The 57,671-nt window shown below is 35.2% G+C and carries 48 protein-coding genes and 2 pseudogenes (2 of these 50 only partly in view); 22 read left to right on the forward strand and 28 right to left on the reverse strand.

Annotation, left to right across the window (positions count from 1 at the left end):
• The 5 genes from KSHG_RS10000 to KSHG_RS10020 form a co-directional block, all read left to right on the forward strand.
• Positions 1-776, forward strand: partial view of a DUF4179 domain-containing protein gene (locus KSHG_RS10000; RefSeq protein ID WP_010305475.1) — the 3' portion only. Its footprint begins 499 nt before the window's first position; the window shows 776 of its 1,275 coding nt (coding positions 500-1,275); its start codon lies beyond the left edge, outside the window; the stop codon is at positions 774-776.
• Positions 777-990: 214 nt separating this feature from the next.
• A complete protein-coding gene (locus tag KSHG_RS10005) occupies positions 991-1,626 on the forward strand; it encodes a hypothetical protein (RefSeq protein ID WP_010305478.1) in 636 nt (211 codons plus the stop codon).
• Between the two features lie 358 nt (positions 1,627-1,984).
• Complete coding sequence (locus KSHG_RS10010) at positions 1,985-2,728, forward strand: TspO/MBR family protein (RefSeq protein ID WP_010305480.1); 744 nt, start codon at positions 1,985-1,987, stop codon at positions 2,726-2,728.
• 742 nt (positions 2,729-3,470) lie between these two features.
• Positions 3,471-4,118 (forward strand): nitroreductase, encoded by a 648-nt coding sequence (locus tag KSHG_RS10015; protein ID WP_010305483.1) that lies wholly within the window; start codon positions 3,471-3,473, stop codon positions 4,116-4,118.
• 123 nt (positions 4,119-4,241) lie between these two features.
• Positions 4,242-4,571: an ArsR/SmtB family transcription factor gene (locus KSHG_RS10020; RefSeq protein WP_010305486.1), complete on the forward strand. Its 330-nt coding sequence runs from the start codon at positions 4,242-4,244 to the stop codon at positions 4,569-4,571.
• 696 nt (positions 4,572-5,267) lie between these two features.
• On the opposite strand, the gene KSHG_RS19225 is transcribed toward KSHG_RS10020, so the two are convergent.
• The gene (locus tag KSHG_RS19225) at positions 5,268-5,372 is read right to left on the reverse strand and encodes an SdpI family protein (protein ID WP_083844885.1); all 105 of its coding nucleotides are present in this window, start codon (positions 5,370-5,372) and stop codon (positions 5,268-5,270) included.
• Positions 5,373-6,599: 1,227 nt separating this feature from the next.
• Between KSHG_RS19225 and KSHG_RS10025 the strand changes: the two genes are divergently transcribed.
• The 3 genes from KSHG_RS10025 to KSHG_RS10035 all read left to right on the forward strand — a co-directional run bounded on the left by KSHG_RS10025 (position 6,600) and on the right by KSHG_RS10035 (position 9,046).
• A complete protein-coding gene (locus KSHG_RS10025; protein ID WP_010305491.1) occupies positions 6,600-7,610 on the forward strand; it encodes an LLM class flavin-dependent oxidoreductase in 1,011 nt (336 codons plus the stop codon).
• A 19-nt stretch (positions 7,611-7,629) separates the two neighbouring features.
• Entirely contained in the window at positions 7,630-8,100 is a 471-nt protein-coding gene (locus tag KSHG_RS10030) for a glutathione peroxidase (RefSeq protein WP_010305495.1), read from the forward strand.
• A 334-nt stretch (positions 8,101-8,434) separates the two neighbouring features.
• Entirely contained in the window at positions 8,435-9,046 is a 612-nt protein-coding gene (locus KSHG_RS10035; protein ID WP_010305497.1) for a hypothetical protein, read from the forward strand.
• Between the two features lie 201 nt (positions 9,047-9,247).
• On the opposite strand, the gene KSHG_RS10040 is transcribed toward KSHG_RS10035, so the two are convergent.
• Together KSHG_RS10040 and KSHG_RS10045 are read right to left on the reverse strand one after the other, a co-directional pair.
• Positions 9,248-10,783 (reverse strand): M4 family metallopeptidase, encoded by a 1,536-nt coding sequence (locus KSHG_RS10040; RefSeq protein ID WP_010305501.1) that lies wholly within the window; start codon positions 10,781-10,783, stop codon positions 9,248-9,250.
• 483 nt (positions 10,784-11,266) lie between these two features.
• Positions 11,267-12,253 carry a hypothetical protein gene (locus tag KSHG_RS10045; protein WP_010305505.1) on the reverse strand — a complete coding sequence of 329 codons (987 nt, stop codon included), beginning with the start codon at positions 12,251-12,253 and terminating at the stop codon, positions 11,267-11,269.
• 858 nt (positions 12,254-13,111) lie between these two features.
• Here KSHG_RS10045 and KSHG_RS10055 point away from each other — a divergent pair.
• Positions 13,112-14,356, forward strand: a complete 1,245-nt coding sequence (locus KSHG_RS10055; RefSeq protein ID WP_010305509.1) for an MFS transporter — start codon at positions 13,112-13,114, stop codon at positions 14,354-14,356.
• A gap of 65 nt (positions 14,357-14,421) precedes the next feature.
• Here KSHG_RS10055 and KSHG_RS10060 read toward each other — a convergent pair whose 3' ends face one another.
• A complete protein-coding gene (locus KSHG_RS10060; RefSeq protein WP_010305513.1) occupies positions 14,422-16,074 on the reverse strand; it encodes an FAD-dependent oxidoreductase in 1,653 nt (550 codons plus the stop codon).
• Positions 16,075-16,478: 404 nt separating this feature from the next.
• Here KSHG_RS10060 and KSHG_RS19135 point away from each other — a divergent pair.
• Positions 16,479-16,634, forward strand: a pseudogene (locus tag KSHG_RS19135) (oxidoreductase); the annotation flags it as partial.
• Positions 16,635-17,415: 781 nt separating this feature from the next.
• Here KSHG_RS19135 and KSHG_RS10070 read toward each other — a convergent pair.
• The 12 genes from KSHG_RS10070 to KSHG_RS10140 form a co-directional block, all read right to left on the reverse strand.
• Positions 17,416-17,994 carry a hypothetical protein gene (locus KSHG_RS10070; RefSeq protein WP_010305522.1) on the reverse strand — a complete coding sequence of 193 codons (579 nt, stop codon included), beginning with the start codon at positions 17,992-17,994 and terminating at the stop codon, positions 17,416-17,418.
• Between the two features lie 639 nt (positions 17,995-18,633).
• On the reverse strand, positions 18,634-18,972 hold the full coding sequence (locus tag KSHG_RS10075) for a hypothetical protein (protein WP_010305526.1): 339 nt from the start codon (positions 18,970-18,972) through the stop codon (positions 18,634-18,636).
• Positions 18,969-19,193, reverse strand: coding sequence for an RHS repeat domain-containing protein (locus tag KSHG_RS10080; RefSeq protein ID WP_010305529.1), 225 nt, complete (start codon positions 19,191-19,193; stop codon positions 18,969-18,971). Before KSHG_RS10080 ends, KSHG_RS10075 begins: the two co-directional genes overlap by 4 nt.
• Before the next feature lie 564 nt (positions 19,194-19,757).
• Positions 19,758-19,943: a hypothetical protein gene (locus tag KSHG_RS10090; RefSeq protein WP_010305537.1), complete on the reverse strand. Its 186-nt coding sequence runs from the start codon at positions 19,941-19,943 to the stop codon at positions 19,758-19,760.
• Entirely contained in the window at positions 19,933-20,550 is a 618-nt protein-coding gene (locus KSHG_RS10095; RefSeq protein WP_010305542.1) for a hypothetical protein, read from the reverse strand. The genes KSHG_RS10090 and KSHG_RS10095 overlap by 11 nt, the downstream gene beginning before the upstream one ends.
• Before the next feature lie 806 nt (positions 20,551-21,356).
• Positions 21,357-21,989: a DUF2247 family protein gene (locus tag KSHG_RS10105; protein WP_235728374.1), complete on the reverse strand. Its 633-nt coding sequence runs from the start codon at positions 21,987-21,989 to the stop codon at positions 21,357-21,359.
• An 850-nt stretch (positions 21,990-22,839) separates the two neighbouring features.
• Entirely contained in the window at positions 22,840-22,974 is a 135-nt protein-coding gene (locus KSHG_RS19000; protein WP_261797772.1) for a hypothetical protein, read from the reverse strand.
• A 218-nt stretch (positions 22,975-23,192) separates the two neighbouring features.
• Entirely contained in the window at positions 23,193-23,792 is a 600-nt protein-coding gene (locus KSHG_RS10115) for a nucleotidyltransferase domain-containing protein (protein ID WP_010305554.1), read from the reverse strand.
• Between the two features lie 737 nt (positions 23,793-24,529).
• Positions 24,530-25,444 carry a hypothetical protein gene (locus tag KSHG_RS10125; protein WP_010305557.1) on the reverse strand — a complete coding sequence of 305 codons (915 nt, stop codon included), beginning with the start codon at positions 25,442-25,444 and terminating at the stop codon, positions 24,530-24,532.
• Positions 25,441-25,635, reverse strand: a complete 195-nt coding sequence (locus tag KSHG_RS10130) for a hypothetical protein (RefSeq protein ID WP_010305561.1) — start codon at positions 25,633-25,635, stop codon at positions 25,441-25,443. Before KSHG_RS10130 ends, KSHG_RS10125 begins: the two co-directional genes overlap by 4 nt.
• Positions 25,636-25,752: 117 nt before the next feature.
• A complete protein-coding gene (locus KSHG_RS10135; protein ID WP_010305565.1) occupies positions 25,753-26,301 on the reverse strand; it encodes a hypothetical protein in 549 nt (182 codons plus the stop codon).
• A gap of 118 nt (positions 26,302-26,419) precedes the next feature.
• A complete protein-coding gene (locus tag KSHG_RS10140) occupies positions 26,420-26,737 on the reverse strand; it encodes a hypothetical protein (protein WP_010305567.1) in 318 nt (105 codons plus the stop codon).
• Between the two features lie 206 nt (positions 26,738-26,943).
• Here KSHG_RS10140 and KSHG_RS10150 point away from each other — a divergent pair, with 206 nt between their 5' ends.
• A complete protein-coding gene (locus KSHG_RS10150; protein ID WP_010305572.1) occupies positions 26,944-27,369 on the forward strand; it encodes a hypothetical protein in 426 nt (141 codons plus the stop codon).
• Between the two features lie 202 nt (positions 27,370-27,571).
• Positions 27,572-29,740: an MMPL family transporter gene (locus KSHG_RS10155; RefSeq protein WP_010305574.1), complete on the forward strand. Its 2,169-nt coding sequence runs from the start codon at positions 27,572-27,574 to the stop codon at positions 29,738-29,740.
• Between the two features lie 239 nt (positions 29,741-29,979).
• On the opposite strand, the gene KSHG_RS10160 is transcribed toward KSHG_RS10155, so the two are convergent.
• Positions 29,980-30,366: a hypothetical protein gene (locus KSHG_RS10160; protein ID WP_010305576.1), complete on the reverse strand. Its 387-nt coding sequence runs from the start codon at positions 30,364-30,366 to the stop codon at positions 29,980-29,982.
• A gap of 320 nt (positions 30,367-30,686) precedes the next feature.
• Between KSHG_RS10160 and KSHG_RS10165 the strand changes: the two genes are divergently transcribed.
• Entirely contained in the window at positions 30,687-31,172 is a 486-nt protein-coding gene (locus KSHG_RS10165; RefSeq protein WP_010305580.1) for a CarD family transcriptional regulator, read from the forward strand.
• Positions 31,173-31,782: 610 nt separating this feature from the next.
• Positions 31,783-33,402, forward strand: coding sequence for an MFS transporter (locus KSHG_RS10170; protein WP_010305584.1), 1,620 nt, complete (start codon positions 31,783-31,785; stop codon positions 33,400-33,402).
• Between the two features lie 59 nt (positions 33,403-33,461).
• Here KSHG_RS10170 and KSHG_RS19140 read toward each other — a convergent pair.
• Positions 33,462-35,243, reverse strand: a pseudogene (locus KSHG_RS19140) (ABC transporter ATP-binding protein).
• A 61-nt stretch (positions 35,244-35,304) separates the two neighbouring features.
• Here KSHG_RS19140 and KSHG_RS18085 point away from each other — a divergent pair.
• From KSHG_RS18085 to thrS, 5 genes are all read left to right on the forward strand, one after another.
• Positions 35,305-35,589, forward strand: a complete 285-nt coding sequence (locus KSHG_RS18085) for a hypothetical protein (protein WP_010305588.1) — start codon at positions 35,305-35,307, stop codon at positions 35,587-35,589.
• A gap of 146 nt (positions 35,590-35,735) precedes the next feature.
• Positions 35,736-36,689 carry an ABC transporter permease gene (locus KSHG_RS16800; RefSeq protein ID WP_010305590.1) on the forward strand — a complete coding sequence of 318 codons (954 nt, stop codon included), beginning with the start codon at positions 35,736-35,738 and terminating at the stop codon, positions 36,687-36,689.
• 13 nt (positions 36,690-36,702) lie between these two features.
• Complete coding sequence (locus KSHG_RS10190) at positions 36,703-38,175, forward strand: ABC transporter permease (RefSeq protein WP_010305595.1); 1,473 nt, start codon at positions 36,703-36,705, stop codon at positions 38,173-38,175.
• 21 nt (positions 38,176-38,196) lie between these two features.
• On the forward strand, positions 38,197-39,999 hold the full coding sequence (locus tag KSHG_RS10195) for an ABC transporter substrate-binding protein (protein WP_010305599.1): 1,803 nt from the start codon (positions 38,197-38,199) through the stop codon (positions 39,997-39,999).
• A gap of 432 nt (positions 40,000-40,431) precedes the next feature.
• Positions 40,432-42,342 (forward strand): threonine--tRNA ligase, encoded by a 1,911-nt coding sequence (gene thrS, locus KSHG_RS10200; protein WP_010305603.1) that lies wholly within the window; start codon positions 40,432-40,434, stop codon positions 42,340-42,342.
• 266 nt (positions 42,343-42,608) lie between these two features.
• On the opposite strand, the gene KSHG_RS10210 is transcribed toward thrS, so the two are convergent.
• The 7 genes from KSHG_RS10210 to KSHG_RS16815 form a co-directional block, all read right to left on the reverse strand.
• The gene (locus KSHG_RS10210) at positions 42,609-42,995 is read right to left on the reverse strand and encodes an HIT family protein (RefSeq protein ID WP_010305606.1); all 387 of its coding nucleotides are present in this window, start codon (positions 42,993-42,995) and stop codon (positions 42,609-42,611) included.
• A gap of 88 nt (positions 42,996-43,083) precedes the next feature.
• Positions 43,084-43,812 (reverse strand): ABC transporter permease, encoded by a 729-nt coding sequence (locus KSHG_RS10215; RefSeq protein ID WP_010305609.1) that lies wholly within the window; start codon positions 43,810-43,812, stop codon positions 43,084-43,086.
• Positions 43,812-44,540, reverse strand: a complete 729-nt coding sequence (locus tag KSHG_RS10220; protein ID WP_010305611.1) for an ABC transporter ATP-binding protein — start codon at positions 44,538-44,540, stop codon at positions 43,812-43,814. The genes KSHG_RS10215 and KSHG_RS10220 overlap by 1 nt, the downstream gene beginning before the upstream one ends.
• A gap of 2 nt (positions 44,541-44,542) precedes the next feature.
• Complete coding sequence (locus KSHG_RS10225) at positions 44,543-44,971, reverse strand: helix-turn-helix domain-containing protein (RefSeq protein WP_010305614.1); 429 nt, start codon at positions 44,969-44,971, stop codon at positions 44,543-44,545.
• A gap of 459 nt (positions 44,972-45,430) precedes the next feature.
• Positions 45,431-45,907: a VanZ family protein gene (locus KSHG_RS16805; RefSeq protein WP_052309328.1), complete on the reverse strand. Its 477-nt coding sequence runs from the start codon at positions 45,905-45,907 to the stop codon at positions 45,431-45,433.
• A 106-nt stretch (positions 45,908-46,013) separates the two neighbouring features.
• On the reverse strand, positions 46,014-46,445 hold the full coding sequence (locus tag KSHG_RS17585) for a tetratricopeptide repeat protein (protein ID WP_210432978.1): 432 nt from the start codon (positions 46,443-46,445) through the stop codon (positions 46,014-46,016).
• A gap of 138 nt (positions 46,446-46,583) precedes the next feature.
• Entirely contained in the window at positions 46,584-47,063 is a 480-nt protein-coding gene (locus KSHG_RS16815; RefSeq protein WP_010305626.1) for a helix-turn-helix domain-containing protein, read from the reverse strand.
• Positions 47,064-47,282: 219 nt separating this feature from the next.
• Between KSHG_RS16815 and KSHG_RS10245 the strand changes: the two genes are divergently transcribed.
• From KSHG_RS10245 to KSHG_RS10255, 3 genes are all read left to right on the forward strand, one after another.
• Entirely contained in the window at positions 47,283-47,831 is a 549-nt protein-coding gene (locus KSHG_RS10245) for a hypothetical protein (protein WP_010305631.1), read from the forward strand.
• 207 nt (positions 47,832-48,038) lie between these two features.
• Positions 48,039-48,365 carry a nucleoside triphosphate pyrophosphohydrolase gene (locus tag KSHG_RS10250; RefSeq protein WP_010305634.1) on the forward strand — a complete coding sequence of 109 codons (327 nt, stop codon included), beginning with the start codon at positions 48,039-48,041 and terminating at the stop codon, positions 48,363-48,365.
• Entirely contained in the window at positions 48,366-50,735 is a 2,370-nt protein-coding gene (locus KSHG_RS10255) for a DEAD/DEAH box helicase family protein (RefSeq protein ID WP_010305638.1), read from the forward strand.
• 59 nt (positions 50,736-50,794) lie between these two features.
• Here the strand turns inward: KSHG_RS10255 and dptH are convergent, their stop codons facing one another.
• The 3 genes in view from dptH to dptF are tightly spaced (at most 2 nt apart) and all read right to left on the reverse strand, a layout consistent with a single transcriptional unit that may run on beyond the window.
• Positions 50,795-56,023 (reverse strand): DNA phosphorothioation-dependent restriction protein DptH, encoded by a 5,229-nt coding sequence (gene dptH / locus KSHG_RS18825; protein WP_010305642.1) that lies wholly within the window; start codon positions 56,021-56,023, stop codon positions 50,795-50,797.
• Entirely contained in the window at positions 56,004-57,386 is a 1,383-nt protein-coding gene (gene dptG / locus KSHG_RS10265) for a DNA phosphorothioation-dependent restriction protein DptG (RefSeq protein ID WP_010305645.1), read from the reverse strand. Before dptG ends, dptH begins: the two co-directional genes overlap by 20 nt.
• A 2-nt stretch (positions 57,387-57,388) precedes the next feature.
• Positions 57,389-57,671, reverse strand: partial view of a DNA phosphorothioation-dependent restriction protein DptF gene (gene dptF, locus KSHG_RS10270; protein ID WP_010305648.1) — the 3' portion only. It continues 2,387 nt past the right edge of the window; the window shows 283 of its 2,670 coding nt (coding positions 2,388-2,670); its start codon lies beyond the right edge, outside the window; its stop codon occupies positions 57,389-57,391.

A 57,671-nucleotide genomic window follows, 5' to 3' on the forward strand; every position in this document is an offset into this window, starting at 1 on the left:
CACGTCAAGTCGTTTCATCGGCAATTGTAGAACTTGGGACGAGTGTTTCTTTACAAAATCAATCACTTGTAGCGACATTCACGGGTAAAGAAGGGGAAGTAGACGTTCCTTTCACATTGAAAAAAGAAATACATGAAACGAAATGGTATGTTGTCAATGACTCGATCATCGTAGATCACCAAAAAATATTCATTGATAAAGTCGGTATTTCGCCGTTACGTGCGACTGTTCGACTACGTGTGGATGATCAAAATAGTAAACAAATTCTCGGAATCGAAAAGCTTGCACTCGTCGATGAAAATGGAGACAAGTGGGGAACGATTGAAAATGGTCTAGTAAGCCAAGGCGATATAGAAGACGAGATTACGTATGCGCTTCAAAGTAATTATTTCCATACACCGGAGCATTTAACACTTGAAATAGGTCGTATTCAAGCTGTTCCGAAAGAAGAAACAGCAGTCATCGTTGATTTTTCGAAAGAAAAGGTATTGAAACAACCATCTTATATGAAAGAAACGCTACACATTCGTTCGAACGGAAGTGTGACGTATACGACGAAAAAAGGTAAAAATGGTGCGACGATTAATTATTTCGAGGATGCTTTAGATGAAGATGGGAAAATGTTATCAATCCCTCGTATGCGTGGTGAAGGAACGGAGTACACAACGAAACAGCATTTCACCGTCGATTATGATGAAAATAAACCGATTGTGACGTTACCTGTCCGAAGCGCTCCACTTTATTTACAAGGAAACGGAAAGATTTCTTTATATTAAATACTTCTTAAAAGGTTTCAATTGGTTAGATTCGTATGGCGTAATATGCATGGGTGCTTGTTTCAGCCATAGAAAAAGTAGTAAACTATTTAGCACAATTCATAGGTAGAATATGATATGAGGGATTCGCTTAAAAAATTGATGTCTTTTGTTGTCACTCGGTACATTCCTTGACTATAATAAGAAGGAATGAAATGAAAAGTAGGGACAATGAATGTATATTAACTTAGTATTATTGATTACCGTAACGGTTATTAACGTATTCACACTATTTTGGGACCGGTACGTATATCGTGTGAAAGAACGCCAATTAGAAAATGCAAACGAACAGGCTATCGATCAATTAAGCAATGGGACGGAGCTACGCATCGGAAAGCCTTTATCAGAAGCTGAAAAAGAAGCAATTCGTCTCGAACTAGAAGAAGCGAAAAAAGTACCCTTTTTCAAACGCTTTAGTGGTACGAGCAAAATATTATTTATCGTCAATATTTTATTGTTGTTAACGGTTGGATACCAATACTTTCAACAATCTGAACAAGTACAAATTCAAAAAGTGTATGTGATTGACGATTATACGCGAAATTATACGCCGTTTGAATATGCTGGAAATACACCGTTATATAGTAAAAATGTGAAAGTAGAAACTGTTAAATTGTATGAAACAAAAATAAACGATGAATATTTCTTAAAAGGTTACAGTGAATTTAGCGGCAACTTTTATATTCAATTGAAAGATGCCGACCAAGAAGATGCATTACTGAAATTGAAAGAAACAGGAGAAGTCGTCAATGATAGTGCCGTCACGGTCTATGAAGGGACTGTAATGATTAACAATAAAGAAAAAAAGTAAGTTTCCTTCCGTATGGGTATACGCCAAAAGAGAAAACGACAAAAAATAATGAATTTTATATAAGATTAGGACAAAATCTTAATCGATAACAACGAGTCGTCATGATTTTAAAATCGTGGTGGCTTTTTTTCATATTGTTCTCGTTTTTCTTATGTACGGTTTGAATTCATATTTCCGCACATGAGATCGTCGGCGAAGGCTCATTTTTATGAAAATCTATTTTTTTATGCAACATACGAGAACTTTAAATTGGATTTTTATTTATAAAATAAACCTTGCTAGTCTATATTAAAAATAAACGTTCGCTTTTACAAAAATTAGGGTAAAAACATACTACTAGGAAAAGGAGTGAACACATATGGAAGCAGAAAAGATGAAAAAATTGTATATCGCGATGTGGGTTAGTTTGATCGCGATGATTGTCGTGAACATGTTAGCGAATATTATTCCATTAAATGGGCAAACAACAGGAGAAATATCGAACAACTTAAATGTATTATTTACACCAGCAGGGTATGTGTTTTCTATTTGGGGACTTATTTATTTTGCGTTAATCGTTTGGTTAATTTTAATTCGTAAAGAAGTGAAACAACAATTTTTCTCAAAAACGATTGGCATCGCCTTTATTCTTTCTTGTATTTTAAATATCGCGTGGTTAATTAGTTGGCATTTCTTATTTTTCAAAACATCGATCGTCTTTATGATTTTACTATTAATGACGCTCATTACGATTTACGTACGTTATACGAATGACGAACAAAGATTAAGCCAAAGAATGCCTTTCTCAATTTATTTAGGATGGATTTCGGTAGCAACGATTGCGAATATTAGTTATGTTTTAAAATTTAATGAAGTATCTTTAGGTGTTTCGGAAGTCATTGGGACGTTTATTCTCATTCTCGTTGCAGCACTTCTTGCGCTTGCAGCCGTACAAGTTTCGAAAGATTTATACTTCGTAGCGGTTGTCGTATGGGCATTAATCGGCGTATCTGTAGCGAATACGAATGGGTTACTCGTAACAGGTACAGGCATTGTTGTCGGAGTTCTCATTATTGGTAGTATTTTATTATTCATGAAACATTACCGTACGAAACATGCGTGATTTGTAATAAAAACAAGCGTTTCAAACGATTTCTTTCTACTTTATTAACAAAAGCTAGTGAAACGAATCAAAACCATTTATAATTGAAATTGATTATCACTCAAATGAAGAGTTGAAAAAAGTACTTTGCTTTAAAGCATTAGAAATGCCTGTAGAGGAACTTTTAACTGTTCAAATGATTCCTGTTCCAGCGATTCATCAATAAAATAGTAACGAATGGCCGTTTTTATCCGGAAATATTCCGTATAAAGGCGGTTTTTTCTTTTTATGAAGTAGAACGACAGTCGTGAATGAACAGAAGGAATTCGGCAGAAAAGAGCTATAAGCCCTTAAAACAATTATTAGACACTCTGTAAAAGTCTCAAAGGAAAAATTCGACTTTATTTTTGATGTGCGTACCGCTAAACGTGCGGTAGCCAAAGTGAAAAAGCTTGGTATGCCTGTGTTTTCAGCGGAATGTATAAAATCGTGCATAAAGTCTGTGTAAACACAAAAGCCACGAACGTTGATATGACAGCGTTTGTGGCTTTTTTCGTATATTCCCAAACTTTTGTTTGGGAACGTTATTTAAATTAGCCATGTATATTAGATACAAATTAAAAATGATTAAATAGTTGTCTAAGTATAATTCCTTTAGAAATAATATTAAGTATTATCCATTGACATATTGCAATATTGCAATATAATAACACTATAACACATTTAATTATTGCAATATGTTAATGCTAGGAGGTTATTAATAATGGACAATACAAATATTTTATTACGACGTCATTCTGTTAGAGACTTTATGGATAAAGAAATTGATGTCGATTTATTAAAACAAATCATCTTTGAGGCTCAAAGAGCTCCTTCGTATGAAAATAGTCAACCTTGGAAAGCTTACATCGCTACAGGAAAAACTTTAGAAAGCATTCGTGAGGTTCATAAACAGAAGGTTAAAAATAGAGAAAAGAGTTGGACAGAAGTTACACCACCTCTTAGTTGGCAAGAACATCCAAAAAATAATGTTGAGAATTATATGAAAGAAACTGAAAGTCTTATTGGAGAAAATGGCATTAAAGATTTGCTATCTCAAAATGCTATTTTATTTAATGCCCCAGCAGTTATTTACATTACAATTCCTAAAGATTCTTCTCATTACTCAGCTTATGATGTTGGAGCTTTCGGTTATGGTATTTTATTATCTGCTTATCACCACGGATTAGGAACAGTTCCTGCTTACGAAATTATTCGTTATCCTGGAGAGATTCGTGATCATTTTGATATTCCAGAAGATGAATCTATATTTATGGGAATTGCTATTGGTTATCCTACAGAAGGCAAACCGTTAAGCACATTAGTTATGTCTCGTGACAATTTAGATAATATTTTACAGATTAAAGAATAAAAAAGATCCCCTTTCTATGATTAGGTTCAGTCGCTTTAACCATGGAAAGGGGTTTTTAGATTAAAAAATTGAAATATTTCAATATATAGTAGATAATTATTTTAAATTCAAGGGAGGAACGTTATGGATAACATCGATTTAGAAATGATGGATATATTTAAAGCACTTTCAAATGAAACGAGATTGAGAATTTTAAAATTACTAAAGGATCCAGAAGCTAATTTTGGAGATGAAAATATTAAATATCCAGAAGCAAAACCGTCTGAAGTAGGGGTTTGCGTGGGTCAAATAACCGAAAAAATTGACATGAATCAATCAACAATGTCTCAATATTTATCGATTATGGCTAGAGCTGGGATTTTAATCCCCACAAGAATAGGTAAATGGACATACTATCGTCGCAATGAAGAAAAACTACAGCAAATCAGCAAATATCTAAGCAATGAGGTTTAAATTAAAGTCTACACTATTTCTATACGCTTAACCAAGCTACTTAAATGAACTTTTTATGAGTAGCTTGGTTTATTTGTTCATTGATTTATTTTAAAAGTGAGTTACTTCACTATATGGCCCTTTTCTGGAATAGTATGACTAAAATTTTTAGAGCTAAGCGCCATTTAATTCTAAAGTAATGACGCCAAATAAAAAAGAAAGTTACAAAAATTTTGATTTTGAGCAATGTTTTGAAACAGTTTTTGATGAAAATATAGCTGTTTTTTAAAGCACAATCATTCTATCTCAAAAACAGTCGTTTATAAGACGTTTATTCCTTATCGTTGTTATATCAAGTGTTTGATAATGCTACATAATGCTTAACGTTGTAAATCTGCATTTTTATGACGCTACCCCAATATGGAATAAGATTTCAATGGGTTATCTGGAAGTACATAAACTATACTTTGGAAAACGAAAAGAAAAATACAAATGCAAAAAAAGGTCATACTTTGTTTAGTAAGCTTCATCTCATTACTCCTTATTTTTTACATGCATATTATTACGTTCATGTTTTTTAACATGTTCTCTGTTTTATACATCACTATAATTATAGGAATAACAGATGAAACAACTAGAATAATTCCATATAACTCAGAATCTAAAAAATTAAAGTTTGCAAAATGCTCATATAACGCTAAAAAACTCCAATAATAGTCATTGATAAATAAACTTTTTAAATAAAGTACCAAAATATTCTTGAGCTAATAACCAACTTTCTTCATTTTTCATCGAACGTTTAGTACGATAACCTATTAACATGTTAGGTTCACTATTTTCCCTAAAACAATTAAGAAAAAGTAAACAGAGATGAAAGTCACAAAAGAGATAACTAAAAATGTCATTAATATCCTCCCAAAAACAAAATTATTTCAAAAAATATAAATATCTAAATAAAAGATATTACACATTCGAAATATAGGTATTTAATGCTACACAATTCTAATTATTTGTACGAACTAGGTACTCTAAAATTTGTAGTAACAATGTGAAATTCTACCATTTAATTACAAAAATTCAAATATGATATTGTAATTTATTTGAATTTTTGTAATTTTCAACAGTAATATATTGTTAATATAGTAAAAGTGGTAATAACTTCTCAAAATAGTTTTTAGAAAATATAAATAATAATTTCCAATTTTTAAAAATAATTTATACATTCCTATACATTTTCAGTTTACATAACACCAGATAGCAAAAGCTAGCTTTACGCTCAAAACCTGTTAGAGCAGCGTTTACAAAGAAAACCGTCTTCGCCACGTATCCATTTTTTTAAATGGGAATAAATCTTTTAAATACATAACGTTATACAAATCTGATAAAAAATTGCACAAGCTATAGAAAAAATAAAAAATAATATATTTCATAGTTACATCAAAATCCTTTTGCTGTTTGGTAAACAAAAGCAGCTGCAACAGCACCTATTTTACAAAGTGCAAAAATCGATCAGGTTTCTAACATTGACGAACGTTAGGAAAAGGTGTTTTTCTGTAAATACCGATAACACCCCTTTACACGAATTGCACATACAATTTGAATACAAAAAGGGATCTTTCATAACAAGGCCTGTTAAAGGGTTTTATCGGTAGATACAAAAAATATAATTTTATTGCTATATATCAGCCAAAATAAACAGCACTTAAGATCCCAAAGACGTATTTTTCATTGTGGCAGAAAGATTCTATAATAAAAAATGTACACAACAGTGTACGCAGCTGTTTAGGAGATATTTAATGTAAAGTCGCAGTTATTATTTTATTTATCATCGCTGATTTTATCAAGCTTATTCTCATTGAATTGGAAAAAAGTATTAAACAAATAACGAAAAATGCAACGTTTTGTTTGGAATGGAAGTGCAGTATAGTACTTTCTCTTCAAATAAAACGTTTTTTATTTATAAGAAAATATAAGGCATAATATTCGCAACTCCTACCGTTTTAGACAATAATAGAAGAAAGAGATTACATAGTTTTAGGAGTGACGAATGTGAAAAAACAATTGAAAGTTTCCGTATTAGACTTAGTTCCTGTTCGAGAAGGACAACAAAATAAAGAAGCCATTGAGCATATGACACGGTTGATTCAAAAAGTAGAACAGTACGGTTATGAACGTTATTGGATTGCAGAGCATCATAATATGGCATCTGTCGTTAGTTCTGCTACGGTTTTACTCATTCAACAAGCATTGATGCATACTGAAAAAATTCGTGTAGGTTCGGGGGGGATTATGTTGCCGAACCATGCACCACTCGTCGTCGCAGAGCAATTTGGGACGCTTGAGACGATGTATCCGAATCGCTTAGATTTAGGGCTCGGTCGTGCACCAGGGACAGATCAAGTAACAGCACAAGCTCTTCGTCGTTCTGGAAATGACAGCGTCTATTCATTCCCAGAAGATATTGAAGAGTTGTTGCGTTATTTCGGAGGAGCGACTGAACAAAAATACGTTCGTGCAATTCCAGCAATCGGCACGAATGTACCGATTTACTTACTCGGTTCTTCCACGTATTCGGCTGTGCTTGCTGCGAAAATGGGCTTACCTTACGTTTTTGCCGCTCACTTTGCTCCTGGACAACTAGAAGAAGCCATTGCACTTTATCGTGACCGCTTTGAGCCATCCGATTATTTAAAAGAGCCGTATGTGATGATCGGAGTGAATGCGATTGGTGCAACGACAGATGAAGAAGCTGAAAAGCAATATTCGACTTCTTTCCGTTTAATGTATAATATCCGCCACAACATCCAACAACCGCTTCAGCCAGCAACAGACAATTTAGATGAAATTTGTAGCCCTTATGAGCAACAAATGATGAAACAAGCATCTGGCATTTCACTTCGTGGAACGAAAGAAACGTTAGTGCAACAAATTGAAGCATTCCAAGAGAAGTACGAAGCAGATGAAATTATCGCTGTGACGTATGTATTTGAAGAAGAAGCGCAACATGAATCGTATCGAATTGTGAAAGAAGCAATTGATACGTACAATGAACAAGCTTAAAAAATGGGGGGAATACAACATGACAATTTATGATATTGACGTAACATTAGAAAACGGTGAATCGTATTCATTAGAAAAATACAAAGGACATCCGCTCGTAATTGTAAATACGGCTACAAAATGTGGTTTAAGCGGTCAATTTGATGAACTTCAAAAATTATACGATACGTATCATGAACAAGGACTTGAAGTACTCGGATTTCCGTCAGATCAATTTAAGCAAGAATTATCAAATGGCGCAGATGCAGCAGAAGCATGTCGCTTAAGCTACGGGGTAACATTCCCGATGCACGAACTCGTGAAATTAAACGGTTCAGAAGCACATCCTTTGTTCCAATTACTGACATCTGAAACGAAAGGCGTATTAGGAAGCAAAGTAAAATGGAACTTCACGAAATTTTTAGTGGACGGTGAAGGACATGTCGTTAAACGTTTTGCACCAACAGCATCTCCTACGCAAATGAAAGAAGATATCGAAAAATTATTATAGTGAAATAGAAACACGCCTAGATTCATTTTCTTAGCGTGTTTTTTGTTGCAATAAAAACGTTATATCGCAGCGAATCCTATTACAACACTTTAAAAGAAGGCATTCAGTTTAATAGATTGAATGTTTTTTAGCGAAAATAATAGATCATCTACGTATTTTGATGTGAAAATGACATAAATTTTATGAAAATATCATAAAAAATACTTTTTTGAAATACTTGTTACGTAGTTTAAAACACGTCAACATCTTGTAATTGAAGCTTAATTTTCATGGATTTTGTTTATTAGTAAACTAAGTTAGAGAAGAAATAGATGAAAGTATAGGGGCTGTAAAGATGTTGAAAAGTAAAATCTTTATTTTTTCAATAACACTTGTCGTGTGTAGCGTCATTGCCATCGTTGTGATGAATCAAGATTCTACATCTGAAAAGATGACTAAAGACATAAAAAATACAGAGCCGTTGGAGGAATCTCAAGATTTCGAAGAATTTGTAACGATTTTGTCTGAGCAAGAAAATTCATCTGAAGAGACAGATGGACATGCAATTGTTGCAAAATTAGCGGCGAATGGGGCACAAAAAGAAGTGTATTATTCACCAGATGAAGTTTTCTTATTGTTAGAAGCGTATCATCAAGCGTTACAAAAAAATGTGAATACCGCACCTCCTAAAATGGAAGATACCGTAGAAGCGGTTTCTGAGACATTGCAATCGCCATCATTGAATAGCGCCCAAAAAATATTTTTAGAAAAATATTATGCGGTCGTACAAGTGATGGATGAAAAAATGGGGAAAGAAAAAAGTTGGGAAGAAAGACAATCTACGTATAAAGAAATAAGCGTATACGGCGAAGAAATGAAGAAATTGAAAAAGAAATATAAATCGAGCATTGGAGAAGTAGATTTATTTACTTCGTATGAGTACAATCGATTGTTTGCTGCTTCTTAAAAGAGACGAGCGAAGGAGAAGAGCCTTACTCAAATGAAAAAGAGGCTGGACAAAACCTACATTAATAAGAAAAGACATTCATGATTTGAGTAAAATCGTGAATGTCTTTTTTGTCTGTTGTTCTTCGTTTCAGCCGACGTTTTTCGCGGCCAAAACGAAGCGAATGTTAGTGCCTTTCTATTCACTACCTCATCGGTTACGCTAGTTCGTCACACCGACCGCTGTCCAAGCGGCATTGACTGCATTGACTTCTGTTGTACCATAAAGGTCGCTCGCTGCTTGTGCCAACGCTTTTTTCGCATCAACGAATTGTGCATTGCTCGTTAAGTATTGTGTTAAAGCACGATAGTAGATTTTCTCAGCTTTTGTTTTGCCAATTGATTGGATTGTATTGTAAGCTGCTTTGTTTGGAATCCCACTATTCGTATGAACCCCGCCCCAGTCGCCTGCAGAGGTGTTCGGTAAGTTTTTATATTGATCCATATGAGCTGGCTGACCATACAGTGCCGGGTTCGATAAGCTACGTAGTGCATCACCCGCAACTCCTGGTGTATAAATGTCTTCACCCATTAACCAATCTTCTGGATCGACGAAGTAACCAAATACGTCAGAGAATGATTCATTTAATGCACCTGGTTGATTTTCATATACGAGATCGGCTGTTTTTTCCGTAACAGCATGTGTTAATTCATGAGCGATTACGTCGTTCGCTCCTGAGAATTCAGAGAAGTTGACCCCATCTCCGTCCCCGTAAATCATATACTGACCTGTCCAAGCGGCATTATTGTATTTTTTACCATAATGAACAATTGATTGAATCGTTGCCCCGTTATTATCGAAGCTATTGCGATTATGTGTGTTCAAATAATAATCGTATACTTGATCGGCATAGTAATGTGCATCGACTGCTGCACGTTGATTTTGTGTTGTGAAACTCGTCGTTGAGTTCGTCACTAAACTAGCAGATGAAGTCGTATTTTTCGCATCGTATGTGACAATTTTACCGCTATGTGTTGTATCCGTTAATGAATAGCCACCTGATGCAGTTGAAATGTTAATAGACTTCGTATCGCCTTTCGTGCCAATCCCTGTACCTGTCACTTCTTGAAGTAAGTTTCGTTTTGAAAGAACTTTACCCGTTTGTGCATCAACTTGAATTTGCCATCTGGAAGCAGTTGGTTCAAGGTAAACGAGTTCTACTTGGTAGACGAGTTTATTAGATGCGGTATCCACACCAAGTTCGGCTTTATGGACGACGTCATAACCTTTTACGTTTTTAACGCTCGTTGGAGATTCATTAATGGCATTAAAAGCACGGTTAATTGCTCGGTTTACTGTAATTTTTTTACTGTTTGAAACGGAAGCCTTTGGAGCGTTTAAATCTCCATTTACGAAAACAACACGATCATTTGAATCGACGTGAACTTTAATTTCTTGATCTGTTGCATAAGCAGAATTTACTTTTGGTTTTAATGTATAGTGCGTATAGTTGAGGTCATCTTTTTCGGTATTGACGACCTCATATTGTGCATAGTTTTTTGTAACATCTAAAGATTGAGGCAAACTTTTTAAAATAGATTTCGCTTCAGAATCACTTGATACTTCAAGCTTTGTTAAGGATTTTGTTGATGATGAATCGATTGATTTGGACGTTTGTGCTTCTGCGACGGTCCCAGTCCCAAGAAGCAAAAGTAAAGATGCTGCAATACTCGTTTTCCACAATTGTTTGTTTTTCATTAAACCAACTCCTTAAAATTTTTAGAATATTAAAAAAACTATTCTTGGAAATATATATTAAAGAATATAAAATGATTCGTCTAGTGTATTTTTTCACTTTTTTAAAAATATACCAATTTAATTACTCGGCATTAACAGTCTAATGTACTAAAATCGTCAAAACGTATTCTATTTTCCTTATACTTCAAGATGCGATTTATTTTGTAAAATAAAAATGGTCAATAAGACTTAAACGTAAAAAGACATTTCCAAAATAAAAAAGTAGGAAGTGCTAAAGTAAATGGATAGATGAATGGACATATTAAAATTTTTAAAGTGCGAAACATTTTAGTTTGAAATGGTTTTACATCGTTCCATTTTATAGTAACTGCTAAAATACTTAAATTTAGACAAAATGAAAACCACCTTTCTCCAGTGGAATACCGGAAAAAGGTGGTTTAAGAAGGTTTCGGCTAAAAAGAAAAGTCTTTTTTAGTTGAATGCTTATTGTTTTTTAAGGTTTGATTTTAAAACCCAACCGTAAGGAATATTTTCTTCTAACTGAGCTTTCGTATAAGAAATATTGACGAAAACATACGTGTTTTTATCAAATTTTACTTCTTTGTAAATGCGTAATTTTTGACCTGCTTTTAGCGTGTCTAGTGTGTACATAGCATTTGCATATTCTTTACCGAAAGAATATTTTACAGAAGTTTTCTTCGTTGTTACGTATACTTGGCGTTGTTGTTCAGCCGTATATTTTTTCACTTTTGGCGAAACATTTTTTAATTTGCTCGCAGGTACGAAGCCCATTGAAAAATCTTTCATTACTGTACCTTCATAATACTTTTTGTTGTTTACATAAACGTGACCTGTTGGTACAAATGAGGCACCTTTTCTAAAGAAGCTATCCATATCTGGATCGAAACGGTCGAAGCGAACGGTATCCATATTAGAAATGACATTTTCTTTTAATGTGTAGCGCTTTGTGTTACCTAAGTACGTGCGTAATGCTTTCATAACAGAAGCATCAGAAAAGTCATCGTCTATTTTCATTCCGAAAAATGAATCACCGAGCGCCTTTTCGCCTTTAATTGTAATTTTATTTTTTTTCGTTTGGCTTACTTTTACGTAGCCACGATATGTTTTGTAAGAATTCTCGAATTGGTTCATTGATTTCATTAAATGACCATTTGAATATTCAATTGAATAGTATTTCACTTTATTATATTCTACGGTATCAATTTTTTTAATATATGTACCTTTTGGTAATTTACGTGCTACTTTTTTCTTTTTAATGTTCGTAAAAGAAGAATAAACAGGTGTTACCGCAGTCGTACTAATTTGTGTTGTGATACGAGAATCTTTTGTAGCAGCTTGCGCAGTCGTTGTCGGTGCTACTTTTTCGACCATTGCTGGTACGTATGTTGAAAATAATAATGTACCGGCGATAACTGTCGAACCGATCACTTTGCTCCAAGTATTTGGCATGATATTTCCTCATTTCATTCGTTTTTAAGTGTTAAAAGCTTATAGAATAATTATATGCTATTTTTGATAAAAAAAGGTTATTAAATTACAAAAATATATGAAAAATTACAAAAACATGATGATTGTATGACTTTTTGAAGATTTTTGTCATATTGAGGAAGTCTTTAGTGGGAATAAAAAAGAGGTTAGGACAAAATCCTAACCAAATAGAAGGGGGTTGTCATGATTTCAATATCATGACAACCTTTTTGCATATGCGTATTTGTATTGTTCTTGTTTTGGACGATGCTTTTTGCGGGCACGGCTCCAACTCATTTTTCGGAATTAGCGAAAAAAATGGATTTTCAGCGCATGCGGTTCCAAAGAAGTGTCGCCATCCGCTTCGAACAAACTATCATCAAGAAACAGGCTGTCCTTCTTATCATCCAAAAAATGGGCAACGCTGCAACAAAAGCTTTCAGAACTAGAAACAAGTAGCAATGGATAATAAACATAACGCTGTCGACAGGCAGCCTCATGTTTATTTACGTTATGAGAAATGATGTCCCGTTCTCGTTCGAGAAATATTGTATAAAATTAGTAAGCTAACCAACTAGCATCTGCAGCGATGACTTGACCGTTGACAAAGCTTGAAGCGTCTTTGGGGAAGATAATTTTGGCAATGCTTATTCTGCAAATGCGATTATTGGGCTCATCATCGAGTGGTATCGAAATGATTTTGAGCAGACGGTCGAGGAGATGAATACGTACTTGTACAATGTCGTCAAAGAAGTGAATGAACATTTTCCATGCGCTTAAATATTTACGCTGCTTCATATGGAATGGTATAATTTTGAAAAAATACGTTGAGGTGGCGAGATGAAGCTAACGAAGCAAGAAAAATCATGGATTATGTACGACTGCGGAAATTCTGCCTATTCAATGGCGATTACGACCGCACTATTTCCGATTGTTTTTGGTATGTTTGATGGAACAAATGGCATGGACTACGGATATTATGCATCACTTGCCAGTATTATTATCGCATTAATGAGCCCTGTACTTGGGACCGTCGCGGATTATAAAGATAAAAAGAAGCGCTTCTTTTTATTTTTCGCGCTCGTTGGCATTGTGTCGACGTTTATGTTGGCACTCGTGTCACCAAGTTCAGGTGATTGGCAATTACTCATCGTCTTCTATATCATTTCTTGCATCGGGTTTGCGGGGGCGAACATATTTTACGATTCATTTCTCGTCGATGTAACGACAGATGAGCGCATGGACCAAGTATCAACGAGTGGTTTTGCGTATGGCTATATTTGTAGTGTTATTCCATTTGGTATTAGTTTAGCCGTTATTTTCTTTTTAGGAATGGATGCGGTGATCGGCTATCAATTAGGGTTTGTAATTACCGCACTTTGGTGGGGGTTGTTTACGATTCCGTTACTACGCGATGTACGCCAAAAACATTTTAAAGAAGTAGAGAAAAATCCGCTTTGCCAAAGCTTTAAACAGCTGTTTCAAACGTTTAAAGATATTCGCCATTATAAAGTCGTCTTCTTATTTTTACTCGCATACTTTTTGTACATCGATGGCGTCGATACGATTATTAAAATGGTCGTACCGTATGCGACGACGGTACTACAATCAGATGGACTAAATACGTTTATGCTGCTCGATATTTTACTCGTCATTCAAATTATTGCGTTTCCTTGTGCGTTAATATACGGGAAACTCGCAAAGAAATATTCGACACGTTTCATGATTATCGTCGGTATTAGCACATATATTGTTTCGTGTATTGCGGCATACTTCATTTCGGAAATGTGGCACATCTTCGTGTTAGGTGCGATGATTGGGTCTGCTCAAGGGGGAATCCAAGCACTTAGCCGCTCGTACTTCGGGAAATTAATTCCGAAAGAGCGCTCGAATGAATTTTTCGGTTTTTATAACATATTCGGTAAGTTTGCCGCAATTATCGGACCTCTTTTAATGGCATTAACGACCGATATTACAGGCATTGCACGGTACAGTATTTTATCGATTATTCCGTTGTTCCTCATAGGGCTCATCGTCTTTTTATTGTTACCGAAAGAAGTGCAACGCACACCATCAAAAATATAACGTTTTCTTTCAAATAAAAGCGACACGTACCGAAATGGGTACGTGTCGCTTTTGTGAATCATTTTTTATTTCGTACAATGCTTCGCAGCGATGTAGCCGAATGTCATACCAGGTCCGAGTGTTGCACCAGGTCCAGGGTAAGATTCGCCCATAACAGAAGCGGAACAATTTCCTGCCGCATACACGCCCTCGATGGGTTCACCATTCGTTTTTAAAATACGAGCTTCCGTATCAATCACGACGCCGCCTTTCGTACCGATATCACCAGGATAAACACGCATCGCATAATACGGTGCTTCTTCAATGACATCTAAATTCGGATTTTTCAATGTCGGATCCCCGTAATACCGGTCATGTGCTGATTCCCCGCGGTGGAAGTCATGGTCAATACCTTCTCGTGCAAATCCATTGAAACGATCAACCGTTGCTTTTAACTGATTCGGTGGAATGTCCATTTTTTCAGCTAATTGTTCAATGGTCGGTGCAGATAGAACGACTTGATTTTCATAATAAGCTTCAGGGAAGTCTTGACGAGGGAATAACCCTGCGAAAATGTAGCGCTGCTTCGCCTTTTTATCTAATAGTAGCCATGCAGGAATCGTGCCTGTCTCTTTTTCGTGCTCATACATAACGTCAATAAATTCATGATACGGCGTCGGTTCATTGATGAACCGATTGCCTTCTTGGTCGACGATAATCATATTCGGAATACCACGATCCGCTACGAGGAAAAATGGGCGTCCTTTATGATCAAGGAAAGAAGGTGCGCCCCATACACGGTCCATTAAATCGAACTGTGCGCCTAATTTTTCGGCCGGGGTAATAATATCACCTGTTTGACCTGCTGGAGAAGATGACCATTCAGCATTTGTCGGTTGAGGTAAATATTTTTCACGGAACGCTTGGTTACGTGAAAAGCCCCCACTACTTAAAATAACGCCTTTTTTCGCTTGTAAAGTAATCGCTTGTCCGTCTTTTTGTGCCGTAATTCCTGTGACACGGTCATTTTCATAAATGAAATCTTCAAAGCCGCAATTTACCCAAATTTCGCCGCCGAGTTCTTTGTATGCAAGCGCTAATCGACCGATGAGTGCTTGTCCGAGTGCACCAAATTCTTTTTTCAATACGAGGTGTTGCATAAGGCGCCATCCAAGTGTTAAAGAGCGCAATTTCCCTTCCCACGTACGTGCAATCATATTCACTTTATGGAAATCTTGACCGGTCATAACGAATCCCTTCGTATCCATCGCAGGAGGACGCATAATCGATTGCCATTCACCGAGTTGTTTTAAGTCAAATAGAAGCGGCTCAATAGAACGACCACGCCCTTTGCCACCTTTTCGGTTCGGATAATAGTCTGAGTAGTTAGTTGCATAGCTATAGCGCATATGTGGGCTCACTTCATGAAGATAATCGAGCATTTCCACACCGCGATGTAAGTACGTATTTTTCATTTCATCGGATACACGATCGCCAACTGTTGAATCTAAATAAGCTTTTGCTTCTTCAAACGTATCAGCGACACCGGCTTCTACGAGATAGCGATTGTTCGGAATCCAAACACCGCCTCCTGAAAGGGCAGAAGCTCCGCCGAATACCGCTTCTTTTTCAATGAGCAGCGTTTTTAAACCTTCATTTTTTGCTGTAATTGCAGCTGAAAAACCGCTTGCGCCAGAACCTACGACGATAACGTCATATTGTGCATCCCAATTCACCATACAAATTCCTCCTAATATCCTTATTTATCCCAAATATAACAAGAAAATAAAGCGAGTACAACTCTTTTATTTACCCTATGATAGCGCTTGCAAAATGGGTAGAGAGTTGCTACACCGTTTGGAAGTGAAGAGATAATTTTTTTAAATATATTTAGAAAGAATGTGTAAACTCGATGACTATAACAAGTGAGGGAATTTCATGTATTTAGTGAATGCTCCCTCTGTACGCGTATCAAACGAATGATTTCATAAGTTGGCATCATTTGCATTGTTCATGGCACGTTATGCGATCGGATAGCACGTCATTGTTTATTACAATACGTATAACAAGTAAACGAAAAGGGAGTTGTTCACATGAAAGTGATTTTATTAAAAGGGGCAAGTAGTAGTATGCTTCGAAGTACGCGCTTGAAGGATTTAGTCATTGCTTGCGTATGGAAGTAGCGGATTTTGGAATCGACGTCGTATTAATCGAGCCAGGCGGTGTCAAAACGGATTGGGGAATGATTGCCGCTGACCATTTAGCGGAAAGTTCTAAAGGTGGTGCGTATGAGTACTAATACGTTCATAACTCCTTTCATTAGTATTTGTACCAACTTCATCTTATATCTAAAACACTTCTGAAGAGTACATCTTACGGAAGTGTTTTTCTTTTATATGTGGTACAGCATCGCAGTGTTCCTTCTAAACAAAAAAATATTACTTCCTCTTTTATCGTAAAAAATCGTGCTGATTTATAAGCAGGTTTTATTATTTACATTATTTGCTTTTTCGCGTAATCCCTTATTATCGGAATTAGCAAAAGAATAGAATTTTTGTATGTGTTTTTATTCTTTATTAATTTAAGATAACTTAATAAAACTAGGTTAACTATATTTATTTTGAAGGTTTTAATATGGTTAACTTTGGTATCGTGAATATTGATCGTTTGATTGTTGCGCATAAAAGCTAATGTGAGCTACTAGAAGTTGATTTTTATTGCTACAGACAGTCTATATGAAACAAAACGGTTCCCATACTTAATGAAGCTATTGATTTGTTTGAAATGAGGAAGAAATAGGAATAGAAATACTTTTACGGGGTGTCCGATCTTTACAGACACAATAAAAAAACGACATGCTAGTTTAATAGCAATGTCGTTTTTTCTCATGATTGTTCTTTTTCTACATTTTAGATAGCGTATAAAGATAACGCAATATCACTGTTTCTATTTATACGTAGTCACAAATCGAGGTTTTCGTAACTTTATAGTTTTCATCTTGTAATAGATAGACATCTGCATCATACGTATAAGCTGCTCACTTCTACATTTACATTCTACTAACCAAAAAATATTAACTATTAGTCAATTATCTCGCTTATTATCTCTGAAAAATTATTTTCCAATGAATCCACACGATAAAATTCATCATTTGAATAGAGGGTAACAGAGCAATTTGTAGGATCTGAAACGAAAAAAACTGCTGAAGAATCGTCCAAATTTTTAAACAACCATCCTTTTGAACTTTCAACGCTATTAATTTCTATATTTTTAAGTGGTGTAAAAAAGGAAATATCCCCCATTCTAGGTGTTATCATATCAACCAATGGAAATGTTTTAATCAAATTCTCAATATTATTGATATCTACTCTAGCAAATAAATAGGAATTTGCTCTGAATAGTTGTAGATGATGAAGTTGTATATTGTTCTTATTGCAATATTCAACTATATTTTCTTTCATAAGCAAATGAATTTGCATATAAAAATATAAATTTTCATGAGGCAATTTGTCAAAAATTGCAGGTAACATTTCTAAATTAAATTTTTTCGACTCATTAGCAAAATCGATATAATAAGAATATGGAAGTTTTTCTTTATAATCGAATGGAATCCCACTTGCGACTTCTTTTTCTGTCATTTCTTGAACTGTTATTAACATTAAAATACAACTCCTTAGTTAAATTTACTATGCCAAACCCATTTATACTATCCAATACTTCACTCGTATAGAAGCATTCATCCGTTGTATCACCGATTGTTTTCGTTAAACGTAAGCCACTTCATCGACGCCGGATGCAAGTTGGGCGAGACTTGTTAGTTTCTTTTTTTACTGGTGCAGATTCGGCTTTTGGTTTAGATGTTACTTTATCTGCGGATTGTGCATTTTCTTTTCGACTCGCACGAATTTTCGATAATTCAAGCGGATCTAGAGATTCCTCTAAGAACTGGATAGTTGTTACGGTGTCTTTTGTATAGTTTTACAAACTAAAAAAGACACCTAATTAAAGGTGTCGGTAGTGACTCCTTAAAGGATAATATTTTATACTCCCATTTTTTTCTTTCCAAATATATAGAATACCTTTTATTTTGAGTTATTATCTTCTTTGAAAGTTCTATATATTATAAAATGCAATATAAACATACCTATTATTCCAGAAATCATTGCACTTATAGATTTAGGTCCACCCATATAAATATATGAAGCTATTGCTGATATTATCAAACTAATTATAGATAGTACTATAAGATATATTTGTATTTTCGAAAATGATTTAAATATATTCCTCACCTCTAATTTTTAAAATCCATTAAAATAACCATTTCTAGGATTTTTATCTTTCTTATCTAAATATTCGAAAATAGAGTCTCCTGGACTTAGCCAAAAGCCAGCTAAATTAATCAATTCTCCTACATCAGAGGATATACTACTGGCTACTATTTGAGAAACTCCTCTATTTCTTAGTTTCTTTTTAAGGTCTTTAGCAAATATAATTTTTTTGGACTTGCTTAATTTTTTCTTGCCTGCTTTGAATAGAGCTGTATCAATTCCTCCAAAGAACGTCGACGATGCCATAATTATCGCTACATTAATCGCTCCTACAAGAACACGCTTTGAATTATACCACGCATTTTTCAAGCTTTTTTCCCATTCGGATCCGATGCCTTACAATTACCTACTTCGTCACAAGCATATGTATTAATTGTGCCATCTGGTATAGTTTCTTTTGTTAATTGATTATTGGCATCATAAACAAAGCTGCTCACTTGCCCATTCGCATCGGTTTGTGAAATGTTGCCAGCCTTTGTATATTCATAACCAATTTTAAATGGTTGCTGCGTTTTCGTTATATAGTTCAATGGCTCTAAGTAGCTACAGAAAAAGCATTACCCTGAGCATCCTTAAAAGAACGCTCACTAATCATGCTTCAATAGAATAGTTACATTTCATATCAGAATTCTTCTTTAATCACAGGATTAGAATATAAATAAATTAATTTGACCTATTTATTTCTATTATTTTCTTTTTCTAAAAATAGATGGAATTTATCCTGTGTTTTTTGTGACGACTCAACAGCTTTACATAAATATCGCTACTTAATTTTTTCTAACATGCTTATTTGCAAAAAATAAATGTCTAAATTTATCGCTAGAATATAATTCATCAAACCAAGGAGATTTTAACAACTCCTGTATATTCTTATCTATTTTTTTGGTATTTAGACTATCCCTCGTAATTGGGAATACAGGACCCAAAAACATTAAAATAAACATTACTATCTTAAGGATAAAAGGTGGTATCTTTATGATAGCTATTAGTATATTCATTAGTATTCGTTTTAACATGTTAAGTCTCCTAAGTTAAATTCTCTTTTTAATATAACGAGTCACAGCCTTTTTACCACCAGACGTTATAAACGTTTCTTAATTTAATGTAGGCTTTCTTCCTTTAGCAATAGTATTAAGAATAGATGCTTTAGGACCATCTGCATCATACGTATAAGCCGTCTCATTTTTCGTCGCAATTTGATTGGCACCAGTATACGTGAAAGCTGCTTTCTCACTATTCACTTCGGATGTTGTGCGAATAACCACTGCGTCATATTTCATCTTCTTCTTTAATAACAGGTATATTTTGATATGGGTGATCTGAAAAATTAGATATGAAGTCAAAACCTACACCGTCATGACCTACCCACAAATGATATTTATAATTATCTTCAGTATAATCTAAAATAAATCTAGCTAAACCAATATCGCTATGAAAGTCTATTTCTAATGTTCGTTCATTAGAAAATACGATACTTTCATTATTAAATGCATCTAAATAAGCCTCAGAAAAATGGGTCTTGAGTTCTTCTATATTATTAATATCCACGACATAATAATAACTTCTATTACTCAATTTCGTCCTCTCTGCTTTATTAGATAGATTAATTTCACCTGAACCGCTTATTCCGTGAATATAAAATGGGTATAAATTTAATTTCTCTAAAAAAATTTTTAAACATATACTATTAACATCATTTCTAAAATCAACATAAGTATTCAGATAAGTATAACTATCCAGATCAATAGAATTATCCAGATCAATAGTATTCAGTTCGTCTTCTTCGGGATCAACTTGACAATAGAAACTAGTTATGCCCCTTTTTTTATTTTTAAAAATATATGAAAAGTCTTCTCCAACTAAAAAATCATTTAATGTAATACTCATTACCATACCACCTTATAATTTTTTGATGTTTTTATATACACATTTCCCGGTATGAATTCACCTATTGAATTGATTCAACGAATACGTAATCGCACCGCCAGTTACTGATTTGGGCGCAATGATTTCTTTCTGTTCCGTTAGATACCAAATAGGCATCTTATTTTTTTAACATTAAATAATTTTTCTGCTTTACTAATTGTTGTTCCCATAAAACCAAAAATTCTCTTTTGTTTTTTTCTGTCACATTGAAAGTAGTGATTATAAACTCTAAATCAAATATGATATTTGAAAAATTTTTAAAATCCCCTATTAAACTGTATAATTTATATGTAATATCTAAAAATAGCACGAAATTTCCTTCATTTTCTACCGCCCGTTGATACATCCATAATAAGTATATATATACGTACTTGTTCTCACATTTGATCCTAAATTCCGAATCCCCTAGGAACAGATTTTAGTAGATTAACTCACCAAGAAATCTTTAATTTCCTATTGAATTTTAATCGAGTTCCTAAAAAAGTACTTAATCTCAATACGCCCTTTGAGGTATTTCTAAATTATTTATCCCGTTCGACTTGAGTTGACAATTTATAATAACATTCGTTTATTTTGTCTAAAATTTCATGGTTTTTAGAACGACAGTATATCCCCATTTCAAAATCACTGTCTTTTATTAGAATCTTTTAACCGATGGCGCTTAATTAAGTTTATTGAGTACGATTAGTTTCGTCCATATTTTTTGATAGTTTGATTTCCTCTGTCCAACTTGGTGTAGACTATCCAAATCTATTATCTCATCTATTTTATTTTTTGTTCCATTGATTATAAAAACATGTATGCTGTTGTTCTAATAACATCGGCCATAGCTCCATTAACTCTTGACTATCTCGCATATTATATGACCACAATTCTAATAGTACAGGTAAAAATTCTTGCGCGGGCTTGGAAGGTGCACGAAAATCTTCTATAATAAAGGCTAAAACGCCTTCATATCCCTGGTCGCGCTCCACTTTATCTTCTGATAAATCACAAAAATACTTATTCATCTTTATTAATACATCACTTTCAAGTGGATATTGATAAATATAAGCTAAAATCACATATAAATATTTATTTTTACAGTTCAATATATATTGTTTATTTATTAGTAGGTTTTTGTCTATTATTTTTTCAATTAGTTCTTTTATTTTCTTTTTCTCTACGAAAATTTCAGATTTCATAATAGAAGCTAACTCAAGTATTTCATCTGAGTACACACCGTTTACAACTTCCGATTCTGCTAATTCAATTAGTGTTTCATCCGAAATAAATCGATTCTCCCGTCCCCAATAAAGTTCCGTCCAACTGAATATAACCTCGCTTTTTTGAATAAATGTGTACGGTAAATTTATCTCCAATACATTTTTAGGTATATCATAAATTTCGTTTCCATACATGTTTTCCAATTTGGAAACCACCTTTCTATAAAATTATATTTGAAAAATAGCTCGTTGTGCCTTGCGTCCACATTTGATGAGTAATTGGACTTTCGATATTAATAATATAATGAACCACACCTTCTTACCCTTTATGAAGAGCACGTACTTTGAGATGGGTATACATATGGCCATACTTTCCTCGTTTCACATAAACTCTGCCTTTACTTAATTGTTTAACGCTTAAGTATGATATATTCATCATTTTTCTCAAAAGCATTACCCTGAGCATCCTTCAAAGAACGCTTCCTAATAATGCTGCAATAAAAACTGTTACATTCTACAATAGAACGCTTCTTAATTCTTACACAACCTCTTCTGGACTGCTTTATCAGATATAGGAATAGTCTTCTGCATCCAGAATCTCATGTAATTCAATATTCATTACCATAACACCTTATAATCTTTTGATGTTTTTATATACACATTATTTACACAAAATCTCTCCATTCGGAGAGCTACAACGACTCTGTATTCTCACCACTTACACACCGTAAGTTCATTTAACTCCAGTCTAAAATGGAATATTTCATTTTTTCCTATTTCTCGCACTAGAACGCGTTCTGAACTAGTAGTAGGAAGAGTGAATTCCACATTTTCAATACTCTCCAATAGAAAAAAGTCCAACTATTACTATATTCATTTTCACACATCAGTTCCCATACGTCCGCATTATAAGAAGTGTGATTAATTGAAAGTAACTTAAAAAACGCATTTTCAACGATAACATGAGAGTTTAACAATGTTTTATAAATCGGGAACGTTGGGATCTGAATGATTAAATTATATTTTTCTCGTAACAATTCCAGGATCATTTTTTACTATGTACGGTGTCATCTAGAGTAACTTCATTTGGTATATTTTCTACTAAAAAAGGGAGTGAGAATTCATTTTCGAATATGTCTTCCAATTGTAGAATTTCATTTTTTAAAAAAGATTCTTTCATGTAGTGCCTCCTTTTGTAGTTTTTATCTCTTGAGAGGTTCTTTCTTTCACTTAGGATGCTATGTTATAGATTCTCTTTCTATAATAGTATGTTTGATAAATGGTTTGTTATGCCAAATCCAAATAATTGTCCTATTGCTGGATTTATTAATTTTGTTCGTTGTTATAATTTCAAACAAAGATCATCTGTTATACATGCTCTAATCTAAATTCAAAATGCTACTGAATGAACTGCTTTTCGTAAATTTCTAATTCTTTTTCGCACGCTAATAAAAAAAAGCGTACGTTTGTGTCACTTTGATTTTGAATGTTTTCAAGAATTTTACGCATTGTATGAGGATAAGGTACGTTGTCATCTGTAAGCCCACATTTTCGAACTAATTTATCGACAGTTAATTTATCGTATTGTTGACGTTGTAAATATTTTAAATTAAGAATCCAAAGCTTAATTAAATGATAGGTAGGGTTATTAATAAATTTACTGGAAGGCTTATATAACGAATCAGAAACGAGTTGAACATCAATATTCCAAAAAATAGAGGTGTTTTTGAAGTAAAAAGTAACAACATACTCATGAGGTAGTAAACTAGTAGCCCAATCGAAAAATTCAATTTCAAAACGATCGTCAGTGTGTTGCAAAAGAAGAGCAACAAATGTTTCTATATTCGAAAATGTTCCTTCAATAAGTAAATCAATATCAGAAAATCGGTCAGTTTTCCCAGATACTATGCTTCCTCTTAATGCAACATTAGTCACTTCAGGAAAGTGATCGAAATGATTCAGTAGTTCTTGTATCAATACTTCTCTGTTGGTATACAATTCATTCACCCCTATATGATTTTTTGATGTGCCCTTTATAGAAAAAATGCCGCTCTGAGTATGCCAGAGCGGCGCTTTTTATTTCTCCGCTTCTCCTATTTAATCCACTAAAACCGTTTTCGGTCGTCATTTAAAATTAGAAAAGGCAATTGAAAATAACGCCAAAAGCACAAGTGTGTCGCCACTCTATAAAATTGCGAAATAAATGTCTCTACCGCTTCTGACGTTATTCTATGTCGTTATGGAATGCACTAAATTTATCGGTAAGATTTATTTTAGTGACGAAGAAGCGACTACCAAGCTAGAAAAAATAGTTTTTTATGTTGGTTGGTCGCAACGCTTACGTACTGTATTTATACGTATCATCCTATGTAGAAAACGTATCATTTTTATTACGTTAAGTATAACATCATGATTCTGAAAAGCCCCTACAAAATTAGGTATTCCAAGGATGCCTTACAACACCCCTTTTGTATAATACAAAATTTCCCATTATAACAATTTAATGATAGAATATTTTTATATTACAAAGAGGTGATTTTTTGAGAGTTTTTTATGTCATGTTGATAGGTGGAATAAGCGCGATTATAATTGGCTTTTTCTTTCATGATATTTCTTTATTATTCAGATTTTTATTAGGTATAGTGATAGGCTTTTTAATCATTGCATTAAAAAAATATACGAAACGTGCTACTTACAAATAGAATGATCCCCTCTACAGCTTTGCTTCAAAATATTTATAAGCTATTATCAATTATTAATGTATACTGATCAGAATCAACTTCATGCTGTAAAATGAAAAATTGATTATTTGAATAGGTTATATCTTCTTTTTCCGGGTCTACATTGTGTTTAGATTTTAGAATTTGTTTCTTAAATTGATTATTGTCTAATGTGAAAATATAGAATTTGTTATTTTTCAATGTTATAAATGAATTTTCATCATAATATTTTAAATAACCTATATCTCCTTTGTTTTCATTTGGAAAAGCATTGATTGCTCTTTTGTTTTTCAAGTCATACATCATTAATTTATTTAATTCTAAATGCTCTTCGTCTGTATAGTCTACATATGCAATAAAGTCCTTATTAACTAGCGTTGGCCATCCGATTGCTGTTGTTGTTGTAGGATATGAGTTCAGTTTGTTTTCCTTGATATTATATGTTTTAAGAGCCGATGTTTTTGCTTTCTTTTCAGCATATACCATGGTGTCATTTTTAATAAAATAGTCTGAATTTAACCATTCGAAATTTTGAATAGGTTGTGCGTTTACTTGTTTTTGTTGCTCTAAATCATATGAAATGATTGACGTTTTTTTAGTGTCTTTGATATGTTCTGTCCACGTAACATACTTTCCTGAGATTTCAGGGAACTCTTTAGTGATTTTGTCATCAGTAGAACCAAATGAAATTATTTTTTGTGTTACCTCATTGTAAGCGTATAGTGAGGTATTTGTTCCAAAGTCATCGCCATCTACCCAAATAATCCACTCTTTATCGGTTTTTAAACCTTGTGTAGCTGCAACTGGATAGTTCGAATGAAAGATCGTTTCGTATTTTCCATTTTCTCGATTTATTCGAATGACTTGATTAGAAATAGAATCAGAATTTGGATCATCTACAGTAGCATAAATAAATTCTTCTGTTGTCACATAGCTTGTTGGCTCTGTATAAGGTAATTTGATCGTTTTGTTTTTTCTTCATCTTGTATAGTTAAATAAGTTGTAGGATTTTTTGTTACATCTTTTGTTTTAGTTTTTTCTTCTTTTGAAAGTATTGTTAAAAAGATAACCATCACAATTAGCAATACAACAATACTTAGAAATAATATTTTTTTCTTCAATTAATACACTCCAATTACTAAATATCAGCTTCATACATAGAATTTGCAACACTATAATGACAGGTCTTTAACAAATTAAAAGATAAAGCCACAACTCAAACTCACTTCACTATTCAACTATATGTCTCTATTATCGTAAAGTTGTTTTCTAATTTCTTTCAATTCATTTTTACCACTTACTATACTCAAAACATTTCCATCATATTTGATCATAACTAACATAAAATTACTGGAATCTAGTAAATGGAATTGAATCTCTTCATTTATAATCTCCTTCTTAAAACACGTAGTACAGTTTGTATAAAAGTTCAATCGCCCATAGCCTGCATAAGCAGTCATATACTCCAGCATTTCTACAAACAGTTCATCGTCATCAATCTTAGCTTCGAAATGAGATGTGTCACTTTTCAGCTTTTGGATAGTATACGAATCATTATAAGCTGCAAATAAATTTTCAATCCTTTGTATATCAAAGTCGAATATTTCTAAATGCATATAGACGGGGAAATCTAGTAAAGATACTAAGAATTTTTTTATATTTTGCGATTCAATGAAAGGTTTTTCCAAAAAAAGAGTTAATTCTTCCATTCCCATCTCTTCTAGATTATTGAATTGATAAGGCTGCTCGTCAAAAATACTCGTTTGTTCAACGTCTTCTTTTTTCATATTTTGCAATCTCCTCTCGCCCTCTAACGCATTAGAATAATGGCACCTCTTATTGAAAATTAATAAAAATAGTAGCTACAATGTTTCATACTCATTATTTTCTTTAACCTAGACGTATTTAGTCTTCAAGAGAATGATATGGCTTTTTAAAAACCGTATAGGATGGATTTTCATCATCTAGTCGAGCATAGAATTCTGAGCTATATGGTAACTCTAACTCATCAAGTACTTCATCCTCTACACAAGAGATCATGACATCATATCCTTCTAAATCCTTTGGCCAAAAATCATTTTTTGTGTTCCCTTTTTCTAAAGTTAAGTTAATTGCATCGCGCAGTTTTTCTAAACCGGTTCTATTTCCTACGATGTAAGCTTCATCATGCCAGCTATTTTGAGAATAAATATGGCATTTTGGATACTTATGATTTTCTTCCACTTCTATCCCACCTTTTAGCACATTTCGTTATTTGAATAGCTCCTGCCTTATCAAATTTAACGCACACTTTCGAATGATCATTGCACGGTTTCCTATTTTTTAGCTCATTTTTATGTATCTTTTTAGACAGCATTTCGTTTATATTAATCGACGCTTCTTTTAGTAGCGGCTTATATACGTATATTATCATGATCAGGAGGAGTTCCATGAATAATAATGAAAATTTGATTGAAGAAGATATTCGAAAAATAAAGAGACATACGTTTAAAGGAATCATGCTCGGATTTTTGGCAGCGTTCGTCATCTTATTGTCGTTCATCATTTACTGGATGTATTTTGAAGAAAGTTATTTAACGAGTAAACTGTCTCCTTCCGGAAAAAATGAAGTAGTTATTAATGAGTATGGTAATGACATTATTAGTAGTTCAGACACCATTAAAATTTATTTTAAACAAGAAGGAAAAACACGTAAGTTTAAAAAAGTAGATGTTAGCTCAATGAAATTTAATCACGAATCTATATACAACATAGTTTGGTTGGATGAAAATCGAGTGTCCATCTCAATTGTATGTGAAAACACTCATCAAAGTGTAACGTATAATTTTTTAACCCAAATTCTCGAACTTAAATAAGCAGATCAAATTGGCATATAATGGCGAGCAAGTATAAAAAAGGATCTCCTGATTTAAATAGAAAGGCCGTATTAAACTTTTCAATGGAAAAGCCTACACTCTCATATAAATAGTTTTAGATTAATAGAGTGATGATTATATTTACGTTTCTGTTTATGTTTTGTTCATACTGCGTTCATATTTCTATGAAATGATAATTTCTGTGAAAGTTTCACTTTACACGATTAACTTCATCGGAGGAATTATATATGAATTTTCTAAAACAAAAAAACGGTGGCTTATTGTAATCGCTCTATGGGTTATGATGGCAGCTATCCTTTCAGTTTTTTCGCCTCATGCGAAAGAAGTGACATCACCAGAAAAAAATAACGGTCTTCCAGCTGACAATGCATCCGTAAAAGCTGAGAAAATGTTGGAAACTTACTATCCTAACTCAAAAGGTGTACCACTATTCGTCGTAGCACATAGTGAACAAGCTTTAGACAATCAAATAGCTGAGAAATTAATGAAAGATACTGAAAATCTAATGCATAAAGCAAACAAAGATTTTACAGTTATCGAATTATCTAAATTACCAGCTGCCGCACAACAAGCTTTTTTCTCTGAAGATAAGAAAACTTTCTTTATGCCTACTTACTTACCAAAAGGTATGGAAAATAAAGAAGTGAAACAAACGTTGGATGCTTTGAAAAAAGACATTCAAGATGTAACACCTGCTAATACACAAATTGAATTTACAGGCCCCGCAGGAATTGTCGCTGACACATATGAAATGTTCTCACGAGCAGATGTTGTTTTAATGCTTGCTACAGTAGCTTTAATTTTCATTATTTTAATTGTCATTTATCGTTCGCCTGTATTGGCTCTTCTTCCATTAGTTGCTGCAGGTATTTCTTACTCGATCGTAGATAATGCATTAGGACTCATGGGTAAATGGAATTGGTTTACAATTGATAGTCAATCCTTATCCATTATGATGATTCTTTTATTTGCTATTATTACCGATTACTCGTTACTTCTTTTCTCTCGATTCCGTGAAGAATTAGAAAGTGGCTTGGATGTCAATCATGCAATGAAACGTGCTGTGAACTTTGTCAAAGAGCCTATTGGATTTAGTGGCGGAACCGTATTCTTAACGATGTTAACGCTATTCTTTGCTGTATATGCTTCTTATCGTGGCTTTGCACCCGTCTTTGCTTTCGCTGTCTTCGTGATGGTAATATCAGGACTGACATTAGTACCTGCCTTATTCGCTTTAGCTGGAAAGAAAGCATTTTGGCCATCAAAATTAGAAAAACGTGCACAAAAGAAAGCTATGAACAAAGGAATTTGGCATAAAATTGGTGTCTTTGTAACGACTAAACCTTGGACAGCTTTGTTACCAATTATTGTTATTTTAATTCTTTTCATTGTGCCTGTTCGATCAGTTAATTATTCATTTAACTTATTAGACTCGTTCCCTAAAGACATGTCTTCTATAAAAGGTTATCATTTATTAGAAGATAGTTTCTCTGCAGGGGAAATCGCACCAACAACTGCAATAGTAAAAAGTGAAAAACCGATCACGATTAAAGAACTTGAAAAATTAAGTGAAAACCTTTCTGATCTACCTTATATTAAAAAGGCCACTCTACAAGGCAATCCTATTGCCGAGAACGAATCAAATATAGCTAAGATTAACGTTGTTTTAAATGAAAATCCATATACAGAAAACGCGTTTGATGACATGGAAGAAATGCGTAAACAAGCTCCTAACTTGTTACAAGATAGTGCTATCGAAGGACAGTTACATTTTGCTGGCGAAACAGCTAAAAATACAGATATTCGTGCAGCTAGTCATAGTGACGAAGTTCGAATTGTTTTAATTATGACTGTCTTAATTGTGATTTTATTAGGAATTCAAACACGTTCCCTATTAGCACCGATTTATATGATGGCTACTATTCTTCTTTCATATGGTGCAGCGTTGGGAATTACGGTTTGGTTTTTCCAAGACGTAATGGGATATGCAGGAATTAGTTATCGTATTCCACTCTATACGTTTATTTTCCTAGTCGCATTAGGTGTTGACTATACAATCATGCTGATCTCTCGGATTAGAGAAGAAAAGAAACACTTACCAATCAAAGAAGCGGTTCGTGAAGGTGTAGGTAAAACAGGTAGTGTCATTTCATCTGCAGGTTTAATTTTAGCTGCTACATTTGCTGTATTAATTTCTCAGCCAGTGATGGAATTACGTGCTTTTGGTTTTGCTGTAACAGTAGGGATTTTACTTGATACATTTTTAGTGCGTCCTATGGTTATACCCGCTATCATTACAATTTTAGGTAAATACAGCTTCTGGCCTAAAAAAATAAACAATAAAAAATGATTTAATGAATATGAATAAAAAGAAACTAGGTTCGATCCTAGTCAATAAAAAAGATATTCGCAATTTGAATAAATTGGAACTGATTTAAACATCTGAGTCAGCATAAAAAGAAAAAGACACTTTTAAAGATATAAAATCTTTGAAAGTGTTTTTTGATGGACTAAATTTGTATGAAGTAATGATATGGTTGTTCTAACTTGCTTTCCATTTTCGTCATAATATTTTTTCTTCGTCATTACTTATTTTCTCACTCTTTCTACATTGTATTTAAAACATTTACTAAATCGTCGATCATCGCGTACACGTCTTTTAAAGTTTTCTTCCCAGTGATTACTCACTTCAATGCATTCATTTTCACGTATAATTTGTAGTATTTTAGGAAACTGCGGATGATAATCAAGTCGGTCATTTTCGATTAACGTTAGCCCTTTAATAAAATAGTTACAAGCGTTCGTATTTTCATGAAGTTTATGATAAAGCATTCCAACATTTATGTATAAACTAGAAATTTCTCTTTTATCTTCTAACTTATGTATCCTCGACAAAATCGAACGGATGGCTTTACGTCGCATCTTAAATAATTCTAAAAACAATGCTTTATACACGATGTATTCATAGCGATTCATATGCATCCCTCTCCTTCAAAATAGCGTATCTTGTTTATTCTATCATCAGAGAGCGTATTTGTCGGTCATATTTGTCAGAAAAATATTATAAAAGACTTAAAAATACGATTTCTCTGTTTCATTTAATAGTGCTCAATTATTTTTAAAATAAACATGCAATTTTACAGTATTTTATTCCACCCATTTCAATGAAAACCGCTTTAGAAAGCTTCCTCATTTACCGGAATATATTAAATTTGACAAACAAAATACGTTTATGATAATATTAAAAATTTGATAAATTTTAGTAGTCGTGATAAGCTTAAAAGAGCAACTATTAAATGGAGGTGGACAGTTTGTTTCAAATCGGTGAAAATGTGATATACGCAACGCAAGGTCCAGGCGTCATTAAAAGTATAGAAGAACGTGAATTTTCTGGTGAGATGCATCAATATTACATTATTGAGATGATCATTAATCGTATGCAACTTATGATTCCTGTAGAGAAAATGACAGATGCACCTATACGTCCAATTACGAATATCAAAGCATTAAATCATATATTAGATACGTTTACAAACGGTCAATCTGAGTCTAGCGATTCTTGGAAGGAACGTTATCAAAAAAACATTACTAAAATGAATTCAGGTGATTTAGAAGATTGTGTAGAAGTTGTACGCGATCTAAGTCGCATGAAACAAGAAAAAACGCTTAATAAGAGTGAAAAAGAAATGTTGACGAAAGCTTATAAAATCATGATGAGTGAAATGAAGCTTATTGAAGGCATTACACCTCAACAACTTGAAAACTTCCATTTATCAAAATAAAAGACTAACATACAGTGAACTACAAAAAGCAGCTATCAGCAATTGATAGCTGCTTTTTAATTTGTACTGGGTAATATTTAAAAGGCTTTTCCGAATAACAAATGATGTTGTCGTTCAAAACGATACCAACTAACACTCGAATTTTGACAAAGTGAAACCACCTTTCACCCATTCAATACCGGAAAAAGGTGGTTCAATAAAAATTTGATGGCGACTGCTAATGGGAAAGTATGAGTGTCCGTAAAGAGGATTCCCTCCGTGCGTCAGGAAAACGTCGCCAAATTTAGCTTAAAAGAAGTGTCTTTTTCACTGTCTTACTCTCGTAAGCCAGTTCCAAACGTGCATCTTTTTTTATTATCATTTTATTGATTATGTTGTTTTCTTTTATAGTTTTCTTGTGCTTTATTATGGCATACTTTCATTCACCGTAACGAGCTAACTTAAAATTCCTCACATTTGCTTTATTCTCAATAAGAAATCCTACTGTAATCATTCTTTTTTTAATTATATTTAGTATAAAAAGGTTTAAAAATCCCCTAATGCGTACACATAGGAAATTAATTAACCTTGTAGTATACTTATTGAAAATTATTAAGAAAGGACGAATTAAATGACCACTCAAAAATCTACATCTACCCATTCTTCATGGGCATTAGGCTTATTTGCAGTCGGCGTGTTTATGGCAGCATTAGACAACGGAATCATTAGTGCTGCACTGACGACGATTAATGATTCCTTTAATGTTGACGCAAACTGGGGGGCATGGGGCGTCACGCTTTATACGCTCGGATTAGCAATTAGTGTGCCGATTGTCGGTAAGTTATCGGACCGATTCGGGCGTAAAAAGCTTTTCGTTATAGAAATTGCCTTATTCGGACTCGGTTCACTCCTCGTTGCACTTAGTCCAAACTTCGCCTTTTATTTAATCGCTCGCTTCATTCAAGCAATGGGAGGCGGTGGGATTTTTATTATCGGATCCTCTCACGTATTAAGTACGCTTCCGCGTGAGAAACAAGGGAAAGCACTCGGTTTATTAGGTGCAATGAACGGGATTGCGGCAGTAATTGGGCCCAACCTCGGAAGTGTTATTTTAGACTTAACAGGCAATTGGCATTGGTTATTTTTAATTAACGTTCCGATTGCCATCGTCCTTATGATTTTCGGTTGGATGAAACTCGAAGAAACGAAAGATCCAGAATCAGGACAACTCGATTTCTTCGGCACGGTCATGCTATCGCTTGCCATTCTAGGGATTATGTATGGACTGACAAATGTAGAAGGAACGAATTTCTTTAGAGGACTTCTCGCAACAGACGTATTCGCGTACGTTGCAGCAGGTATTATTATTTTAATCGCATTATACTTTTACGAAACACGTTTACAACGTAAAGGCGGAGATCCTATTTTACCTGTATCGCTTATGCGCGATCCAACGTATTTGATTACATTGATCGTTGGCGCTTTATCAGGTATGCTATTGTCTGCAATGATTTTCATTCCATCTTTCGCAGAACAAGTTCTCGGCATTCCTTCTGAAAATGCAGGGTATTGGATGACACCACTCGCTTTAGCAGCTGGTGTAGGTGCATCGATAGGTGGCTTACTCGTTGATAAACGTGGACCTGTTCTAGCAGTCGCCTTATCCGGTATTATTGCCGCAATTGGTTTCGTTCTTTTCCCGACATGGATTGATTTGAAATGGCAATTTGTTATCGGTTCTGTCATCGGTGGTGCAGGTATGGGTATTTTACTCGGTGCACCGTTAAACATTTTAGCGACAGAACGTCTAGAAAACAATAAAGGAACCGCACTCGCGTCGCTCTCTCTCATTCGTACAGTTGGGATGACCATTGCTCCAACTATTTATGCAGGTTTTATCGCACGCGGATACAGTGAACTGCCCAATTTATTCAAATCTGATTTCGGCACACAACTACAAGACAATTTAAAAGGTGTTGATTTATCTGCTGCCGGAGAAAAGGAAATGCAACAACTCGGCAGTCAATTTGCTGGAGCCGATGATTTATCAACCGATCAAATGCAGCAACTTGTCGCCAGTATACAAGACCCGACTTTAAAAGAAGTCATCACCAATACGGTCTCGTCTATTACGCAAACAGCGGCACATCAAGGTTACGATGGTCTATTCATTACCGCAACTTGTATTTCTGTCGTCATCTTGATCCTCTCGTTTATTTTAAAACCGATTCGTAAAAAAAGCATTGTCTAAATAAATAACATGAAACAGCCGACACGCTCCCTACAGAAAGGAAGCGTGTCGGCTGTTTTTTAGTTTACTGTTTCGGCAACATAATGTCCTGGTGATACTTCTACGAGTGCTGTATTGGAAAAATCATATTTTTTCAGTACCGTTTCATTTTCTTTTCGCATTTTTTGTGACTCAATCGCCGGATCAGGAATCGGTACCGCAGCAAGTAAAGACTGTGTGTACGGGTGCTTTGGATTACTATACAGTTCTTCACTTTCTGCCAGTTCCACGATTTTCCCATTGTTCATCACAGCAACACGGTCACAAATATGTTTCACCATCGATAAATCGTGAGCGATGAATAAATACGTTAACCCGAGTTTTTGCTGTAAATCTTCGAGCAATCGTACAATTTGTGCTTGTACAGATACGTCAAGTGCTGAAAGCGGCTCATCACAAATGATGAATTTTGGATTAACAGCAAGTGCCCGTGCAATGCCAATTCGTTGACGCTGCCCTCCTGAAAATTCATGAGGATAGCGCATTGCGTGTTCTTTTTCTAAGCCGACTAATTCAAGTAATTGTTCAACGCGGGCTGTCCGTTCTTCTTTCGTCTTAACGAGTTTGTGTAAATCGAGTGGTTTCCCTATAATGTCGAGTACTTTCATTCTCGGATTTAAAGAAGAATACGGGTCTTGAAAAATAATTTGCATTTCTTTTCGCAATGTTTTTAATTTTTACGTGATAGGCGATTAACGGCCATCCCTTTATATAAAATATCCCCATCTGTCGGTGTATTAAGTTGTAGAATAGAACGTCCTGTTGTCGTTTTTCCTGAACCGGATTCCCCAACAAGTCCAAGTGTTTCTCCAGGCTGAATCGAAAAGCTAATCGAATCGACCGCTTTAAATGTTTGTCCCTTTTCAACTGTAAAGTATTGCTTTAAATTTTGTACTTCAAGAAGCGGGACAGTAGGGTCCATATCTGCCGGTAGCGTTGGCGCTTTTTTTGTTTTTCTTTTCATGTAATTTTGGTAACGCATTTAGGAGACGCTTCGTATACGGATGTTGCGGATTGTTAAAAATTTCTTCGGTCGTATTCGCTTCAACAATTTCGCCTTCTTTCATAACGATCACTTTATCGCACATTCCTGCCACGACGCCTAAATCATGTGTAATCAAAATGATAGACGTTTCAAATTTTTGCTGCATTTGTTTCATCAAACGCAAAATTTGTGCTTGAATCGTTACGTCTAAAGCTGTTGTTGGCTCATCCGCAATGAGTAATTCCGGCTGACAAGCAAGTGCCATCGCAATCATGACACGTTGACGCATGCCTCCTGAAAATTCGTGTGGATATTGTTTGAAACGCGTTTCAGGCTGTTGAATGCCAACGAGTTCTAACAATTCGATCGTCTCTTTTTTCGCTTGTTCTTTCGAAACATCGCGATGCTTTCGAATGCCTTCTGCAATTTGGACACCAATTTTAATAGACGGATTTAAAGACGTCATCGGATCTTGAAAAATCATACTGATTTCTTTCCCGCGAATTTTCTCCATCTCTTGGTCGGTTTTCTCCGTTAATTCTTGTCCTAAAAATTTAATAGAGCCCTCCTTCAACAAGCTCGGTGGTGAAGGTAATAAACGCATAATAGAACGTGCTGTGACACTTTTACCTGAGCCTGATTCCCCTACGATACCGAGTGTTTCCCCTTTATTCAAACTGAAAGTAACACCTTTCACCGCTTCAAATTCGCGATCATTTGAAATGAATGAAACGTGTAAATTCTCTATGTCTAACAATTTAGTTATCATCAACAACTTCTCCTTTTTTGTGTAAATGAGGTTGACTTGCCATTTTATGTTTATTATACTACGAATGTATAGTAAATAACTAGGTTTTGTTGAGATTGAGGTGAAAAGAGTGAATCAACCTTCTGAGTTGTCTAAATTTGCTTACACATTCAGAAAACTATCCAATGTATTTTTCTATCGAATTCTTCTTTTCGTACTAGGGTTTCCGCTACATATTGTGACGTTTTTCTCATATCAACGGTTTAAAAAACAGCATGAAAAATCCATTCATCCTGTCCAAAAACAATTGTTAGATGAACGAATTGAACAATATAGCAATCAAATTCGAGCAGAAAAAACTATTTTGGAGAAACAATTAATGAACGTGACATTCAAAATAAAGCGCAACAACTAGCTACGCAATATTTCGAAAATAACGTGTATTCTGACGATGAATCCCGTGCAACTCCATCGTATCGTGACTTTTTTGTACAGCAAATTTCGAAAAAGTCGTATTTTTACAGCACCTTTATTTTAGGTATTGTCATGTATGCCTTCTTGATGGTTTATAGCAATGCGTTTAGTCGCTATATCGTCGATCGACTTGTACTGAGCATATTCGTCGTTGTCGGTGTGTCTATTTTAGTCTTTACCATCTTATATTTTTCACCGATGGACCCCGCAGCAAATATTTTAGGTGAATCAGCAACCGCGGAACAAAAAGCGGAATTTAATGAACGTCACGGATTAAATGAGTCATACGGCGTTCAACTTAAAGAAAGTGTCCAAGGTATTTTCACATTTGATTTAGGAAAATCATTTACAGGTAAAGAAGATGTTTCAGAAAGCATCGCAAACAAATTTCCTGTAACGCTGAAAATTGCCGTGTTCTCTCTCCTACTCACGATTATTATTGCGATTCCAATCGGGATGTTATCAGCGGCTAAAATGAACACTTTTTGGGATTACGCGCTCATGTTTATTGCTTTAATTGGACTTTCTATTCCAAGCTTCTGGCAAGGATTAATTATGATTTTAGAATTCTCCATTAAGCTTCAGTGTCTTCCTGCTACTTACTCGCCTGAACAATACAGTTCGATCATTATGCCCGTCATTGTATTAGGAACCGGTCTGACTGCCGCTGTCGCAAGGATGACACGTTCTTCTATTTTAGAAGTCATCAATGAAGATTATATGATTACAGCGAAAGCAAAAGGGCTCGGTACACTAACGATTTTCTTTAACCATGCATTACGTAATGCGATGATTCCAATTATTACGGTCATCGGACTTCAATTTGGCGCGATGCTTGGCGGTGCAGCGGTTACAGAAAAAGTATTCAACATTAGCGGTCTCGGTAGCTATATCGTCGACAAGCAATTTATTCCGGACATTCCAGCCATTATGGGTGGTGTCGTCTATATTGCGATTACGATTTCACTCGTTAATTTAGTCATCGATATTTTATACGCTTTACTGAACCCACGTGTTCGATCAAAAATGAAAAATTCGTAGGAAGTGAGCCCATTTGAGTAACTATTCAACATTCGCTCTCAAACAGTCTCAAGTTTATAAGCAGGCAAATTTTGCCCTCGTTCTTTCACTCGTGTTAGCACTTGTATTCGCTTGGAACTTGATACAACATATGACGAGCGTGATTTGGCTTTATTTGACCATTGGTTTTGTCGTGACGACACTTCTACAATGGCTCATCGTCATTCGTGTGAAAAAAGATTTAAAAACGGAAGGTGCCATTCAAAAAACGACGCGTATGATTAGCGGCATTCAACTAATGGGTCTTCTTTTCGGAAACGTATTCACCGTAACGAATGCTTTTGCACTCCTTCGCAAAAAAAATTCGATTGAGTACACGCTTGCCTACTATTCATTCATTACGACATTCTTTTTAATCGTCTTGTCTGCAATGAACGTATTTAAACCGTACGTATCGAATACGTTTTTAATCGGCATGGCACTACTCACGGTCATTTTGATTATCGATCTCCTTTTCGTCATCTTGCTTTACCGTGAACGTATGACAGAAAAAACACGATTCATTCTCGGAATCGTCTCTCTGCTTAGTTTACTATCAGGGAATCTATTCCATCTCATACTCGGTATTAGTTTATTGCTGAAATCGACGCATCGTCACCCGTCGACGATTGCAAAATGGGATACGATTTGGTTTAAAATTACGAAAAACTTTACAGCTATGATTGGCATGCTCTTTATTTTCTTTACGCTTGCTATTTCTATTATGAGTTATTGGACATTCGAATATGATTTTGCAGTCAATAATGACTATGCTCATATGCTAGAAGCCGCTTCCCTTGCCTACCCATTTGGCACGGATAACTTCGGACGAGATGTGTACTCACGCATCGTATTCGGCGCACGTATTTCACTACTCGTCGGCGTGTTATCTACTTTGATTCCGCTCATCATAGGCGGTATTTTAGGCGCATTATCCGGCTACTATACGAAATATGTAGACAATATTATCATGCGTTTGCTCGATATTTTATATGCGATTCCAGGTGTATTGTTAGCGATTGCAATTATCGCGGCATTCGGTGCCAATACGACGAACTTAATTATCGCCCTTAGCGTCGGTTCAATTCCGACGTATGCGCGAACGATGCGAGCTAACGTATTAATGATTTCAAATTTGGAGTACGTAGAAGCATCTCGTGCGCTTGGTGAACGAGATATCGCCATTATTTTTAAACAAATTGTACCGAATGCATTCGCTCCGATGATTGTCAAAGCAACGTTAACAATTGGTGGCGCGGTCATTGCAACGAGTAGCCTAAGCTTCTTAGGTCTCGGTGTCGGACCGCATATTCCGGAATGGGGCAATATTTTAAAAGTCGGTAGTATGTATCTCGAAACGAATCCTTATTTAGCGATTTTCCCAGGGATTGCCATTATTTTATTAGTCTTATCATTTAATTTCTTAGGTGACGCATTACGCGATGCCTTTGATCCAAAACTCGATTAACTACTACTTGGAGGGATTTACATGAAGAAAATTTTATTATTACTCATTACAGCACTTACGTTATTGTTAGCCGCTTGTAATTTAAGCACTAAATCAGAAGTGGACAAAAACGATGATGCTTCATCGAAAAAAACAGATGCCAAAGCACAAGAAATTGAAATTTTAAGTATGAGCTCTAACGAAGATGATTTAAATATTTTACGTGACCAACTATCAAAAAATGGATTTGACGTAAAATTAAATATTCAACCTGATTACGGTAGCTTCACATCACAAAAAGATGCAGGAAACTATGATGTTGCGCTTTCAAGCTGGACAACTGTTACAGGGAACCCAGACTATGCCGTGCGCTCTCTTTTCACATCAGATGGGGACAATAGCGTCGTAAAAGATGAAAAGCTAGATGAATTAATTAACAAAGCAAGTACGCAAACAAAAGATGAATACACAGCAACTTACAAACAATTAGAACAACGCCTCGTATTTGACGAAGCGTATATCGTCCCCCTTTACACATCATATAAAGCACAAGGTATTAACTCGAATGTCATTGATGAAAGTACAGTTCGCCTACCGAAATCACGTGCAGCTGTATGGGAAAACATTTCATTTAAAGACAAAGCAAACAACGTGAAAGAGCCACTTGTAACACAACAAGCAATAGGCGAATTAACATCATTAGACCCGATCAAAGGGAATGATGGTTCAATCAATACGTTGAATACGAATATGTACGTTCGTTTAGTAAACTTAACAGACGATGATGAAGTCGTATCAGACGGATCACTCTCTTACAACTACGCTTCAGCGAAAGATAATAAAAACTACTACTTCCTATTACGCGACGATATTAACTTCGCAAAAGTAACAAATAAAAAAGCAGTGGATACGGGCGAGCGCGTTGGTGCAGAAGATGTTAAATTCTCATTAGACCGTGCAAAAGATTCAAAATCTGTACCGGACCACCGCACATACAGCTTACATGAAAACATGAAAGACATTGAAATCGTAACAGATACGAAAGAATTAGAGGCACAAACAGCAGATGGCAAATCAATCCGTGAAGCATTAGAAGACGGTGTTGATTCAAAAATCAAATCATTAGAAGCAGATAAAACAGCAGTTGATAATAAAGCGGGTAAATACCAAGTGGTAAAAGTAACAACAACAGAAGCTTTCCCACAAGTACTAAACTATCTTGCACACCAATCTGCAGGTATCGTTTCTGAAAAACAAGTGAGCAAAATCAACACGTATGACGTAGCAAAATACAATGCAGACAAAGACGTATCATACGGTGATGCGGCAACCATTACAGAAGGCAAAGCATACAATAATGAATTGTATGCAAGTGGCCCTTACGTTCTGACAACAAAAAATGACTATGAAGCAAAATTCGAGAAAAACCCAGCGTACCGCGCAGGATCAGAATATGAACCGAAAATCGCAAATGTGACGGTTAAATTTATCGCCGATCCAGATAGTGCCCTTTCATCATTACGTAATGGCGATATTCATATTTTAAACGGTGTACCTGAAACGAAATATGAATTAGTTGAAAACGACAAAAAATTAACGTTACAAAAAAATAAGAGTAACGGTGTAACGTACTTAACGTTCAACATGAACGATGCGAACATCGCGAAAAATACGAAATTACGTCAAGCTGTCCTTTACTCAGTAGACCAAAATGCGATTATCGATTTCTACAAAGGGAATAAAATGAACGCTGTATCAACAGTAAGTCCATTAGTAGATACAGGGAATAAAGTAGAAGCAGATGCGAAAAAAGCAAAAGCTTTGTTAGAAGAAGCTTCAAAATAAAATAAGTACGAAAAGAGCCGCCAAGACTTTAAACATCTTGGTGGCTTTCTTCATTTCATTTTTAAGGACGCTCGATCAATTACACTTTTTTAATTTTCAAAATTAAATGTTGACATTATTTTCTAGGTACGTTAAATTAGTTAATAATTTCAATTCGAAAAAGTGATGAAGAGGATACGAATCGTTTCAAAGTCAATCAACAGAAAAGGAAATCACCGGCTGAAAGTTTCCTGATTGGACCATTCGATTTACTCCCTCGGAGCTGCGCTAAGAAACTAGCGACGTGTACGGGCGTTATCCGTATCAATGAGCTACTGCTTATGAATGCAGTAGGAATTTGGGTGGAACCACGGATATTCAAACGTTTATTCGTCCCTTTTAGGGATGAATAAACGTTTTTTTATTACTTATAAATAGAAAAGGAGAGATCATATGTCAAATCAAGAAATCACGATTCAATTTCCAAATGGCGAACAAAAACGCTTTGCAAAAGGGATTACATTAACCGAAATTGCGCAATCTATCAGTCCAAGTTTAGCTAAAAAATCAATTGTAGGTAGCGTCAATACGACAATGACCGATTTGACAACTCCTATTCTAGTGGACGCTGAAATTGCTCTATACGATTATGAAACACCACAAGCATTACATGTTATGCGGCACTCAACAGCGCACTTATTAGCACAAGCTGTCAAAAGAATTTATCCAGACGTCAAATTAGGTATTGGTCCTGTCATTGAAAATGGGTTTTACTATGACATCGATCTGCCACACACACTCGTACCCGAAGATTTACGAGTAATCGAACGAGAAATGAAAAAGATTGTTCGCGAGAATGAACAAATCCATCGAAAAGAACTGACACGTGAGGAAGCGAAACAGCTGTTTGCTGGCGATTACTTAAAGCTTGAACTCATTGAAGCGATTCCTGAGCATGAAGTTGTTACAGTTTATGAACAAGGTGAATTTATTGACTTATGCAGAGGTCCTCACGTTACGACAACGAGTAAATTAAAGCATTTTGCATTAACGACGATTTCAGGTGCTTATTGGCGTGGCAATAGCGAAAATCAAATGTTACAACGTATTTACGGTGTCGCTTTTGCTACGAAAGAGGCAATGGACGACTATTTTGTTTTTCTTGAAGAAGCAGAAAAACGGAATCACCGAAAGCTAGGTAAAGAACTGGAGTTGTTTATGTTTTCCGATGAATCACCCGGCATGCCTTTTTATTTAGCAAATGGACAAATTATTCGTAATGAACTGGAAAATTTTTTACGCCACTTGCAAATGCACTATGACTATAAAGAAGTACGTACGCCTATTATGATGAATCAGCGTTTATGGGAACAATCCGGTCACTGGCAGCACTATAAAGAAAATATGTATTTTACACAAGTAGACGAACAAAAATTTGCTTTGAAACCGATGAATTGCCCCGGACATATGTTAATTTACAAAAATGATTTACATTCTTATCGAGACTTGCCAATTCGAATGGCTGAATTTGGGCAAGTTCATCGCCACGAATTTAGCGGTGCCTTAAATGGATTGCTTCGCGTTCGTACATTTTGTCAGGATGATGCGCATATTTTTGCGACACCTACACAAATTGAAGATGAAATTGCGCTTGCATTAAAAATCATTGACCATGTTTATCGCGTATTTGGTTTTGACTATACAATTGAGTTATCAACAAGACCTGTAGATTATATGGGTGACCTTGCATTATGGAATTTAGCAGAAGAAGCGCTCGAAAATGTGTTGAAAAAATTAGATTTCGCTTATGCAATCAATGAAGGTGACGGTGCTTTCTACGGTCCTAAAATTGATATTCATATTAAAGATGCACTTCATCGTAGCCATCAATGTGCCACTGTCCAGCTCGACTTTCAACTGCCTGAAAAATTCGATCTCAGCTATATAAATGAAGACAATAACAAAGAACGTCCTGTCGTTATTCATCGTGCTGTATTCGGTTCTATCGACCGCTTCCTCGGTATTTTAATCGAGCATTTTGGCGGCTCTTTCCCGCTCTGGTTATCGCCTAAGCACGTCACAATTATCGGCGTATCAGATGTACATCTGCCTTACGTAGAACGTGTCGCTGCCGCATTGAAGAAACAAAATATCCGTGTGGACATAGATCGTCGCAATGAAAAATTAGGTCGAAAAATCAGAGATGCACAAATACAAAAAACACCATATATTCTCGTACTCGGTGATGACGAACAACAGAATGAAACCGTGACAATCCGCACGCGTAAGCAAAAAGAATTCCAAACGACTTCTGTACAAGAATTTATACAGAAACTGCAGTTTGAAATCGAACATCACACATGATCTATTTAATCTATTACAAAAGGCAGTCAAGGTGTTGAACCCTTGACTGCCTTTTTTTTCAAAAACACTTCTTTGAAATTCGCTATTTCTACTATAGATATTTCAGCAAATTCCGCTTCACTAATCCATTCTAAACTCACATAATCAATCCTTATGGAAATAAGCTTCTACAATTATTAATATGTAAATTCTCGACAATGGGAATGTCACTTTACTGAATCATGTAGTCCTGTTGCTCACCATAAAATCAATTCATTATAATTCATTTAAATACCCCTTAATCCGTCTCTCAATACACGGAGGGATACATCACGCTCTACGACTGTATGCGATTCCCAAAAATGATCATTGATATACCTTGGTACGAGATGGACGTGAAAATGCGTACCTTCGTCCATCACACCGTTGTTTTGAATGACGCTCATACCATCAACTGCAAGTGACTCTTCACAAATCGTTATAATATTTTTTTCTAATTCCCATAGTTCGATTACTTGCGGTGCCGATAATTCACGCAAATCCATGATATGCGCTTTAGATAAAATAAGCATATGTCCTTTTTGAATGGGATCAATATCGAATACGACTTGAAAATGGTCCGTCTCCGTAAGTATTTGTGTAGCTAAAATATGATGACAAAAAATACATTCCATATAATTCCCACCCTTTTTATACGATTCATTTCTTAATCATAATCAACAATTCAAAAAGCCTCAAGTACATACTTGAGACTTTATCAACTTACTTTTCTTTTTTAAATTGAAAAACAAAAATAGCGAGGAGCGTTATGACGATCGTATAGCCAAGTACCCACCACATGTGGGGGAAAATCATCGTCATTTCTCCTGCCATCGCCGCTTTCGCCATCTCAACAGCATGAACGAACGGTAGCATATAGGCAATTTCTTTAAATGTGCCGCCTACTAAATTTAAATCAAACCAAATACCAGATAGCCAAGCAGATACATTCGTTAAAATGGCACCACAAATCGCTACTGCTGCTTTTTCACTGAAAAGTGTACCGCTGACAATTCCGAAAGCAATGTAAAAAAGAGCAATTGGCATAATGGCAACGAGGAGCGTTAACATATGGATAGATAAAGATAAGCCCATCGGTACGGCGACGAGGAGCGTCACAACACCTTGTATGAGTGCCATTACGAGAAGCGGTGCAATATAGCCGAATATAAAATTAGAAGCGGTCATCGGCGTCGTATAAAGACGCGCAAGAAACAGCGTAGCGCGGTCTTTCGATACGATTTGAGCCGCAAAAAATGCCATGAATGACAATCCAAATACGACAATTCCAGGTGCTAATGAGGCGATATTAAATAAGTCGACTGGGATGCTTTGGTTAATCGCTGACAACAATCCGAGTAAAATAAGTGGGAAAATAAGACCGAAAAAGAGTGAAATAGGATCTCTTACAATTTCTTTCGCCACACGATTAGCAAAAATAATCGTACGCATTATAGTTCCTCCTCTGTCACGAATTTAATGAAAGCTTCTTCAAACTGTGTTTCATTAGCCCGTTTATTTAATTCATCTACCGTACCTGTCGCCTTAATTTTGCCGTCTTTCATTATACAAATACGGTCACAAAGCGCTTCCGCTTCTTCTAAATAATGAGTCGTTAAAATAATCGTCATATGCGACTTTAATTTTTCAATCAGCTGCCACAATTCTCTTCGACTAAGGACGTCTAGTCCGAGTGTCGGTTCATCCAAAAATAATATTTTTGGTTCAGAAAGTAAAGCCATCGCAATACTTAACTTCCGCTGCCAACCACCCGATAGCGTTTTACTTTTTTGCTTCACATACGGCTGAAATGAAAAAATGTGGATCATTTCATTTACTTTTTCATCAGCTTGATGTTTCGATAATCCGTGAAGGCGTGCCATAAATGCTAAATTCTCTCGTACCGTCAAATTCGGTGCAATCGCCGTTTCTTGAGGAGAAAGTGCCAAATCCGGTTTAATTTTATTCAATTCCTTTAGACCATCTCGTCCGAGCATCGTGATCGCACCGCTAGAAGGATTTTTTAAGCCACATAAAATATGGATGAGCGTTGTTTTTCCAGCACCGTTAACACCTAACAAACCAAATAGTTCTCCTTGTTGAATCGAAAGAGAAACATCATTTAAAACGAATTGATCTCCGTACTTTTTACTAATGTTCTCAATGACAATAGAATCCATCGCTATTCCTCCTTTTTCGCGTCTAAATGCACGACGTTTAAAAATGTATTCAATAAACGTTCCGGTAAAATAGCGATCCCTCGTTCTTCATCACCTAAAAAGATAAGCGTATCTCCCGATTCAACGTGAAAAACATCTCGTGCTTTTTTAGGAATAACGATTTGTCCACGCTCCCCCACTTTAGCTGAACCGAAGAAATGTTTTCCTTTCGGCGGCACACCTAAATTCGGATACGGCTCTACGTATTCAACGAGTGCATCTAATGAAACGTTGTATAACTTCGCGAGCTTTTGACTGTAGCCCAAGTCCGGCATCGACTCTCCGCTTTCCCACTTCGCAATGAGTTGTCTCGATACGTCTAATTGAAAAGCCAGTTCCTCTTGTGTCAATTGATGATGTATGCGTAAATTTTTTAAATTCGTACTTATCATATTTTTCATACCTCCTACAAATAGTATGCTATTGCATTCCAAGAATCTCAACCATCCAAACGTAACGTATATGTTATATTTTATGGCATGGCGAATCAAAGTGAAAAAGACGCTTCTTTTAAGTAGAATGTGACGGACGCTTTCCTGGGGCATGGCATGGAACGTTTCAATTAATTCTTCTTCAAACGGTCCTTTTCCGATCCGATATTGTTTACCTATTGGTTGTTGTAAACGATGTAACTCCCTGTTTTCATACGACTTCACCCATTGATAAAGCTGACTGTCATTTTTGCTTCCACGTACGTTCATCAATTCATCTTCATCACTTTCATTTTTGTTTCGTACGAATATTTTTTCCCATCAAAAAACACTTCCAAAGATTTGATCCCTTTGAAAGTGTCTTTTCCTTTTTATGTTGTCTCAGATTTTTAGGTCAGTTCCCCCATGAGCGTGTCTTTTTTAATTACTCATCCATAAAAGAAAAGTAAGTCCCATCACAGGTATTCCTACAATCAAAGATAAAACACAAATAGCAATATGTAGACGATCTTTCGTTTTCAATAAAGAACGCAGTACAGCATAAATACTGTAGCCAACCATTCCCCCGAAAACATTTAATAATACATCGTCTACATCACTAGCTCCTCGTTTTAATACGTATTGAATGCTCTCGATTGCCATACTCATAGCGAAAAGAATGCCTGTTACTTTCAAAAATGTACTTCGTTTTAAAAAATGCGCGGCATAGACACCAAGGGGGATGAATAAAACAATATTCCCCCATACGTTTAGTGTGAATCCTTGTTGTTTAATCATTTCCAAAGGGATCAAATTGATACTTCTTCGTTCATCCCTCTCAAAAAACACCGTAGCCATCACTAAATAAACATAAAAAATAAAGATGAGCCTATACATGAGCGTTAAAATTTTTTTCATTTCCATTCTCCTTCAGTTCCTTCTTTTATTTTACGAGAAACTTCTTAAAAGAATGTATGGAATTTCTTAATTTATTCTTAAGTAAGACTTGCTGTTTTCATTTCACCTATTTTAGTTTTTCAACAAATCGTAACGCTTGTTTCGTTGAATCGATAAGAAGTGAATCCTTTTTCTGAACACGCAATGCCAACGCTTTTGAGAAACAGTCCGTCGCTTCTTCCAGTTGACCACACTCCATATGTAATTTTCCTCGATGTTGCCAAATAAAATCTGCATAGGCTTGTAATGCATTCGTCTCACATAGATTAAACGCTGTTTCAAACGATGTTGTAGCTTTTTTATACTCACCTGAATACTTCAACGCTTCGCCTATTCGAACGTACGTAACGAGTTGTTTTTGAAAATCTCCTTCTTTTTTCGCTATACTAAGACATTGTTCTAAATAAAGGAGCGCGTTTTGTGGCTCTTCGCAAATACGATAGAAATTACCGATTATGCCATACAACGTATACTTCTCTTTCTCATGTAACGTAGCCAATAGCCTTGCCTCTTCAATCCAACATTTCAACAAAGCTCGGTCACGTGTCTTCTCACGCAAAAAATCCTGCTCATCAAAATAAATAACTTGTTGATTATGTATCTTTTCCTTAAATGTACTTAAATCCATAGAAGCCCCCTATTCATCCACCTCTTCGACCGTAATCACTTCATTTTCTGGATTACTATTGACTAAGTAATAAATATCCGTGCCATTTTTCCAAAGTGCGATGACACAAATCGTATAAATCATCCATTTGTATCCCGTTCTTTTTCGTGCAAAAAACAAAATAATCGGAATTAAAATAACGCCAAAAGGTGATACATAATAGCTTAAAATACTTGCTAAAAATAATAATACAAGCGTAATCGACAATGGATTTTTCACTTTTCGCAGCTGCGCTGTCTCTTCATTGAAGAAACTATCTAAAGACGTATTATAAAGTTCGCTCAGCAGACGCAAGTTGTCTAGGTCTGGATAGCTTTTTCCATTTTCCCATTTAGAAATGGCTTGACGCGAAATATGTAATCGCTCCGCTACATCATTTTGCGAATACCCGTGTTGCAAGCGTAACGCTTTCAAGCGATGCATCAAATGATTATCTAATTTTGTATTCATATACTCCCTCAAATCATTTACGTATTCATTTGACTTCTATTGTACATTATTTTTTAAAAAATCACACAATTTCTATAAAACCTTGTCTTTTCAATAAGAAACGAGTGGTTTCCCCCTTATATGCAACCACTCATTGCTCTTTTTTGAAGGTTTTGTCCCTTATGATAAAGCTATGAGTTATACGAACACTCATGCACTATAAATTTAGGAGGACTTTTCATGTACAAACTTATCATCAAATGTTTTCTGTGCAGTAGCATCTTTTTTCTACTCGCTGGTTGTACGAACACGACAACACAAAAATCAAAAGACTCACATTTAACGATTGCGACAATCGGTTCGCCACCCGAAATCACCGATCAACAAATTACTTTTGAAAGCATATCCCTTCAAAATCTTCAAAATGATACGAAGCAGTTATCCGAAAAATACGATGCCCTTTTTATTATGCCAAAATACTTAAGTGATGCAGCGAATGATGTCTATATCGCATCGTACGAGAAGCTCCGTATCCCGACATTTTTCATTGAATCTAAAAAACAAGAACTCCCTTTCATCAATAACGATGTTTCGTATGAAAATGCACCACGAATAGACGAGGTCGAATATTTTGCAACAGGTTATCTCAATCAGCCAAATGAGGAAACAGACATTTCATATATGACGTGGCGCTACTTACAAACTTCAAAGTCTTCATCAAAAGCACTGGAGAATGTATACAAAAAAATCTTTCAAACGATTGAAGATTTAAAAACGAGTAGCCGTTGATTATTTATCGTATAAACGTTTTTATTCGTTTTATATATACTAGCGAGGACTAATTTAAATATCTTTATAAGTTAAAAACAGCCTATTGGGCTGTTTTTTGTCATCATTTTATTTTTAAATACGCTCTACAAACTAGACAACCGTTGCACTTTCCAAAATTCCCCTTTATCATGAATACATAAAATAAACTACCGAGGTGATGGCATTATGCCAGTATACAATAAACTAATTCGTGATCAAATTTTAGAAATTATCGCTGCTGATGGGCTTTCTTATAACGCACGTACGCTAAAGCCTGAAGAACATTTAATCGAAATTAAAAAGAAATTGTATGAAGAAGTAAAAGAATTCGATGAAACGGTTACTCGCCAAGATGCTATAGAAGAAATGGCTGATATTCTTGAATTACTACATGCTGCATTAGCTGTATTTGAAACCGATTTCAAGCAATTAGAAGACGTGCGTGTACAGAAAAAAACAAAACGTGGAGGATTTGAAAAAGGTTTATATTTAATCGATGTAGAGGACAAATAAATGAATTTAATTACACATAATTTACTTGATACACTGCAACAATTAAACAAAGAGGCACAAGAAATACGTTGGATTACCGCCTTTGCGATGAAGTCAGGTGTGACAATCATGCTCGATTCTTTAAAAGAGGCACATGATCGAGGAGCAAATATTCAACTGCTCGTAGGAGATTATTTATGCATTACACAACCGGATGCACTACAACTTTTACACGATACATTACCAAGAGCAGAAATTCGTTTATACCAAGCACACGGACGGTCGTTTCACCCAAAAGCCTACGTGTATCGTCACGCGCAAGAACAACACGTAATCGTCGGTTCATCTAATTTATCAAATTCTGCGCTAACAACCGGTATCGAATGGAGTTTACATACCGTAAATCTCGAAACTTATGAAGAAGCTTCTGAACAATTTTTAACATTATTTTATGATCCAAATACCGTTCCTATTCATACGTTGTCGATTGAAAATTACCGTCACGTATATGATGAAACAAAACGGGCAATGCCTTTAACGAAAAAATGGAGTGCTGTTGAAGCAACTCAATTAATGTACGATTATACCGAGCATTCAGAAATGATTACTGAATCGAATATAGCAGACGAACCTTTAACACCTCGTCCTGCACAACAATTGGCACTTCAATCCCTTCAAGAAACATTCGAACAAGGCTACGACAAAGCGATGGCTATTTTAGCAACAGGTCTTGGAAAAACTTATTTGGCGGCATTTTTCGCAAGAAATTTTAAACGTGTGTTATTTGTCGCGCATCGTGAAGAAATTTTAGAGCAAGCGAAGCAAGCATTTCAACACGTACATCCTGAAAAGACAGTTGGTTTTTATAACAAATTGAAAAAAGACACAAACAGCGACATGCTTTTCGCTTCTATTTATACACTTTCACAATCACATCATTTAGAAAAGTTTAATCGAGATGCATTTGATTTAATTGTCATCGATGAGTTTCATCATGCTGCTGCACCGACTTATCACCGCTTACTCGAATATTTCGAGCCTTCTTTTCTTTTAGGTATTACCGCAACACCAGATCGTTTAGATAACAAAGATGTTTATGAACTATGCGATGGCAATATCGCCATTGATATCCATTTCATCGAAGCAATTTCGAAAAATTGGTTAGCACCTTTCCACTACTATGCGATAAAAGATACAATTGATTATTCGCAAATTCGGTTAGTCGGCATGCAATATGACGAAGAAGAACTTACATATCAACAACTTCAACAACCTATACTCGAACATATATTTACGAAATGGATTGAGTTGAAACAAACACGAACAATTGCTTTTTGCTCATCTATTGCCCAAGCCAATTACATGGCAGATTATTTCCGTAAACGAGGCATTCGTGCAACATCCCTTACAGGTCAACATTCAAAAGAAGAACGTAAACAAAGTCGAATCGCACTAGAATTAGGAAAAATAGACATTATTTTCACGGTCGATTTATTTAATGAAGGCGTCGACATTCCGAAAGTAGATACGTTACTATTCGTTCGTCCTACGGAATCGATTTCTATTTTCACTCAACAAATTGGAAGAGGTCTACGACTAGCGCCTCATAAAGAGAAATGTGTCATCATCGACTTTATCGGTAATTATCGTAACGCAGATCGCAAACTAACGGCACTGAATCCGCATGCCAACAAAGCAACTTATCAAGCGATGCAAACCGTTCCAAATACAGATATCGTATTAAATTTAGATTTAGAAGTGATTGACTTACTAAAAGAAATGATTCGCAAAAATCAAACGTACAAACAAAAAATACTTTCTATTTTTAAAGAAATTAAATTAGAATTAGGGCGTCGTCCTACGTACTTAGAATTTTATTTCCAAAGTGGTTATAAAGAGTTGAATGTCGCAAAAGAATTCAAAACGTACGTACAATTATTAAAAGAAGCAAACGAACTGAGTGTACTGGAGCTCGATGTTTTTGAACGTATAAAACCCTTACTTATTGAAATCGAAAAAACAGCGATGTCGAAAAGTTATAAAATGGTCTTGCTCGACGCAATGTTGCAAAGGGGACCAGCCGATTGGTATAAGTCAATTACTGCAAGTGAAGCATCCATATATTTCAGCGCCTACTTAAAACAACCGACAAAACAAACAATTGATCCAATTGATTTCACGCCGCAAAAGGTTATTCGCCTACTAGAAAAAATGCCAATGACAAAATGGGCAGCGAGTAGTAAAGGCATGGCATCATTTGACGGTCAAATTTTTCAATTTAACGTATCCATTCAGCCTAATGAACAAGAACTTATTTATGAATGGGTGAAAGAAATTTGTTCTTTCCGTTTGAATCGCTATTTTTCAAAAAAAGCTGAAAAACTGAATTAATCTAAAAAAAGGAATGCCCTGTATGTACGGAGCATTCCTTTTTATGTGTTATTTAATCATTATTCCATCGCTGGAACTTTTACAATTTTCGTTGTTTGTGGAGTTAATTCTTCTGCTTCCATAAACTGACCTTGTACGATACATTCCCCTTTTTTCAACGTGCGAAGTAGTTCAATATCTTTTTTCATGTTCAGTTTATCTGCTACAAGATTTAATTCACTTTCTGAAGGTTTAAAGAAAACAGATGTTGCTGCATTTTCTAGCACGACTAACTCTTCTTTTCGGAAGTTACTAAATGTTTGTGTCGCAAACCAAACAGACATCCCAAATTTACGTCCTTCACGTAAAATTTTATCTGATGGTGATCCCGCTTTGAAATTTAAATTTTGGGCTTCATCTAAAATAATTGGTAATGGGCGTGCTGCTGTATTAGACTGCGCAAAATACCATAAGTCCCAAAGAATAAATTCCGTCATCGCTTTTTTAATGGAATCTTGTTCAAATCCTTCAAATTGAATGACTGAAATTTGTCCTTTTTCATTGAAGTAGTCATCCCACGTAAATTCTTCATTGTAACTAAATGGATCGATGTCTACAAAAAGAGCTAACTTATTAGCAATCGTTTCTGCTACTGCACTACTAATTTCTTCTGATTCTACGAGCATTTCCATCATCAAAGTTAAGGTCGCCTTATCGCCATACGCTTCAATACATTTTTTCGCAGCGCGATACAATGCATTCGATTGTTGCGGCCCAAAATTATAAACGCTCGTAAATACTTCTTTAATTCGTGAAGCAGTTTCTGTTGCAGGTTCCTTATTCACTTGTCCCGCAATCGTCTTATCTCGACGTATAAACGGGTTAATTGGGAAACCATCAAAATAAACGACGCGTTCATGGAATTTATCCCCGACTGTATTTAAAAACACATCATCTAGTTGTGTTTTCGTATAACTACTGGAGTAGTCGACGATTAGTGCCGGTTGATCTTGCATTGCTAACTGGCGTAAGACCGATTGAATGAAATACGTTTTCCCTTGTCCAGATCGTCCTCCTATCACGAGGTGGCGATTGGCAAGTTGCTGTACTCCAAATTCCCAATAAACATGTTCATCGTTAGTTGTTATGCCGAGTAACGGCCGACTTCCTTCTATTTTCACTGGGGTTTCTGCAGCAAATACTGCTTGTTCCTCTCGTAAAATAGAAGTTTCTCTTTCAAGAAAAGCGTCTTCTTCTACCATTTCTTGTACATTTTCAGCCACAATAGACTCTTCAAAGACTTCTTGTTCATTCGTTTCAATAATTTTTTCTATTTCTACGTTTGTGCTTTCTTCAAATGAAACTTCAGACTCTGGTTCTGAAATAAACTCATCAATCTCAACGATTTCTAACGATTTCTGTTTTGTTTTTTCTATTTGTTCGACAGATGAAAAGTCTCGATTTTTTAACTGTTCCATTGTCACACCAAGTGATTGGTAAGCAATTTGTTCAGGTACTTCATATACCATCACACCACTTTTACGCTCTTCTGTCTCTTCAACAAGTAGTTTTTTAAAGGACATAACGGCACCTTCGCCTAGTTCAGCGCGTAATGAATCGCTTAACGTAAACTCATCATTGAGCAACTGTTCTTTTAAATGTTCCGATAAGTTATAATCTTTTTCTGGCCAAATCATATTTAACACCATTTTGTGTGCATTCATAATGTACATACGCATAAAGAAGTTACGTAAAAATTTAGCGTCAAATGAATCATTGTTTAAATATTCATTTAAGCGTAAATTTAACTCTTTTACTTGTGAAATCCCCTTATCGATAACGTTGCTCGCATTTTGACCAATTTTCACTTCAACCGGTAATAAATATACGTTAGGAATCGTTTCTGTTTCTTCGACGCCAATTAATAATAAGTCATCACTACAGTTTCCTCGTCGCCCTATCGTTTTTCCAGAAAATAAGCCGTCTGCTTTTTTAAGCCCTACGTTTCCTGTCACACGCACGATTTCTTCCATCGAAATAGGAACCCATTTTATATGACTTTGCTCAAATCGTAATAATATGTGCTTAATAGCTGCTACGATACTCATCTTCTCACGTTGATCATGTCCACGATTTTGTACAGCTCGTAACAACCATTCCCCGTTAAATGTATTAAATGCTTGAATAATATTTGTCATCATTTCAGGTTGCACTTTTACACCGTGAGAAGCTAAAAATTCTTCAATCACACGGAAATATTGTGGCGATTTGTCTGTCACCGTAATCGCATCATAATGATTACTAGATGAAAGTTGATCTGAGTAGTGGACGATAACGAGATCCGATGATGATTTCTCGAAATATTCTAGATCGACAGAAGGGTCAATAAAGGTCAACCACGTACAAGAAGAATACAATTCACTTAGACGGTTTTCATCATCGGTTGTAATGTGTAATGAAATCACATTATTTTTATTGTATGGATCATTTCCTGAATTCGTTCTGTTCGCACTTAATTCATTAATATTTTTAGCAAATTCAAGAAGTTGTGTACGCTTATAATCGGATTGTCCAAGCCCAAAGCCTAAACGGTATCCACCATTGTCGGTTTGATGCGATGAAGATGAAACATACAAACCACCGAGGCTCGTTGAGTTCGGTGCATCTGTCACTATTTGTTTGGCGATGCTTTCATTACTATTCATTTTATAAAAGTTAATATGACTGTACGTAAGTTCTTCGTCCATTGAACATTTTGAAAAGCGCAACCGTTTTTGAATTTCAATTAACGTATCGAAGTCATCTAATTGTTTCGTATTTAAATCGACACCGAAAATTTCTTTCACTTGTTTTGGTAATTCTAATGAATTAAACAATTCAAAACTGCTAATACGATCTAAGTCATCGGTATAATAATGAATGTCTACCGTTAATAATTTCGTAAATGTCCCTTTCTTTTGAATATCTGCTTTAAACCAACGAAGAATCCCTTTTAATACTTCGCTATCATTTTTAATATTAATAACGTTCATAATTAATGTCGGTTGTGCACTAATTTCAAATAAATACTCATAATAATTGACAAATTGAGACATTTTTTCGTTAATTACTTTTGCTAAAAAATTATTCGTTTCACCGATGGATACTTGTTCTTGCGGGCGATACTCATGCCACTCTACAAGTGAATCATTAGAATCTGGTTTATAAATTTCATTTCGATCATTTACTAAGTATGGAATGATATATGCTGGATTCAATTGTTTCAAAACATTACTATCAATCTCTTCTGCATTCATTTCATTTGCTAAAGCAAGTTGGTACGCTACGTTTAACGGTGAGAACGGCGTCATATATAAAGAAAAATCTTTCTCAAGCGTTCCTAAATAAAGTAAGTCGCGCTGTTCTGCTGTCATAAGTGCATTGTTTGAAATACTTTCAATTTCTTCATTAAATGTTTGGATATACGTTTCGGCTGCTCTACGTATGTCTTCCGTATAGTAAATGAAAGACGGAATTGATTCCGTTACACGTAATGCGTGTAAAAACTGCATATACGCTTGTTGCATTTTACTAGAAAGTGTTAGCTCTTTTTCGTATAGTTGACCATTACGTACGACAGCTGCGTATAGAGATTGCTCTAACCAAGTCGCTTCCCATTTGAAAAATACACGATGACGTTCCATTGTCGAATACGGATGTTGATGTAACATAACTTTCGCACCATCTTCTAAATACGCGAAAGACTGCTCATTTTTCATTTTGTATTCCCAAATTTTCGTATCTGTTATAGGCGTCGCACGTAAAATATCGTCATCGATTTGAATAGGTAATACCGAGCCATTTCGACTTATATTAAATTCAAATTCTCGCGTTTCCTCGTCTAATAAAGCTGGTGTGAATGAAATTGTATACCCTGTTCCATCCGCTTCCAACGTTTCATCAATTGTACTCACTTCGTATGGAATACTACCGTCGCCTAATGTTAATGTATTTTCATTATTTAATTTAACGATGAAATTTCCTTTTGCATTTAATTTATACGCTGTTTTAAGTGCAGCATAATACGCTTGCTCATCTCGAATTACTAATAATTTAAATGTAAAGTTACTTGATGACATATTTTCATGACGGTATGAAAAAGATGCGAATGATATGTCTTGATGTTGAAGAGGTAATGTCGCAATTAACGTTTTACCATTCTTCACAACTTTCGATTTATGTTTTCCGTTAATATTTTCTTGTGCCACGCTTACTGAAAACGGTAATTTCACAATAATTTCGGCTGCTTCTTCTACGATTGGTTGGAAAATAACTAAATCGAATGCTCGCTTTCCTTGCTTCGTATTCCAAAAAGAATTTATTTTTGAACGTCCTACAGACGTAATCAATTCCACTTGAACTTTCTCTTCCATAAATGAAATATCTTTTTTCGTTGCTACTTTCTCTTTTTCTTCCAAAACTTTTGAAAAATCGATTTCTTTTTCATCTTTATAAATGTCTTTCCCAAAGTCATCATACTCTTCAATAAAGCGTTCTTCTGCATTGCCTAGTTCTCGAATTCGTGCATGTTCTTCAAAGGTTTCTGCATTTTCATCTAAGCGTTGTTTTAATGCTTTCTGAGCTCTTTTATGTTTAGCCGAACCTTCTACTTCTAAATCAGCTGCTTCAATAAATGTATGTAACTCTTTATCTGGATAATAGCCTAATGTTTTGATTGATTCATAATCCATTTCCTCACTATAAATCCAACCTAATACGTCTTCAAAATCTAAAAATGACGCATTCTCAACATTTTTCAATTCTTCTCTTCCAGCCAAATAATGATTCAAGAACGCTTTATTTTCTGCTGGAATTGTACTTTCTTCAACGAGCTTTTGAATGTTTCCAACGATTTGAGAAGCATTTAAAGGTAAGCCCTCTGCTGTTAAGTTACGGCTACCTCCTCGAATAGAATCTAGCATTTTATCAGAAATCATAATGATTGATGTATTTTTCCAAATTCCTTTTTGCTCACTCATCTCATTACGTAAATTGACGATGAAATCAAGATGTGTGCCGTTCAGCGTCGTCGCAAATACATATTTGTAATCGCCAAAACGTAATGCGACCGTTTCATAAGCTTCTTCCCCTTCTGCTTCGTATACAAAAGGCTCTGCTTCTTCTAGTTCACTAACCGCTTCCATAATGGACTGAATATAAGTTTCGTTCGGCAAAGATAAATAATAACGATTCACTTCTCCATTTTTAGCTTCTTCTTTAAAAAATGTTACGAATTGATTTGAAATAATATTATAAAATTGCTTTAACATATTGCGCATCCCCACTGTCACTTTTTTTATCTAAATAATTCAATTGATCGAGTAAATGAACTACTTCTTCCTTCGATTGATCGTCTAAAAATACACCACGTTTTTCAAGTGCCAACCATAAATAATTGAGTTCAAGTCGACTATTTTTAGGTCCTACACAAACTGCAATCATCGTTAATAATTGCTTCGGACTGATTGCTAATAATGAACCTAGTGAGCCCCCATTTTTACGATAAAAACGACGTAAAAACATATCAAATGCTTTCGTATATCGTGAATACACTTCGTCTTTTACTTGTAAACGAACTAATTCAACTAAATCACGGAATGCCTCGTCCAGCGATTGGTTCGTGTAAGAAATCGGTTCTACATCATCTAAACGAACCGCCATCACTTGATTAATCCATTCGTAAATAGAGCGGACAAATTGTTGCGTCGCTTCTTCTCCTTGCATCTTGAAAAACTGCTCGTAATCATGATAAAACCAATTATTTTCCTCTGTAAAAGTGTTCGCGCCGAGAATATTCAATGCATGTTCATGCGCATAAAAATAACGAAATTCTTCTTTTAATAGCTTGTAGCCGTAACGATAACCATCACGCCACTTTTGGGCACGTTCTGTATTTAAAAACATCGTAATCGAAAATGGCTTTTCTGCATCAAATTGCGTAAAACGATTCGTCTGAACGATCATTTGTGTTAAAGCAAAATAACAATATTGAACGAAAAAATCTTCTAAATTTGTAATTAAAAATGTAGGATTTGTTGCTAAAACACGCAAATCCTCTACAAATTGTTGTTGCATGAATGAAAATAGTTGCTTATATTGCACAGCTTCTTTAAAAGTAGCTTGCTCAACCATCGTTAAATTCATAATAGAGCTTAATAAATCTTGGCTTTCTAGCGTCGCAAAAATAGATTGAATTTCTTCAAGGTTTTGACGAATGAATAAATCATAAAAAAAGTGAAAGTACATAATCTCCCCTTTTTCTTCTTTACTCGTCTCTGTGAATGGAATGTATTTTAACTGCTCAAATTTATACACATTTCCATTTTCAATTTCTTTTAATTCGTTTTTTAAATAATTAACAAATGCTGCCTTAGATTGATCTGTATCAAATTTTCCGCTTTGTATAATTTCTTCTACAGCTTGCTCATTACGCTCGTAATATTTACTTTCATTTCCGATGACACGTAAAACCGCAGCTACTACAGGTGAGAACCCACCTTCAAAATTGGCACGTTCTGGATTACGTGTAGGGAAAGGCGTTACGTACGTATTTTTACGACGATTTAAAGCATAGCCTTTTTCACCGATAATTTTTTCTATTTCTGCAAAATTCAGTTCAAACGTTTTATTCATTGCTATACCTTCTTCACTTCATATTTCGATTTTGAGAACTTCGGTTTTGAAATAACCATTTTTTCACGATTGCTCGTATTCACAATCATCAAACGATTATCTGTCGCTTGAGATTTTTTCGTAATCGCATTATAAAATTCTTCAAATTGAATAGCATGGCTTACTTCTAAATTGTTTAAGCGATGTCCTTGTCGTACAGAAGATAAAATTTCATATAGGCGATAGTCTAAATCGATAAAATACTCCTCAAAACCAATCTTCATCGTCGGAACGAATCTCGTCAGT

Source organism: Kurthia senegalensis (assembly GCF_000285595.1).
In the GTDB taxonomy this organism is placed as follows: Bacteria; Bacillota; Bacilli; order Bacillales_A; family Planococcaceae; genus Kurthia; species Kurthia senegalensis.

Coding starts and splice junctions, on each gene's coding strand:
- KSHG_RS10005 (WP_010305478.1), top strand. CDS start 991: ATGTATATTAACTTAGTATTATTGATTACCGTAACGGTTATTAACGTA.
- KSHG_RS10010 (WP_010305480.1), top strand. CDS start 1,985: ATGGAAGCAGAAAAGATGAAAAAATTGTATATCGCGATGTGGGTTAGT.
- KSHG_RS10015 (WP_010305483.1), top strand. CDS start 3,471: ATGGACAATACAAATATTTTATTACGACGTCATTCTGTTAGAGACTTT.
- KSHG_RS10020 (WP_010305486.1), top strand. CDS start 4,242: ATGGATAACATCGATTTAGAAATGATGGATATATTTAAAGCACTTTCA.
- KSHG_RS19225 (WP_083844885.1), bottom strand. CDS start 5,372: ATGTTAATAGGTTATCGTACTAAACGTTCGATGAAAAATGAAGAAAGT.
- KSHG_RS10030 (WP_010305495.1), top strand. CDS start 7,630: ATGACAATTTATGATATTGACGTAACATTAGAAAACGGTGAATCGTAT.
- KSHG_RS10035 (WP_010305497.1), top strand. CDS start 8,435: ATGTTGAAAAGTAAAATCTTTATTTTTTCAATAACACTTGTCGTGTGT.
- KSHG_RS10040 (WP_010305501.1), bottom strand. CDS start 10,783: ATGAAAAACAAACAATTGTGGAAAACGAGTATTGCAGCATCTTTACTT.
- KSHG_RS10045 (WP_010305505.1), bottom strand. CDS start 12,253: ATGCCAAATACTTGGAGCAAAGTGATCGGTTCGACAGTTATCGCCGGT.
- KSHG_RS10055 (WP_010305509.1), top strand. CDS start 13,112: ATGAAGCTAACGAAGCAAGAAAAATCATGGATTATGTACGACTGCGGA.
- KSHG_RS10060 (WP_010305513.1), bottom strand. CDS start 16,074: ATGGTGAATTGGGATGCACAATATGACGTTATCGTCGTAGGTTCTGGC.
- KSHG_RS10070 (WP_010305522.1), bottom strand. CDS start 17,994: ATGTTAATAACAGTTCAAGAAATGACAGAAAAAGAAGTCGCAAGTGGG.
- KSHG_RS10090 (WP_010305537.1), bottom strand. CDS start 19,943: ATGAAATATGACGCAGTGGTTATTCGCACAACATCCGAAGTGAATAGT.
- KSHG_RS10095 (WP_010305542.1), bottom strand. CDS start 20,550: ATGAGTATTACATTAAATGATTTTTTAGTTGGAGAAGACTTTTCATAT.
- KSHG_RS10105 (WP_235728374.1), bottom strand. CDS start 21,989: ATGTATGGAAACGAAATTTATGATATACCTAAAAATGTATTGGAGATA.
- KSHG_RS19000 (WP_261797772.1), bottom strand. CDS start 22,974: ATGAAAGAATCTTTTTTAAAAAATGAAATTCTACAATTGGAAGACATA.
- KSHG_RS10135 (WP_010305565.1), bottom strand. CDS start 26,301: ATGAAAAAAGAAGACGTTGAACAAACGAGTATTTTTGACGAGCAGCCT.
- KSHG_RS10150 (WP_010305572.1), top strand. CDS start 26,944: ATGAATAATAATGAAAATTTGATTGAAGAAGATATTCGAAAAATAAAG.
- KSHG_RS10160 (WP_010305576.1), bottom strand. CDS start 30,366: ATGAATCGCTATGAATACATCGTGTATAAAGCATTGTTTTTAGAATTA.
- KSHG_RS10165 (WP_010305580.1), top strand. CDS start 30,687: ATGGAGGTGGACAGTTTGTTTCAAATCGGTGAAAATGTGATATACGCA.
- KSHG_RS10170 (WP_010305584.1), top strand. CDS start 31,783: ATGACCACTCAAAAATCTACATCTACCCATTCTTCATGGGCATTAGGC.
- KSHG_RS16800 (WP_010305590.1), top strand. CDS start 35,736: ATGGTTTATAGCAATGCGTTTAGTCGCTATATCGTCGATCGACTTGTA.
- KSHG_RS10195 (WP_010305599.1), top strand. CDS start 38,197: ATGAAGAAAATTTTATTATTACTCATTACAGCACTTACGTTATTGTTA.
- thrS (WP_010305603.1), top strand. CDS start 40,432: ATGTCAAATCAAGAAATCACGATTCAATTTCCAAATGGCGAACAAAAA.
- KSHG_RS10210 (WP_010305606.1), bottom strand. CDS start 42,995: ATGGAATGTATTTTTTGTCATCATATTTTAGCTACACAAATACTTACG.
- KSHG_RS10215 (WP_010305609.1), bottom strand. CDS start 43,812: ATGCGTACGATTATTTTTGCTAATCGTGTGGCGAAAGAAATTGTAAGA.
- KSHG_RS10220 (WP_010305611.1), bottom strand. CDS start 44,540: ATGGATTCTATTGTCATTGAGAACATTAGTAAAAAGTACGGAGATCAA.
- KSHG_RS10225 (WP_010305614.1), bottom strand. CDS start 44,971: ATGATAAGTACGAATTTAAAAAATTTACGCATACATCATCAATTGACA.
- KSHG_RS16805 (WP_052309328.1), bottom strand. CDS start 45,907: ATGAAAAAAATTTTAACGCTCATGTATAGGCTCATCTTTATTTTTTAT.
- KSHG_RS16815 (WP_010305626.1), bottom strand. CDS start 47,063: ATGAATACAAAATTAGATAATCATTTGATGCATCGCTTGAAAGCGTTA.
- KSHG_RS10245 (WP_010305631.1), top strand. CDS start 47,283: ATGTACAAACTTATCATCAAATGTTTTCTGTGCAGTAGCATCTTTTTT.
- KSHG_RS10250 (WP_010305634.1), top strand. CDS start 48,039: ATGCCAGTATACAATAAACTAATTCGTGATCAAATTTTAGAAATTATC.
- KSHG_RS10255 (WP_010305638.1), top strand. CDS start 48,366: ATGAATTTAATTACACATAATTTACTTGATACACTGCAACAATTAAAC.
- dptH (WP_010305642.1), bottom strand. CDS start 56,023: ATGTTAAAGCAATTTTATAATATTATTTCAAATCAATTCGTAACATTT.
- dptG (WP_010305645.1), bottom strand. CDS start 57,386: ATGAATAAAACGTTTGAACTGAATTTTGCAGAAATAGAAAAAATTATC.